Origin of the sequence: Thiohalorhabdus sp., from assembly GCF_046545655.1 — a bacterium.
Taxonomy (GTDB): domain Bacteria; phylum Pseudomonadota; class Gammaproteobacteria; order Thiohalorhabdales; family Thiohalorhabdaceae; genus Thiohalorhabdus.
This window is the reverse complement of record NZ_JBKGZG010000008.1, coordinates 1-56731: the sequence shown is the minus strand read 5'-3', so window position 1 is coordinate 56731 and position 56731 is coordinate 1. Positions and strand designations below refer to the sequence as shown.

At 70.2% G+C, this 56731-nt stretch carries 46 protein-coding genes and 1 pseudogene (1 of these 47 cut by a window edge); 8 read left to right on the top strand and 39 right to left on the bottom strand.

Annotated features, from left to right (window positions below; translation table 11 throughout):
• A protein-coding gene (gene galE / locus ACLFRB_RS03375) for a UDP-glucose 4-epimerase GalE (RefSeq protein WP_411067589.1) crosses the window boundary here: on the top strand, positions 1 to 34 show its final stretch. 953 nt of this gene lie to the left of the window's left edge; the window shows 34 of its 987 coding nt (coding positions 954-987); its start codon lies beyond the left edge, outside the window; it ends in the stop codon at positions 32 to 34.
• Between the two features lie 51 nt (positions 35 to 85).
• Here galE and ACLFRB_RS03370 read toward each other — a convergent pair whose 3' ends face one another.
• The 3 genes from ACLFRB_RS03370 to ACLFRB_RS03360 form a co-directional block, all read right to left on the bottom strand.
• Complete coding sequence (locus tag ACLFRB_RS03370; RefSeq protein WP_411067588.1) at positions 86 to 1435, bottom strand: VanZ family protein; 1350 nt, start codon at positions 1433 to 1435, stop codon at positions 86 to 88.
• Positions 1432 to 2175 carry a S1C family serine protease gene (locus ACLFRB_RS03365; RefSeq protein ID WP_411067587.1) on the bottom strand — a complete coding sequence of 248 codons (744 nt, stop codon included), beginning with the start codon at positions 2173 to 2175 and terminating at the stop codon, positions 1432 to 1434. The genes ACLFRB_RS03370 and ACLFRB_RS03365 overlap by 4 nt, the downstream gene beginning before the upstream one ends.
• A 125-nt stretch (positions 2176 to 2300) precedes the next feature.
• Positions 2301 to 4337 (bottom strand): nitrous oxide reductase family maturation protein NosD, encoded by a 2037-nt coding sequence (locus ACLFRB_RS03360; RefSeq protein WP_411067586.1) that lies wholly within the window; start codon positions 4335 to 4337, stop codon positions 2301 to 2303.
• A gap of 392 nt (positions 4338 to 4729) precedes the next feature.
• Between ACLFRB_RS03360 and ACLFRB_RS03355 the strand changes: the two genes are divergently transcribed.
• From ACLFRB_RS03355 to ACLFRB_RS03335, 5 genes are all read left to right on the top strand, one after another.
• Complete coding sequence (locus ACLFRB_RS03355) at positions 4730 to 5116, top strand: VanZ family protein (protein WP_411067585.1); 387 nt, start codon at positions 4730 to 4732, stop codon at positions 5114 to 5116.
• A 191-nt stretch (positions 5117 to 5307) separates the two neighbouring features.
• Entirely contained in the window at positions 5308 to 7170 is a 1863-nt protein-coding gene (locus ACLFRB_RS03350; protein WP_411067584.1) for an asparagine synthetase B family protein, read from the top strand.
• Positions 7171 to 7172: 2 nt separating this feature from the next.
• A complete protein-coding gene (locus ACLFRB_RS03345; RefSeq protein ID WP_411067583.1) occupies positions 7173 to 8024 on the top strand; it encodes a class I SAM-dependent methyltransferase in 852 nt (283 codons plus the stop codon).
• A gap of 36 nt (positions 8025 to 8060) precedes the next feature.
• Entirely contained in the window at positions 8061 to 9650 is a 1590-nt protein-coding gene (locus ACLFRB_RS03340) for an acyl-CoA ligase (AMP-forming), exosortase A system-associated (RefSeq protein ID WP_411067582.1), read from the top strand.
• Positions 9647 to 10882, top strand: a complete 1236-nt coding sequence (locus tag ACLFRB_RS03335) for a pyridoxal-dependent decarboxylase, exosortase A system-associated (protein ID WP_411067581.1) — start codon at positions 9647 to 9649, stop codon at positions 10880 to 10882. The genes ACLFRB_RS03340 and ACLFRB_RS03335 overlap by 4 nt, the downstream gene beginning before the upstream one ends.
• A 27-nt stretch (positions 10883 to 10909) precedes the next feature.
• Here the strand turns inward: ACLFRB_RS03335 and ACLFRB_RS03330 are convergent, their stop codons facing one another.
• Genes ACLFRB_RS03330 through ACLFRB_RS03320 form a run of 3 tightly spaced genes read right to left on the bottom strand, consistent with a single transcriptional unit; the run spans position 10910 to position 12859 of the window.
• The gene (locus ACLFRB_RS03330) at positions 10910 to 11761 is read right to left on the bottom strand and encodes a hydrolase 1, exosortase A system-associated (protein ID WP_411067580.1); all 852 of its coding nucleotides are present in this window, start codon (positions 11759 to 11761) and stop codon (positions 10910 to 10912) included.
• Positions 11751 to 12605, bottom strand: a complete 855-nt coding sequence (locus ACLFRB_RS03325) for a hydrolase 2, exosortase A system-associated (RefSeq protein ID WP_411067579.1) — start codon at positions 12603 to 12605, stop codon at positions 11751 to 11753. The genes ACLFRB_RS03330 and ACLFRB_RS03325 overlap by 11 nt, the downstream gene beginning before the upstream one ends.
• On the bottom strand, positions 12599 to 12859 hold the full coding sequence (locus ACLFRB_RS03320; RefSeq protein ID WP_411067578.1) for an acyl carrier protein: 261 nt from the start codon (positions 12857 to 12859) through the stop codon (positions 12599 to 12601). The genes ACLFRB_RS03325 and ACLFRB_RS03320 overlap by 7 nt, the downstream gene beginning before the upstream one ends.
• A 495-nt stretch (positions 12860 to 13354) precedes the next feature.
• Here ACLFRB_RS03320 and ACLFRB_RS03315 point away from each other — a divergent pair, with 495 nt between their 5' ends.
• Complete coding sequence (locus ACLFRB_RS03315) at positions 13355 to 13990, top strand: tetratricopeptide repeat protein (RefSeq protein ID WP_411067577.1); 636 nt, start codon at positions 13355 to 13357, stop codon at positions 13988 to 13990.
• Here ACLFRB_RS03315 and ACLFRB_RS03310 read toward each other — a convergent pair.
• The 21 genes from ACLFRB_RS03310 to ACLFRB_RS03210 all read right to left on the bottom strand — a co-directional run bounded on the left by ACLFRB_RS03310 (position 13978) and on the right by ACLFRB_RS03210 (position 39182).
• The gene (locus tag ACLFRB_RS03310) at positions 13978 to 14736 is read right to left on the bottom strand and encodes a GNAT family N-acetyltransferase (protein ID WP_411067576.1); all 759 of its coding nucleotides are present in this window, start codon (positions 14734 to 14736) and stop codon (positions 13978 to 13980) included. The two genes, ACLFRB_RS03315 and ACLFRB_RS03310, sit on opposite strands and share 13 nt — an antisense overlap.
• 25 nt (positions 14737 to 14761) lie before the next feature.
• Positions 14762 to 15733 carry a polysaccharide deacetylase family protein gene (locus ACLFRB_RS03305; RefSeq protein ID WP_411067595.1) on the bottom strand — a complete coding sequence of 324 codons (972 nt, stop codon included), beginning with the start codon at positions 15731 to 15733 and terminating at the stop codon, positions 14762 to 14764.
• 43 nt (positions 15734 to 15776) lie between these two features.
• Positions 15777 to 17126: a putative O-glycosylation ligase, exosortase A system-associated gene (locus ACLFRB_RS03300; protein WP_411067575.1), complete on the bottom strand. Its 1350-nt coding sequence runs from the start codon at positions 17124 to 17126 to the stop codon at positions 15777 to 15779.
• Positions 17119 to 18306, bottom strand: a complete 1188-nt coding sequence (locus tag ACLFRB_RS03295) for a glycosyltransferase family 4 protein (RefSeq protein ID WP_411067574.1) — start codon at positions 18304 to 18306, stop codon at positions 17119 to 17121. The genes ACLFRB_RS03300 and ACLFRB_RS03295 overlap by 8 nt, the downstream gene beginning before the upstream one ends.
• A gap of 57 nt (positions 18307 to 18363) precedes the next feature.
• Positions 18364 to 19812 (bottom strand): glycosyltransferase, encoded by a 1449-nt coding sequence (locus tag ACLFRB_RS03290; RefSeq protein WP_411067573.1) that lies wholly within the window; start codon positions 19810 to 19812, stop codon positions 18364 to 18366.
• Between the two features lie 42 nt (positions 19813 to 19854).
• Positions 19855 to 20628, bottom strand: a complete 774-nt coding sequence (locus tag ACLFRB_RS03285; protein ID WP_411067572.1) for a class I SAM-dependent methyltransferase — start codon at positions 20626 to 20628, stop codon at positions 19855 to 19857.
• A 182-nt stretch (positions 20629 to 20810) separates the two neighbouring features.
• Complete coding sequence (locus ACLFRB_RS03280; RefSeq protein WP_411067571.1) at positions 20811 to 22280, bottom strand: lipopolysaccharide biosynthesis protein; 1470 nt, start codon at positions 22278 to 22280, stop codon at positions 20811 to 20813.
• Between the two features lie 69 nt (positions 22281 to 22349).
• A complete protein-coding gene (locus ACLFRB_RS03275) occupies positions 22350 to 23198 on the bottom strand; it encodes a sulfotransferase domain-containing protein (protein ID WP_411067570.1) in 849 nt (282 codons plus the stop codon).
• Positions 23198 to 24472, bottom strand: coding sequence for a glycosyltransferase (locus tag ACLFRB_RS03270; protein WP_411067569.1), 1275 nt, complete (start codon positions 24470 to 24472; stop codon positions 23198 to 23200). The genes ACLFRB_RS03275 and ACLFRB_RS03270 overlap by 1 nt, the downstream gene beginning before the upstream one ends.
• Positions 24472 to 25641: a glycosyltransferase family 4 protein gene (locus ACLFRB_RS03265; protein WP_411067568.1), complete on the bottom strand. Its 1170-nt coding sequence runs from the start codon at positions 25639 to 25641 to the stop codon at positions 24472 to 24474. The genes ACLFRB_RS03270 and ACLFRB_RS03265 overlap by 1 nt, the downstream gene beginning before the upstream one ends.
• The gene (locus ACLFRB_RS03260) at positions 25638 to 27605 is read right to left on the bottom strand and encodes an XrtA/PEP-CTERM system amidotransferase (protein WP_411067567.1); all 1968 of its coding nucleotides are present in this window, start codon (positions 27603 to 27605) and stop codon (positions 25638 to 25640) included. Before ACLFRB_RS03260 ends, ACLFRB_RS03265 begins: the two co-directional genes overlap by 4 nt.
• Entirely contained in the window at positions 27605 to 28804 is a 1200-nt protein-coding gene (locus tag ACLFRB_RS03255) for a TIGR03088 family PEP-CTERM/XrtA system glycosyltransferase (RefSeq protein WP_411067566.1), read from the bottom strand. Before ACLFRB_RS03255 ends, ACLFRB_RS03260 begins: the two co-directional genes overlap by 1 nt.
• Entirely contained in the window at positions 28804 to 30378 is a 1575-nt protein-coding gene (xrtA, locus tag ACLFRB_RS03250; RefSeq protein WP_411067565.1) for an exosortase A, read from the bottom strand. The genes ACLFRB_RS03255 and xrtA overlap by 1 nt, the downstream gene beginning before the upstream one ends.
• Positions 30375 to 31634: a TIGR03087 family PEP-CTERM/XrtA system glycosyltransferase gene (locus ACLFRB_RS03245; protein ID WP_411067564.1), complete on the bottom strand. Its 1260-nt coding sequence runs from the start codon at positions 31632 to 31634 to the stop codon at positions 30375 to 30377. The genes xrtA and ACLFRB_RS03245 overlap by 4 nt, the downstream gene beginning before the upstream one ends.
• Positions 31631 to 32680 carry a FemAB family XrtA/PEP-CTERM system-associated protein gene (locus ACLFRB_RS03240; protein ID WP_411067563.1) on the bottom strand — a complete coding sequence of 350 codons (1050 nt, stop codon included), beginning with the start codon at positions 32678 to 32680 and terminating at the stop codon, positions 31631 to 31633. The genes ACLFRB_RS03245 and ACLFRB_RS03240 overlap by 4 nt, the downstream gene beginning before the upstream one ends.
• A complete protein-coding gene (locus ACLFRB_RS03235; RefSeq protein ID WP_411067562.1) occupies positions 32677 to 33531 on the bottom strand; it encodes an XrtA system polysaccharide deacetylase in 855 nt (284 codons plus the stop codon). Before ACLFRB_RS03235 ends, ACLFRB_RS03240 begins: the two co-directional genes overlap by 4 nt.
• 5 nt (positions 33532 to 33536) lie before the next feature.
• The gene (locus ACLFRB_RS03230; RefSeq protein ID WP_411067561.1) at positions 33537 to 34499 is read right to left on the bottom strand and encodes an XrtA/PEP-CTERM system-associated ATPase; all 963 of its coding nucleotides are present in this window, start codon (positions 34497 to 34499) and stop codon (positions 33537 to 33539) included.
• 9 nt (positions 34500 to 34508) lie between these two features.
• Positions 34509 to 36026 (bottom strand): TIGR03016 family PEP-CTERM system-associated outer membrane protein, encoded by a 1518-nt coding sequence (locus tag ACLFRB_RS03225; RefSeq protein ID WP_411067560.1) that lies wholly within the window; start codon positions 36024 to 36026, stop codon positions 34509 to 34511.
• A gap of 76 nt (positions 36027 to 36102) precedes the next feature.
• The gene (locus ACLFRB_RS03220) at positions 36103 to 36963 is read right to left on the bottom strand and encodes an XrtA-associated tyrosine autokinase (protein ID WP_411067559.1); all 861 of its coding nucleotides are present in this window, start codon (positions 36961 to 36963) and stop codon (positions 36103 to 36105) included.
• The gene (locus tag ACLFRB_RS03215) at positions 36960 to 38573 is read right to left on the bottom strand and encodes an XrtA system polysaccharide chain length determinant (protein ID WP_411067558.1); all 1614 of its coding nucleotides are present in this window, start codon (positions 38571 to 38573) and stop codon (positions 36960 to 36962) included. The genes ACLFRB_RS03220 and ACLFRB_RS03215 overlap by 4 nt, the downstream gene beginning before the upstream one ends.
• Before the next feature lie 33 nt (positions 38574 to 38606).
• Positions 38607 to 39182: an XrtA/PEP-CTERM system exopolysaccharide export protein gene (locus ACLFRB_RS03210; RefSeq protein WP_411067594.1), complete on the bottom strand. Its 576-nt coding sequence runs from the start codon at positions 39180 to 39182 to the stop codon at positions 38607 to 38609.
• Positions 39183 to 40119: 937 nt separating this feature from the next.
• On the opposite strand from ACLFRB_RS03210, the gene ACLFRB_RS03205 reads away from it, so the two are divergent.
• Positions 40120 to 40995: a PEP-CTERM sorting domain-containing protein gene (locus ACLFRB_RS03205; protein ID WP_411067557.1), complete on the top strand. Its 876-nt coding sequence runs from the start codon at positions 40120 to 40122 to the stop codon at positions 40993 to 40995.
• A 181-nt stretch (positions 40996 to 41176) separates the two neighbouring features.
• Here ACLFRB_RS03205 and prsT read toward each other — a convergent pair whose 3' ends face one another.
• The 12 genes and pseudogenes from prsT to ACLFRB_RS03145 form a co-directional block, all read right to left on the bottom strand.
• Positions 41177 to 43975: an XrtA/PEP-CTERM system TPR-repeat protein PrsT gene (gene prsT, locus ACLFRB_RS03200; RefSeq protein ID WP_411067556.1), complete on the bottom strand. Its 2799-nt coding sequence runs from the start codon at positions 43973 to 43975 to the stop codon at positions 41177 to 41179.
• A gap of 45 nt (positions 43976 to 44020) precedes the next feature.
• The gene (gene prsR / locus ACLFRB_RS03195; RefSeq protein WP_411067555.1) at positions 44021 to 45397 is read right to left on the bottom strand and encodes a PEP-CTERM-box response regulator transcription factor; all 1377 of its coding nucleotides are present in this window, start codon (positions 45395 to 45397) and stop codon (positions 44021 to 44023) included.
• Positions 45394 to 47481 carry an XrtA/PEP-CTERM system histidine kinase PrsK gene (gene prsK, locus ACLFRB_RS03190; protein ID WP_411067554.1) on the bottom strand — a complete coding sequence of 696 codons (2088 nt, stop codon included), beginning with the start codon at positions 47479 to 47481 and terminating at the stop codon, positions 45394 to 45396. The genes prsR and prsK overlap by 4 nt, the downstream gene beginning before the upstream one ends.
• Before the next feature lie 36 nt (positions 47482 to 47517).
• Positions 47518 to 48915, bottom strand: a complete 1398-nt coding sequence (locus ACLFRB_RS03185; protein ID WP_411067553.1) for a TIGR03013 family XrtA/PEP-CTERM system glycosyltransferase — start codon at positions 48913 to 48915, stop codon at positions 47518 to 47520.
• Positions 48916 to 49517: 602 nt separating this feature from the next.
• Positions 49518 to 51509 (bottom strand): asparagine synthase (glutamine-hydrolyzing), encoded by a 1992-nt coding sequence (gene asnB, locus ACLFRB_RS03180; protein ID WP_411067552.1) that lies wholly within the window; start codon positions 51507 to 51509, stop codon positions 49518 to 49520.
• Between the two features lie 80 nt (positions 51510 to 51589).
• On the bottom strand, positions 51590 to 51916 hold the full coding sequence (locus ACLFRB_RS03175) for a hypothetical protein (protein ID WP_411067551.1): 327 nt from the start codon (positions 51914 to 51916) through the stop codon (positions 51590 to 51592).
• The gene (locus ACLFRB_RS03170) at positions 51889 to 52140 is read right to left on the bottom strand and encodes a hypothetical protein (protein WP_411067550.1); all 252 of its coding nucleotides are present in this window, start codon (positions 52138 to 52140) and stop codon (positions 51889 to 51891) included. Before ACLFRB_RS03170 ends, ACLFRB_RS03175 begins: the two co-directional genes overlap by 28 nt.
• 20 nt (positions 52141 to 52160) lie before the next feature.
• Positions 52161 to 52490, bottom strand: a complete 330-nt coding sequence (locus ACLFRB_RS03165; protein WP_411067549.1) for a YqjD family protein — start codon at positions 52488 to 52490, stop codon at positions 52161 to 52163.
• Positions 52491 to 52714: 224 nt separating this feature from the next.
• Positions 52715 to 53503, bottom strand: coding sequence for an Fpg/Nei family DNA glycosylase (locus tag ACLFRB_RS03160; RefSeq protein ID WP_411067548.1), 789 nt, complete (start codon positions 53501 to 53503; stop codon positions 52715 to 52717).
• Positions 53504 to 53522: 19 nt separating this feature from the next.
• Positions 53523 to 55253: a DNA polymerase/3'-5' exonuclease PolX gene (gene polX / locus ACLFRB_RS03155; RefSeq protein ID WP_411067547.1), complete on the bottom strand. Its 1731-nt coding sequence runs from the start codon at positions 55251 to 55253 to the stop codon at positions 53523 to 53525.
• 168 nt (positions 55254 to 55421) lie between these two features.
• Positions 55422 to 56450: a hydrogenase expression/formation protein HypE gene (hypE, locus tag ACLFRB_RS03150; protein WP_411067546.1), complete on the bottom strand. Its 1029-nt coding sequence runs from the start codon at positions 56448 to 56450 to the stop codon at positions 55422 to 55424.
• A pseudogene (locus ACLFRB_RS03145) lies at positions 56447 to 56731 on the bottom strand (hydrogenase formation protein HypD); the annotation flags it as partial. The pseudogene ACLFRB_RS03145 and the gene hypE, both read right to left, overlap by 4 nt.

The following is a 56731-nucleotide window of genomic DNA, read 5'->3' as shown; positions in this document are numbered from 1 at the left end:
CTGGGAGAGGAAGCGCTGCGAGGCCTGGGCCTAGCGGGGTAGGAGTCAGGGCCGCGTGGAAGCCACGGAACGGCGCCCCCGCTCCTCAGCCAGGTGCCGTGCCCGGGGATTGGAGGGTGCGGGCCACCCGGCGCAGCAGGACAAACATGCCGGCGGCGGCCGCCGGCGAGACCACCAGGCTCCACGGGTGGGGCTCCTGGCCGGCGAACAGCAGGGCCCCGGCCTCGGCCGACAGGGCAACCACCACTCCCCAGCGAAAGGCACAGCCCAGCGCTCCGGGGACGCCCCGGAGCCGCCCCCGGAGCCAGCAGAACAGGCCGACCGGGGCGTACATCAGGGCATGTCCCACCACCAGGCCCAGGGTGCCCACCTCCCGCCCGTAGGAGCGCAGGGGGGTGAAATCCAGGTCGAGCATGGCTCCGGCGATCTCATCGGGATTGCGCAACGGCCCGCCAAACCAACCGTTCAGGACGGCCAGGAGTACCAGATACCCCCCGAGGCCCACCCCCCACAGCGCGGAGGCATGGCGCCGCAGCCAGCCCACTCGGGGATAGAGACCCGCCGCCACCTGGGCGTACCCCCCCAGGATCCCGGCTGCCCGTGTCAGGATCGATAGGATCTCCGTCGTCTCGTGGGCCAAGGCCCCCTGGATCAGCTCCACGACCGCCGCGAACAAGAAGGCCGCCCCCGCAACCCGGCCCGGACTTCCCCGGCCCCGGTCCTGCAGGAAGATCCCCAGGGCCCAGCCGATGGGAAGCGCCAGGAGTGCCTCGGCGGCCAGCCCCGCCAAGCAGGCCGGGCCGCATGGGGACGGCTCGAGGAAGGTCAGCCAACCCCCATTCTCCGCCCCCCCCGGGGCCGAAAACGTGAAGTCGAAGGGGAAAAAGGCCATCCCCAGGTAGGCCAGCAGGTAGCCAGCGCCCAGGACCTCCACTCCCCGGTGCGGGTCCGCCGGGCGGCTGGCCGCTACCTCCCGGGCCCATTTCCCGAGGAGGGCCCAGGTCATCACTCCCAGGAATCCGCCCAACCACTGGGCGAGGATGTCGTTCCGGGCGGGAACGCGCTCCGGGACGTACACCTGCAGGAACTCCAGGACCGGGGCCACCAGCATGGTGAGGCCGAGGGCCAGGAGCATGCGGAGTCCCGCTCTCCAGCCCTGGTGCCAACCCCCCAGGGCGGCGGCCAGCAGCAGCCCGCCGGGAAAGGCAAGGACCACGTTGCTCGCCCAGTCCACGCGCGAACCGAAGGGGGACTGCATGTCAGGGGCGGAGAGAAAGGCCCGCCAGGCCTCGGCGGGGGAGCGCCATTCAAGCTCGAAGGGGAGCAGGCTCAGGAAGACGGCCAGGAGGAGGTAGCCCCCCCAGAAACCGAGGAGGATGCCTCGCAGCCCGGGCTCGGAGGCACCCTTTCCTCCTGGGGCGCCACCGGGATTCACTCGGCGACCCCTCCTCTGCGGAGAAGCGGCATGGCGTACTTGATGGGGACGGCGTAGGAGATCCCGCTCGGCTTCTCCAGGATGGCCTCCTTGGTCTCCTTGATGAACACCCGGTTCACCACGCCCACCACCTCCCCCTTTTCGGGATGGTAGAGGGGGCTCCCGCTGTTCCCGGGATAGGCGGTAGCGTCCAACTGAAACACCTCATAGGGCTCATCCAGCCGCTGCACGGTGGCCGGCTCGAGATCCTGGGCCCGGTTCAAAGGCGTGGCGATGGGGGTAATCGCCGATACGATGCCGCGGTGGGTCACGGGATGCAATCCCAGGACCATGCCGATAGGGAAGCCCGTGAATGCGTACACATCCCCTTCCCGTACCCGGTCCGAGTCCCCCAGGGGGAGGGCCGGCAGGGAACGGCCCTCCATCTCCAGCAGGGCGAGGTCGTGCTTCGGATCAGTGGCCACCTCGCGGGCCCGCCGCACCTCCCCGTCCTTGCCCTCCCCGGCGAAGACGGCCAGTTGCTCCCGCCGCTCCTCGTCCAGGGAGCCCGGGAGCACGTGGGCATTGGTAAGGACCAGGGTGCCGTCACCGATAACGAACCCCGTCCCCCGGAGCTCGGCCGATGGCTGCCTGGTAGGCGTTACCGTGCCCACTCCCACCACCGATGCCTTGACCTCCGGAATGCGGTCCGCAAGCTCTGCCCGGGCGCTTCCAAGGACCAGCCCAAGAAGGACGGCCATCGCAAGCGGCACCACCCGGCGCCAACCGCGAGGAGCTCGGTTCCCGTGCATCATTGCCCCCACTTGCTGGCCCGCCACCCCGGAGGCCGGCCTTTCGGCGTCTCCATCCGAGGGCCGGCCCGGGATCAGGGGTGCCGGCCGGCCACCCCGGAGCCCTCTCTCCGGCGGGTCCCGTAAGCCCCCATGATACTGGCGTTCTCCCGCGCCTCCGTCCCCACCGGGGTGTATTGCCGGTCGGGCACGACGGGCGAGTCCACCGCCGGGATGGGGCGGGCCGGCCGCAGAAGGCGGTCTTCGAAGCCCTGGACCCGGGCGTTCTCGCCCTCCAGGGTAGCCTCGCCGTCACCCCCCTCGTGCAGGAGGGAGGCCCCGGCCACCACGTTGTTCTTCAGCACCAGATCCATCCCCACCTTGTCCATGACCAGTGCCGACCAGCCGCGCCGCCCCTCTTTGAGGTAGCTGTTGAACGCCACCTCGGCCCGGGCATGGTCCACCGGACATGGCACCCGCTCGCCGTAATTGACCCGCGGGGTGAAATCCATGGCGATGGCGGGGTGGTCCTGCGCTCCGCTCCGGATGGCGTTGCCGACCACCTGGTTCTCGCCACAGCCCCAGATGTTGATGATGTTCGCATCGGTACGGGCCTGTTGGTGGATGAAGTTGTAACGGATACGCGCATCCACGGACTTGGCCTTGATGAAATGGCCATCGGAGCCGCCGTGCAGGTAGTTTCCCTCCAAGACCAGCTCCGCGTTCTCCCCCCCGTAGACGAAATGGGCGTGCTCTCCGGGGTCGTCGATGGCGTAGATCTCGGAATCGTAGATCCGCAGGGAACCGGCTCCCGGCACCGCCAGAACCCCCATGCCGCTGTCGTGGACCTTCAGGTCCCGGAGCACAAGCTCCCCGGCCCCTTGGTGCATCCAGATGGCCTTCTCCCGACTGGCCCCACTGACCTCCAGGCCCTCCACCACCACCCGGCCGGGGGCCTCCACCACCAGCACCCCCTTGCCCTTGCAGATTTCGTCGCGCAGGTGCGGCCGGCCCTCCAGGGGCTTGAGGGTCACGGCCCGCTCGATGACGCCGCACTGGCGATAGGTGCCCGGGGCCACCCCAACGGTTCCGCCCTCGGGCGCCGCATCCAGGGCCGCCTGCAGGCTACCGTGCAGGTACCTGTCCCCGACGCAGGCGTCATAGGGGCAGCGGGACACCTTCCGCTCCTTTCCGGACAGCCGGAAGACCCAGGTCTCCGGGACCTGCGAGGTGTCTTCGGAGTCGGCCGCCAGGAACGTGTACAGGCCGGATTCCCTGTCCCGGACCAAGGTGCTCCATTTCCCGTGGGCGTCCGTGGGGCCGCCGCCGTCCAGGAAGAACCGCCCCCACACGTCCTTGTCCGGGTCGTAGGTCCAGAGCTGCAGCTCCCCGTCCATCCGCCCCGCCAGCAGGGCCTTCTCCAGCTCCGGGGCCCATACTAGGGAAAAGCTCTGCGGCTGGGAGCCGGCGACCTCCTCCAGCTGGGTCATCTCCTCGGCCCGCATCTTCTGCAGGTCTACCCGAGCCCAGCGTCCCGCCCCGTAGACGATGTGCTCCTCCCGCTCCGGGGCATAGACGGAGAACACCTCGGTCCAGGCATCCCAGTTCTTGCCTCCCGTTTTCACCCGCCGCTCCCAGGTCCCGAGCCCGGGGTTGAACGTATAGCCCTCGATCTTCCCCGTCCCGGTGAAGGAGACCAGGGTCTCGAGGTCGGGATCGTAGGTGAGGTTCCAGGGGGCGATGGCGTTCTTGTCCACGGGAACCCGCTCCCCCACCTCCTCCCAGGCGCCCTCCTCGTCGCCCTCGGCGGGGTCGTAGCACCAGATTCCAAACTTGGAGATGCAGAAACGCTCCCGGTCGGCCCACCAGGCCATCTGGGTGTAGGAATGGGCGGTCAGCGGCCGGCCCCGGGGACTTAGATAGTCCACGTGCCACCCGCCCCCGCGGGCCTTCTTGAGCTTCTTTTTCTCCTCGTCGGTCAAATGGTCCCAGGAATCCGCCTCCGACCAGTCCTCCTCCTCGGTCAGCTCGACCCAGCGGTCCTCGGACGGGATATAAGCGTCCACGTCGTTGCCGCCGTGGGTCTTGTGGCCGCCGCCCCAATAGAAGACATAGCCACCTCCGGCCACCAAGGCGGAATACGGTCGGTACTCCGGTTCTCCAGAAGCCTTTCCGGAACCATCGGGATCCCGCTTCACCCAAGTATCCGCGGGAATCTCCGCCCCTGCACCGGAGGCGACGGCCAGCGGCAAGAGCAGTCCCAGCGCCCTTCCCGCCCAAATCGATAGGCGTTCCATCCGAACTTCCCCTTGGCCGTCCGAAAGTTTCTCCTGCCGGAGGCTCCCGCCAGGTACCTATCAACCAACCAAACACCATTCCCTTTTACCGGCAAGGAGGCCCCTGCCCGGCCTCACAGGCGCCCAGCGGGCGGCTTGTCCCAACCATCATGTCCTGCTACGGGTGGCGGAGGGGGTGTTCAGCTCGCCCCATCAAAATTCCCTGCAGCCTCCATCGGCGAGCCTACATGCGCGCAGTGCTCTGGCCCTCTCTGTACATGGCCCTCCTGTTTGTCCTTTCCTCCATCCCGGGGACTGCCGCCCCCGAGGACGGGGCTGTGCTCAAGGCCTTCACCTGGGTGCCCCCCACCCTCCAGAACTTCCTCCACCTTCCTGCCTACGGCCTCCTGGCCTGGCTCTGGCTCCGTCCCCTTACCGCCCTGCCATTGGGCCCCAAGGGCATCGCCGGCACGGCCTGGATACTGGCCATGGCCTATGGCGTTTTCGACGAATGGCACCAGAGCTGGGTCCCCGGTCGGTACCCATCGGCCACGGACCTCGCCGTGGACGGTCTGGGGGCCCTAACCGCGGTCGGACTCTACCTGGTCCTTCAACCCCGGCGCCTGACCCCTTAACCGGAACGGGGAAATCCCCGCCGAACCATGGGGAGAGCCCGCTTCCGCCCTGAATTATCGCGGAGAATTGACCGGGCCGGGTTCCAGGCCTCGTTTTCCGAACGCCGGGCATGATCTTCTGGTCGGGAGAGGACGCGTTCCCTCACTACGGGGACGTACGGGCACCGATTGGCCAAGGCACGGGAGACGATATGCAGGGAATCTGGGGCTGGGTGGGGCCACAGGGGAACGGGGATCCCGATCCCCTTCTGGCCGGGCTGGCCCCCGGGAACGACCGAGGCATGTCCCAGGCGGACCGGATCCACCTGGAAAACGGCGCGGTGGCCGGCCGGCCCGACCACGGTGGGCGGGTCTTCAACCGGGACGGCCTTTTGGTGGCCTTTCACGGCCAGCCCCGGGACGCCTCGGGAGGCGCCGGGGACGGGGAGGCCCTCGCCCACCGACTGGCCAACCGCTACCGGCACGACCCCGAGGGCCTGCCGCGCGGCCTGCATGGCCCCTTCGCCCTGGCCATCCTGGACCCCCGTTCCCGGACGGGCCTGCTGGCGGTGGACCGCATGGGCGTCATGGACCTCGCCTACACCTTGAGCGGGGACACCCTCCTGTTCGGGCCCCGGGCCGACCGGCTCGCGCACGATCCCCGCTGCGGCGCAGAGCTCAACCCGCAGAGCCTGTTCAACTATCTCTTCCACCACGTGATCCCCCGGCCCGGGACGGTGTTCCAGGGCATCCACCGGCTCCGGCCCGGGGAGGTGGTGCGGTTCGCCGCCAATCAACTGGAAACCCGGAGCTACTGGCGTCCCGGGTTCCAGGAGCACGACGACACCCCCCTGCCCGAGCTGCGGGAGGGATTCCGGTCCAGCCTCCGCGGGGCCGTGGAGCGGGCCGCCAGTCCGGGCCGCACCGGGGCCTTCCTGAGCGGCGGCACCGACAGCTCCACGATTACCGGGATGCTCGGCGAGGTGACCGGCGAGGCCCCGCGCGCCTACGCCATCGGCTTCGACGCCCCGGGCTACGACGAGACCGCCTACGCCCGGATCGCCGCCGAGCACTTCGGCGCGGACTACCACGAATACTTCGTCACCCCCGGGGACGTGGCCAAGGCCGTCCCGGAGGTGGCCGCCGGCAGCGACCAGCCCTACGGCAACGCCTCCGTGGTGCCCGCCTACTACTGCGCCCGCCTGGCTCGGGAGGACGGCATCGAGGTCCTCCTGGGCGGCGATGGCGGGGATGAGCTGTTCGCCGGCAACGTCCGCTACGCCAAGCAGTGGATCTTCTCCCTCTACCACCGAGTCCCGGGCTGGCTGCGGCGCGGCGTCCTGGAGCCCGCCTCGGGGGTCCCCGGGGGGGATGCCGTACCGCCGGTGCGCAAGCTGCGGCGGTATATCGAGCAGGCCACCGTCCCCCTGCCGGACCGTCTGGAGACCTACAACCTCCTGGACCACCTCGGGCCCCAGCGGGTCTTCACGGACGACCTCCTGGCCGAGGTGGATCCCACCCAGCCCCGCGCGGAAATGCGCCGGGAGTTCGCCGATCTCCGCGGCTTCGCCCTGATCAACGGCCTCCTGGCCCTGGACATGAAATACACCCTCGCCGACGACGACCTGCGCAAGGTGGCCCTGGCCGGGGAGCTCGGCGGGGTCCAGACGCGGTTCCCCTTCCTCGACGACCCGGTGGTGGACCTGGCCGCGCGGGTGCCGCCGGGACAGAAGATGCGGGGCACCCGCCTCCGGCATTTCTTCAAGGGGGCGCTTGCGGATTACCTGCCCCGCGAGATCCTGGCCAAGGAGAAGCAAGGATTCGGGCTCCCCTTCGGGGTCTGGATGCAGGAGGACCCGACCCTGAAGGATCTGGCCCGGGACAGCCTGGACGGCCTGCGCAACCGGGGAATCATCCGCCCCGCCATGATCGACGAGCTGACCGGGGCCCGGCTGGAGGAGCACGCGGATTACTTCGGCACCCTCGCCTGGGTGCTGATGATGCTGGAACAGTGGCTCCGGACCCACCGCTCCGAGCCCGCCGCCGAAACCGAAATCCTCACCGGCACGGATTGACCATGCAGGAAGAGCGAACCGGCAACCGGGGGAGCCCCGCCGCGGGCGACCAGTGGGACCATTCCAGCGATTCCCGCTTCGTGGACTACTACGCGCGCCAGAGCCTCACCGAGGAGAACCGCGAACGTCTGGAGCGCATTCGCGAGGACGTCCTCTGGGCCTTCCCGCCGGAGCAGCGGGAGGGCCCCCTGGAGGTGGTGGACATCGGCTGCGGGCCCGGGGCCCAGAGCCAGCTGTGGGCCGACGACGGCCACCGCGTCCACGGCCTGGACATCAACGCCGAGCTGGTGGACCTGGCGCGCCGGCGTGCGGAGCACGAGGGCCAGGACATCGAGTTCGTGGTGGGCAGCGCCACGGAGCTGCCCTGGGAGGACGGCACCATGGACGTCTGCCTGGTGCCGGAGCTGCTGGAGCACGTGCCGTTCTGGCAGGAATGCCTCGACGAGTTCGCCCGGGTCCTGCGGCCGGGCGGGGTGCTGTTCCTGAGCACCAACAACCGGCTCTGCCCCGTGCAGGAGGAGTTCAACCTCCCCCTCTACAGCTGGTACCCCGGCCCCCTCAAGCGCCGGTTCGAGGAGCTGGCCCGCACCACCCGGCCCCAGCTGGCGAACTACGCCACCTACCCCGCGGTGAACTGGTTCACCTTCTACGGGCTGCGGCGGGACCTGGGCCGGCGCGGATTCAACGCCTTCGACCGCTTCGACACCACCGACGCCTCGCGCAAGAGCCCGTCGGGGCGCCTGGCCCTGGCCGCCATCGGCCAGCTGCCGCCGCTCCGCCTGCTGGCGCACGTCCTGACCCCCTATACCCGCATCGTAGCCATCAAACAGGGCACCGGGACCACCCCCCGGTAAGGAGCCCGCCGGACCCCGGAAAGGCCGCAGCACGCCATGGCGACTCTCCTTCAGGACTTCATCCACTGCTCCACGCAGTCCGCGCCTCACGCCCCCGCCCTCCTCCACGGATCCCTGGAGATCACCTACCGGGATCTGGAGCGGACGGTCCGGGTGGTGGCCGGTGGACTCCGCGAGCTCGGCCTGCGCGCCGGGGATCGGGTGGCCCTGTACCTCCCCAAGGTCCCCGAGGTGGTGTACGGGATGTTCGGTACCGCGACCGCCCGGGGCGTCTTCGTGCCGGTCAACCCGCTCCTCAAGCCGCGCCAGGTGACCCACATCCTCCGGGACAGCGGGGCCCGCTTCCTGATCACCAGCGCCGACCGCGCCGACCTCCTGGCCGGGGAGCTCGCAAACTGCCCCGACCTCCGGCGGGTGGTGGTCACGGACCGGCCCTCGGGGGAGCTGCCCGCCTCCCTGGGCAGCCTGGGGCTCGGGTGGCACAGCCTGCTCACGGAACCGGACCGCCCCCTGCCGGAGCGGGGCATCGACGCCGACCTGGCCGCCATCCTGTACACCTCCGGCAGCACGGGCCGCCCCAAGGGGGTGGTCCTCTCCCACCGCAACATGGTGGCGGGAGCGGACAGCGTGGCCCAATACCTGGACAACCACGCCGGGGACCGGCTGCTGGCGGTGCTCCCCTTCAGCTTCGACTACGGTCTGAGCCAGCTGACCACGGCGTTCTCCCGGGGGGCGAGCGTGGCTTTGATGGACTATCTCCTGCCCCGCGATGTGCCGCGGGCGGTGGCCCGCTACGGGGTTACGGGCCTGGCCGCCGTACCGCCCCTCTGGAACCAGCTGGCCAGCCAGGACTGGCCCGGCGAGGCCCGTGGGAGCCTGCGCTATCTCACCAGCTCCGGCGGGGCCATGCCGCGCGCCACCATCCGCTCCCTGCGCCGGGCCCTGCCCGAGGCCCGGCTCTACCTGATGTACGGCCTCACCGAGGCCTTCCGCTCCACCTACCTGCCCCCCGAGGAGCTCGAGCGCCGGCCCGAGTCCATGGGCAAGGCCATTCCCAACGCGGAGATCCAGGTGGTGCGCGCCGACGGCTCGGAGTGCGCCCCCGGGGAGCCCGGCGAGCTGGTTCACCGCGGGGCCCTGGTGGCCCGGGGGTACTGGAACGACCCGGAGAAAACGGCGGAACGCTTCCGCCCGGCCCCCGGCCAGCCGGACGAGCTGCCCCACCCCGAGATCGCGGTCTGGTCCGGGGACCAGGTGCAGAAGGACGAGGAGGGATTCCTCTACTTCCTCACCCGGCAGGACGAGCTGATCAAATCCTCGGGCTACCGCATCAGCCCCACGGAGGTGGAGGAGGCCGTCTACGCCCACGGCGGTATCGCCCAGGCGGTGGCCCTGGGGGTGCCCCACCCGGTGCTCGGCCAGGCCGTGGTGGTGGTGATCCAGCCGGAGGCCCCCGGCGTCACCGCGGAAGGGATCATGGGCCATTGCAGCCGGGAGCTGCCGCCCTTCATGGTGCCCGGCGCGGTGCGCTTCAAGGACGCCCTGCCCCACAACGCCAACGGCAAGCTGGACCGGCGCGCCCTGGCGGAAGAATTCCAGGACCTTTTCCAGGACCCCGAGCCATGAACCGCGCCGCCATGTCCCATCCCGCCCTGTCCCGCTTCGCCGTGGAGGACGACGAGCTCCTGTTCGGCGGCCGAACCCTTACCGCTCTGGCGGAGGAGGTGGGGCAGACCCCCTTCTACGCCTACGACCGGGACGCCATTAGACGGCGGGTGGACGCCGTGCGGGCCGCCATCCCCCGGGAGATCAGCCTGCATTACGCCGTCAAGGCGAACCCTATGCCGGCGTTGGTGGGCCATTGCGCGACGCAGGTGGACGGCTTCGACGTGGCCTCCCTCGGCGAGCTGCGTACCGCCCTGGACACCGGGACCCCGGCGGGGGAAATCAGCATCGCGGGCCCGGGAAAACGGCGCGAGGAGCTGCGGGCGGCGGTGGCGGCGGGGGTGACGGTGAACGTGGAGTCGCCCGGCGAGCTGGAGCGCCTGGCGGAGGCGGGCGAGGCCGCCGGGCGGCGGCCCCGGGCCGCGGTGCGGGTGAACCCGGACTTCGAGCTCAAGTCCTCGGGCATGAAAATGTCCGGCGGCCCCAAGCAGTTCGGCATCGACGCCGAGCAGGTGCCCGGCGTGCTGCGGCGCCTGGGTCAGCTGGGGCTGCACTTCCGGGGGCTGCACATCTTCAGCGGCTCCCAGAACCTGAGTGCGGCCAGCCTCGTGGAGGCCCAGGACGCCACCTTCGACCTGGCCTACCGCCTCGCCGGGGAGGCTCCCGGGGCGCTGGAGATGCTCAACATCGGCGGAGGCTTCGGCATCCCCTACTTCCCGGGCGAGGAGCCCCTGGACCTCGCTGCCTGCGGCGAGAACCTGGAGCGCCGAGTGGAGGAATGCCGGGACCGGCTGGGCCCCGTGGAGGTGATCCTGGAGCTGGGCCGGTACCTGGTGGGAGAGGCCGGCGTCTACGCCTGCCGGGTGCTGGACCGCAAGGTCTCCCGCGGCCACACCTTCCTGATCACCGATGGCGGGCTCCACCACCACCTCGCCGCCTCGGGCAACTTCGGCCAGGTGATCCGGAAGAACTATCCGGTCGTCACCCCGCGCCGGGTCCATGGCGGCCCCCGGGAGACGGTGAGCGTGGTGGGGCCGCTGTGCACCCCCCTGGACCTGCTGGCGGACCGGGTCGAGATGGGGCAGGCCGAGGAAGGCGACCTGGTGGCCGTTCTCCAGTCGGGCGCCTACGGCTACAGCGCCAGCCCGCACCGCTTCCTCGGTCACCCGCCCCCGAAAGAGATCCTGGTATAGGTCCTGCCCTTCCCCGCGGCCGCGCGTTCACCAGGAGCGGAGCCAGTCCGCGGTGTGCGTCTCCACCTGCTCGCGCCAGACCCGGCGGGAGAAGGTATGGTCCGCCTCCTCCAGCCGCCGGGTGTCCACCCGAGGGCTCGCCTGCCAGCGCCGCCATCCCTTGGAGGCGGCCACCGTGTCCTCGAACTCCCGGGCCGTCAGATCCCGCCCGCTAAGGATCAGGAGGACCGGCCGCGGGAAGCGCTCCAGGCCGTGGAGCATCCGCTGCGGCAAGGGCATCTGGCGCCAGTCTTCCGCCGGTCCCGCCCTCTCCCGGCCGCCGAGCGTCCGCAGGGACGCCAGCAGATGGCCGAGGGAACGGCGGGGCTGCCAGCGCAGCCTCAGGACCTTCTTCCAAAAGGCGGGCTCCCGCAGTCGCGCCAGGTAGTAGTGCTTGAGGCGGGTCCTCGCCTCGCCGGCCTCGGTTCGCACCCAGGGGTTGAGCAGGACCAGCCCCGCGACCCGGCGGTCCTGGAAACCGTAGAAGGCCGCCGCCGAGGCGGCGTCGCAGAGGCCCCACAGGACCACCTCCTCCAGGTCCGGCCAGCGTTCGAAGAAGGCGTCCACGGCGGCCCGGATGTCGGCTTCGATCTCGGCGAATTCGTGGAGCCGGCCCTCGCTGTCCCCCATGCCGCGGTAGTCGAAGCGCAGCGCCGGGATCCCCTGCTCGGCCAGGTGGCGGGCCAGGAGCACGAACTGGCGATGGCTGCCTACCCGGTACTGGGGGCCTCCCACGACCACCAGCACCCCACGGGCCGCCGAGGGCGCGGCCGGAGGGTGCAGGACGCCGCACAGGGTGTGGCCGGCGCACTGGAAGGCGAAGGGCCGTTCAGGGAGCATGGCCGGGGACTTCGGCATCTTCCAGGCGCTTGAGAAACCCCATGGAGGCTTCCACCAGGGCGGGCGCATCCACCAGCTCCTGGGTGGCCCAGAAGGGATCCCCGACGATCCCCCGGTGGCGGACCGACCTGCCCTGCCCCTGCCAGGCCTCCACCACGCTGCGGGAGGCCGGCGGCGGGCCCGCCTCCGGGTCCGAAACCACGTCCAGCCAGATCACCTCCGTTTCCGGCGGCGGAAGCAGCCCCTGGAGAGAGCGGGCCTCCAGGGCCCCGGCCAGGCCGGGATGCAGCTCGTAACCGGCGATCTCCAGGCTTTCCCCGGCCTCCAGGCGCTCCAGCAGGTCCGCCGTGCGCTCCTGCGACGTGTCCCCCCCGACCCCCAGACCCGCCGCAAGGCGCAGGCGCAGGAACTGCCGGAGGGTCTGCCGGCCGTTGGTGACCGGGCTCCACAGGAGCAGGCCCGGCGGGGGCTCGGCAACCTCCCGGGCGGTCTCCGCGGCGATCAGGCCGCCCAGGCGCAGGCCTCCCAGGTACACGGGCCCGGCCTCCCGGTCCCTCAGCCGGTCGCGGGCGTCCCGGACGTTGTCCTTCCAGAGCTCCCACCGGGCTTCGACGAAATCCCCCTCGCTGTCCCCCGTACCGTAGAAATCCGGGACCAGGGTCCGGAAGCCGGCGCCAGCTAGCGAATGTCCGAGGCGGGCCATCGTCCGGCGGGCCTTGTTGGCCTCCTCCGCCCAGGGGGGCAGGAACACCAGGCCCGGTGCCCCCGGGGTGGGGTTGGTGGGGTGAAAGAGCGTGCAGTGGATCCGCCCTCCCGCGCTGTCCAGGAAGAAGGGGGTCACCATGCCTGCGTTTGCAGCTTGCTGTTCACGAAATCCACGAGGCTGCCCACGGTCTCGAAGGTCTCCGCCGAGATCTCGTCGTCTTCGATGACCACCCCGAACTGGTCCTCCAGGGAGGTGACCACCGAGACCACCGCCATGGAATCGAATTCGGGGATGTTCCCGATCAGCGGGGTCTCCCGCCCCAGGGAAGCGGTCCGCTCCCCCAGCTGGAGGACATCGCCGACCACCTGCCTTACTTCCTCCACGCTCGCCATGCCGTTCTCCCCGTACCAGTGGTGCTCTTGCCGGAGCCCTCCGCCCGGTGCCGCCCCCCGGCCTCCGCTGGGACCCTTCCCGGTCCGGGGGGCAGGCACCCGCGCAGGCATCATCGGATCAAGCTAGTACCGGGCTTCCCTTGTTCCAAGGTCGGCGTCCCGATGGGGTCAAGAGCGCCCGCAAAATACCGCTTCCCCCGCAGGGCCGGAACGGATTTTGGAAAGCAACACCTCCAAAAACGGGATCCGCTGGGCGAATAATCGGGTATTCCTGGGGCTTTCTTCTGATCCGCGTCAAGTAACCCGGTTTTTCGGGAGATGCTCCCTGTCCGGGAGGGAGCTGGAAGTTAGGATGGAATGAGCGCCTTGACCATTTCAGAAAGCGGATCCGCCCATCCAGAGGTTTCCAGCATGGTTTTCCCGACTTCTTTCCCTCCCGGGACTTCCCGGACCGCCCTTTTCCTGCTTCTCGTGACGCTTTCCGGCCTTCCCGCAGTGGCTCATGCCCAGGACGGGGAGGCGCCGTACACCGGCAAGGCCCTGGACGGAAAGGCCTGCTCCAGCTTCCAGGGAACCGAGCAAGGATACGGGCCCTACGACTACCGCAAGTACAGCTCTTCGGACTCCACCCTGAAAAAGGTGGAGGACTTCCACTTCACCGACCAGGTTCGGACCCTGGCCGGTGGCGAGAACAGCCAGACCCCGGTGGGGGACCTGCACTACACCCTCATGGCCTTCCCCAACCACCACAAGGCCCTGTACGCCATGATCCGGCTCCACACGGGGGAGGACGGGGAGGAATGGACGTCCCACGCCCAGTTCTCGGCCAGCCCTCCTCCGGAGTGCTTCCTGCAGCGGGCGGCAAACTTCTCGCCCGAGGACCCCGAGGTCCAGCTCCTGTACGGGATCTACCTGCACCGCCTGGGAAAGCCCGAGACGGCCACCGAAAAGTACCGGGAAGCGCTGGAGATCCAGGAGGAGTTTCCCGAGGCCTGGTACAACCTGGGCCTGGCCTACCTGGATATGGAAGAGTATGAAAAGGCCCGCGAGGCGGCACGCCGGGCCTACCAAGCCGGCTATCCCCTCCCCGGGCTGCGCGAGAAGCTCGCCGAGGCGGGCTATTCCCTCTGATCGGCGGCGGGCGGGGCCGTACCGCCTCGCCCCTGGTCTTCGGCGCAGGGGGTCGGCGCGCCGGTATCGGGCATTTCCATCTGGAAGACCGGCTCCGCCCGGCGGCTGAGGTGGAGGCGGGGAGCGAGGCTGGAGACCGCCAGCTGCCAGTTCCCCACCCGGAGGAAGGTCACCGTGCCCCATTTCCGGCCCCCCAGCCGATACTGGGAGGCCAGGGAGGGGGTGTTGAAGGCGGAGATGCGGCTGAAGGTCCCCTGCACTCCCGCGGCGCGGAAACGGGCGGCCGCCTCGTCCCAGAGCCGGGCGAAAACGGGGCTCAGACGGCGTCGGGGATCGATGTAGACGTCGTAGTCCCAGACCGCCGCGCCGCCGGGGGGCAGGCGATAGGTGCAACGGGCCTCGTCCTCCCGGTACCGGTCCTCCGCGTACCAGAGGAAGCCCACCAGTTCCCCGCCCAGGAAGGCGCCGAGACACCGGTCTCCCGACTCCACGCGGCGCCGCAGCACTTCCCGGGGCCGGGGCATCCGTTCCAGGGTCGCGTCCTCGGAGGCGACGGGACGCACCGCGATCCGGGCACCCTTTCCGGAAGGCAGGAGGGGCTCCCGAGGAACCGGCTGCCAGAAGAGGTGGTAGCGGTAGAGACCGGCCCGTCCACCGCTGGCCCCATCGAGGACTCGGGCCAGGAGGTACAGGCTGCCTTCCCGCGCGCCCATCTGTCGTTGGATGGATCCCAACTTCCGCAGCATGGCCTTCCTCGAGTGGAAGCGGCCCTCAGGCGTGCTCCGTCAGCGTCTCCCGCGTATCCGTCGCCCGGGGCCCGGGACCTCGCAGGAGGTTGCGCAGGAGGCCCAGGTAGAACCCGTGCGGGGTCCCGTTCCAGGGCGTGAAGCGGGGGATCTGGAAGCGGCTGGTGTTGCGGCCGGCGGCCCCCCACGCGGTGGACACCGCGGCCTCGAAGCCCGCGGCGCGCACCATCCCCACGTGCTCCGGCCCGTAGTCCTCACCGGGCCGCCCGTTGGGGTAGGCGAAAAACCGGCACCGCTCCCCCGTGATCTCCTCCAGGCGGGCCTTGCTCTCCTCCACCTCCGCCCGGGCCCGAGCGGGGTCGAGGGTGGAGAGAATGGGATGGCTGCGCGTATGGGCGCCAACCTCCATGCCGGCCCCCGCCAGGGCCCGGACCTCGCCGGGGTCCAGCATGAGGCGCGGGGGAGGAAACCCTCCCAGCGCCGCTTCGAGCCCTTCCACGGCCTGCTCCCGCTCCTCCAGGGGACGGTAGCGTAGCGAATGGATCAACCCCATGCGTGCCTCGCGGCGGGCCTGCTCGCCATCCACGGCCCATCGGCCCAGCCCCAGGTGACGCAGGTCCATCTCGCCCTCGGGCCAGTGGCGTACCGTTTCCGTGATCACATCGTTCCACATCCGGCCGCCGCCCAGGTACCCGGTGGCGATGAAGAAGGTCGCGGGCACCCCCCACCGGCGCAGGATGGGCAGGGCCACCGTGTAGTTGTCCGCGTATCCGTCGTCGAAGGTCACGGCCACCGCCCGAGGCGGTAGCGTCCCCCGGGCCAGGCCCGCCATCCCCTCCGCGAGCGGCAGGGGTCGGAGCTCCTCCGCCAGCAGCCCCATCTGCCAGTCGAAAGTCGCCGCGTCCGGGATGTCCGGATCCAAAGGGTCGGCTTCCCCCAGGACCCGGTGGTAGATGAGCACTGCGAGCCGCCCCCGGTCCCCGCCCGGGGAGAGCATGGCGGCCAAACCGCGCAGGCCGAGGGCGGCGGCGCCTTCCAATTCACGCCCCGCGTGGCATCTGGGCCGGGACGGGAGCCCCCGCCCGGACCGGCCCCCGGGACAGGGGACCCCGGACGTCGGAGGCGTGCGCGGCCACCTTTTCGGTAGCCTCCGCGATCTCCCGGCGCATGATGACGGCGAGGATGACGAAGGTGTAGAAGAGGTCGAAGTAGGCCAGGCTCAGGAACGCCCCCGCCACGGCGTAGGCGATGAGGCCGGTCTGCAGGGCGTCCGCGTATTTCACCATCCAGCCCAGCCCCACCCCGGGGGCCTGTTTCTTGATCCTTCGCAGGCTGCCGAAGGTGTAGAACAGGAGCAGGATGTAAAGGGCCGTGCCCAAAAATCCGTGCTCCCCGAGCATCTGGAAGTAGTTGGAGTGGGCGGCCCGGGACCGGTTGAAGTGCTCGTCCTGCCATTCCGCGTAGTCCAGCCACAGGGCGTTCGGGGCCTCCTCCAGCTTGAACCCGGCCCCCAGCCAGGGCCGCTCCAGGGCCACGTTCCAGCCCACCTGCCAGGCCTGGATCCGCTGCATGGCCGACCGATCCTCCTCATAGCGCTCGATGCTCTGGGCCCGCTCCGTGAGCTGCTCGGGAATGAGGTCCGGCGCCTTGTAGGCGGCGGGGATCAGGAGCAGGAACAGCAGGAACTTGCGGTTGGCCTTGATCAGCAGGATCGGCAGCACCACGGCCAGGCCCAGCAGCGCCCCGCGGGAATAGGTGAACAACGTGGCAATCACGGTGAGCACCACCACTCCGTAGATGGCCCGGCGGCCCCACTTGCTCTCCACCTCCCGGGCCAGGGCCACCAGCAGCGGCAGGACCATGAGCATGGCCAGACCGAGGGCGGTGTTGGCGCCGATGAAGGAAGGCTCGGGCCCCTTCACCCGGTACTGCCCCCCGGTGCTGGCCACGAACACCGCCCCCTTGACCCCGTAGAAGGCCAGCGACCCCGCCATGACCACCAGCAGGGCCAGGATGCGCTTCCGCCCGTAGATGAGCATGCTCGTCACCAGGGCGAAGGCGAGGATCTTCATCACCTTCTCCCACTGGGGCCAGGCGGCATCGGGGACCCACGCGGTAAAGGTGGTGATGGTGAACACGATCATCAGGAGGACGATCAGCACCGTCTCCCGGGTCACCGGGATGGGCTTGCGGTCCGAATGCAGCCACATGGCCGCCAGGGTCAAGGAGCCGAAGACCAGGGCCACGGGGAGGTCCTGGGCCACCCCCCAGCCAAGGCGGTGGGGGTTCATGAACCCGACCCAGGACCAGACCAGCACCCCCGTCCAGGGCCGCATCAGCACGAAGGGGATGAGGCTGGCAAAAATGACCAGTAGGGCTGCATCACGCATAGGCGCTTCGCTCTCCGTGCTTGGCCGCCGTCTCCAGCATCAGGGCCTCGAGCTCCCGGGCCTTCTGCTCCCAGGTGTAGTGCTTTACCACCGTCTCCCGGCCTCTCCGGCCCAAGGCCGTCCGTTCCTCCGGGGCCCGGAGAAGGCGCACCACCGCCTCGGCCATCTCCTGCGGGGCGTCCGCCACCACCGCGTTTTCGCCCGGCTTCAGCGGGAGCCCGCCGAAGCTCAGCCGGGTCCCCACCACCGGCCGCCCCATGGCCCAGGCCTGGAGGATCTTGTTCTTGATGCCCGCGCCCTTGCGCAGGGGGGAAACGAAGACCGCGCCATCGCGGAGGTGGGGCCGGAGGTCCTCCACGAACCCGGTCACCTCCACCCCCGGCCCCTGCAGCGCAAGGACCTCCTCCGCCGGGTCCTTCCCCACCACCCGGAAGCGGGCCTCTGGAACCCGGGCTCGGATGCGCGGCAGCACCCGGTGCACGAAGTACCGGACGGCATCCACATTGGGCGGAAAGGACATGTTTCCCTCGAACACCAGCACCGGATCCTCCGGCTCCTTCCCATGGGGGGCGAAATACTCGGCGTCCACGCCGTTCTTCACCACCCGCACCGGGACCCAGGGACAGATCCGCCCGAACATTTCCGCGTCCGGTTCCGCCACCACCAGGCAGGCATCCCCCTGACCGTAGTACCGGCGCTCGAAGCGGTAGTGCATGAAGGCCCGCTTGAGCGCCTGGAGACGCCGTCGCATGGGGACCGTGCTTTTGGCCTCGCGCAGCAGGGTGAGCACCACGTCGTCCACCAGGTCCATTAGGACAGGGATCCGGCCGAAGGGGACACTGGGAATCACCCTCTCCCCGGTCATCCAGATCAAGTCGTAATCGATTTCCGCCAGGAGGCCCTCCAGCCGCTCGGTGACCCGGCCGTCCTCCGGCACCATCTCGTCCAGCGACAGGCTCTTCCACCACCTTCGCCTCCCGTTCCGGCCCCCCCCTTCCCTGGGCAGGATCTCGATCCGCCCGAAGAGGCGCTCCAGGGGCTCCGGCAGGGGCCGATCGTCCAGACACAAGAGGTCGAAGTGGTGCCTCCCGGACAGGGACCGGACGTAGTTGAAGATGCGCAGACGCTGGCCGTGGGAGAGGGGATAGGGAAGCTCATCGGCCAGGACCAGGATTTTCATGGGACCTCCCCGCCGGAACGCGCTTGAATGGATGGAGGGACGCCCACCGCGGCTCCCCTAGGCCCGGCCGCCGGCCAGTACCGTGAGGGTCCCGGCCAGGGTTCCCGCCAGGGCATGCCGGTCGAACTGGCGGATGTAGTCCCAACGGGGCTCAACGCGTGGGGCGCCCGGGCCCCGGGCGAGACGTTCCAGGGTCTGCGAAGCACCGTCCACGTCGGGATAATCGAGGATCCAGGCGGTGTTGGCGGCCCGCAGGATCCGGGCCTGGGCGCCGGCGCGGGGAATCATGGCCAGGATGGGCCGCCCCGAACGCAGGTACTCGAAGGATTTTCCGGTGATGGTGTCGCGGTGGCACGGGGCACTGAACAGGAGCAGCACGTCGGCCTCGGCCTGCTCGCGCAGGCAGCGCGCGTGGCTCTGGGTGCCCAGCAGCTCGATGTACGGCTCCAGACCGTGCTCGGCGATGGCCGACTCCAGCCGCGATAGCTCCTGGCCCGCGTAGCCGATCAGCCGGACCTGGAACCGCCCCACCAGGTGGGGGTGCCGTGCCTTCAGCCGGCCCAGGGCCTCGATGAATGGAAGCGGGGACACGGAGGCATCCATGGCACCGGTGTAAACGAAGCGGAGCACGTAGCGGTCCCCTTCGCCCCCCCGGGGGAGGGCCGGATCCTTGCTGGGATCGTAGCCGTTGGGGATCCAGGCCATCTTCTCGCGCAGCCACTTCCCGTGCTGGCGGCACAAGTCCTCCTGCCAGGCGGGCGAGGTGACCACCACCCGGTCGGCCTCCCGCAGGACAGCCGCCTCCAGGCGCCGGTCGCGGAAGGCGTGCCACCGGCTCCGCACCTCCCGGCCGGGCCGCTCCACCCACAGATCGCGGAAATCGGCCACCCACGGCAGGCCGGTGCGGCGCTTGATCCGGAGGCCGGCCACATGGCTCGAGTAGCTGGGGCAGCTGGTGAAGAGCACGTCGGCCCCACCCTCCCTGGCAATCCGCACGCCCCTTCGCGCCGCCGCATCGGCCCAGGGCCGGGCGGAATCGGGCACGTACCAGCCGTAATCCAGTCCGTCGTGGAGCCACTGGCTCACCGCCTTGCGGACCCGGTCGGCGCCCCCCGGCTCCCGACTCGCCTCCTCCCGGGGCGGTGCCCCGTCGACGTCCCCGGCCGCGTGGATGTCGTAGGGCCGTACCCCCAGTCGGCGCCGACGGACGGCGAAGGGGTCGGGGCTGGGCACCCGATCGATGGCCACGTCGGGCGGCAGGTGGGCGAGCTCGCCGGAGTCGATCCAGCCCATGTCCTCCACGGCCCGGGTGATGACCCGGCAGCGCCAGCCGAAATCGGGAAGATGCCGGACGAAGCTCTGCACCCGTTGGGTGTTGGTCCCGGCCAGGGGCGGAAAATCCGAGGCCACGATGAGCAGGGTGCCCACCTCCGGCGCCGGCCCCTTCGCCTCCTCCTGCCCGGCCTGGTGCGCCCGGGGACCCCGTCGGGTGCGCCCCTCGTTCATTGCCGGGCCCACCGGGGCAGGGGCGGTCCGAAAACCTGGACATCACTGGGCATGGGGGGCTTCTCCCTTGAGCACGAAGGCATGGCACAGCAGGCGACCCGCCCCGGGGGCATGGTCCAGGGCCCGCGCCGCCCACGGCCGATTGAAAAGCCGCTGGAGCCGGCTCCAGCCCTCCGGCATTACGGGAACCCAGTACAGCTGAAGGTTCCGGACGCCCCTTCGGCGCAGCAGGCGAGCGAGACGGCGGGGGGACTCGAAGCGCACCTCCGCCGGTTCGCCGCGGACCTTCCTGGCGCCGCGCGCCCAGAGATCGAAGGCGCTGCCCCCGTTCAGGCCGTCGAGCCAGACCTCCCCGCCGCCGCGTACCACCCGGGCCAGTTCGGTCACCAGGGCATCGGAGGCGGACAGGGCCTGGGTAACCCCGAAGCACAGCGCCCCGTCCAGGCTGTCGTCCGCCAGGGGCAGCCTACCGGCGTCTCCCAGGGCCCAGAGCGTGTCGCCCGTCCCCCGGGAGCGCGCCTTCTCGATGGTGGGCAGGGAGTAATCCAGGGCCAGGACGCGCTTCCCGCGCTGCTCCAGGTACCGGGTATAGGTACCGGCCCCGCACCCGGCATCCAGCCACAGGGGGCCGTTTCCCTCCGGGGTCCAGCGCATGCGGAAATGAGCCAGTCGGGCCTCCAGACCGTGCCGGCTCCACCCCGCGATGGCGGCGTCCTCCTCCTGATCCGCGAACCGCTCGAACCGCTCCCGCCATTTCCGCTCGAAGTCCCCATCCAGCCACCGGGGGTCCGGTTTCTCGCAAGGGTCCGTGGACATGCACTCTTCCCATGGGCGGGGACGGCGGCCCCCGGACAGCCCTTCCCCCGGAGGGGGAATAGCCGGCAGGCCCGAGTCCCACCCTTACCAACTTTCGCGGACACGCGGGTATCCGTGCGTCCACCGTCTCCCCTACGGCCCTTCCCTTGCCGCGGACGGGCTTGGCACCGCCGGAGGTCCACCTAGCGCTGGAAGGCGGGCATCCAGGCCCGGAACTGCCCGAGCACATACTCCTCCCCCCCGTCGGGGCTCCCGGCCGTCCGCCACAACCCCAGCACCGTGGCCGCATACAGCAGCCCGCCCCCCGCCACCAGGGCCGCCACATCCGCACCCGGGGGAACGCCCTCCAGGTAGGGCCCGGCCGCCTGCAGGCCCATGGCCATCACCAGCGTCGCACCCACGGGCCGCCAGAGCACCGCGGCCAGATCCCCCAGCTTCAGGGACAGGGACCGCTTGACCACCCACAAGCGGACCGGCACCAGGAGGAAGTTCACTCCCAGGTACGCCCATGCGGCCCCCACCACCCCCCAACGGGAAACCGCGTAGACCAGGGCCGGGATCAGGAGCCCGACCTTGATGGCGTTGAAGATGGGGGGGAGATGGGGCTGGTTGATGGCCAGGTGGATGCTCATGTTGACCACCGCCAGGGCCTGGGCCATGCCCGAGACGGCCAGGATCTGCATGACGGGAATGGCCCGGTCCCACTGCCCGCCCAGGAGCAGGGGCACCAGGAGAGGCGCCAGCAGGGCCAGCCCGGTGGCGGCCGGCATGGCGAGAAGGGCCACCAAGGACAGGGCCTTCAGGTAGTAGCGGCGCAGGGTGGCGGGCTCGTCCTTGACCTTGGAGTACCCCGGAAACAGCGCCTGGTTCAGCGGCTTGACCATCTCCACGGTGGGGAGGTTGGCGATCTCGTGGGACACGCTGTAGATGCCGATGGAGGAGGCCCCGGACAGCTTGCCGATCACGATGGGTCCGGACTTGCGGTCGAAATAGGACAGGATGCTGGACACGAACAGCCAGGCGGAGAAGCCGAACAGGTCCCCGAGCCGGGCCAGGGAGGGCCGTGGCCGGAACGGGCTGACCCAGAAGGACATGGCCGTGAAGGTGGCCACCCCCAGCGCCATGCCGAGCACCAGGGCCCAGTGGCTCCGCAGGTACACCGCCAGGGAGACCGTCACGAGGAAGGCGAGGACCTTCTGGGTGACCTGAAGGCGGAAGATCTTGCCCATCTGGAGCTCTTTCTTGAAGAACTCGATGCCCGGGTTGTAGGCCCGGTCCACCAGCGCCACCAGACCCAGCACATAAACGATTGGCTCCAGCCGGGGCTCCTCGAAGAAGGCCGCCATGGGCTTGGCCAGCAGGGCCAGGGCCACCAGCGCCAAGAGCCCGAAGGCCATGTTCATGGTCCAGGCCGTGTCGTAGTGGCTCCGGTCGGCGTCGCGGCGCTGGATGATGGCCTCGCCGAAGCCGAAGGCCCCCAGGAACTCCACCAGGGCGTAGATGGAGGTGGCCAGCGCCACCAGGCCGAAATCCTCAGGCGTCAGCAGACGGGCGACGATGATGGTGCTGATCATGCCGATGCTTCTGACCACCACCCGCATGCCCAGCATCCAGGCCGCCCCGGTGGCTATCCTTCCTCCTAGGTCGGACATGAACGGGCTCTATCCTCTGCGTGGGGACGGGGCAACGGCGGCGCGGGACCGGGCGGAGCCCCGGTCCCGCTATTCGCGCCCCACTCCGATCCCGGTTAGCTCACGGAACCTCCGGTTCTTCGGTGCGAACCATCCTTCCAGCTCTTGCCGGTGCGCGCCGTCCAGGGGCGGAATGTCCTTCGTCAGCGCCCGACCGATGGCGTGATAGGCGGGATCCGGCATGACCCGCCGCGCCAGATCCGCGACCCGCTTCAGGCCGCGGTCGTCCTGGAGGAGCCGGTACAGGTGCCACCCCAGCCCGTTGAAGGTGTAGGATCGATTCTTGTGGAGCGCGGGCAGATCCTCCCCTTCCATACGGGGTACGCCGATGAAATCGAAGCATTCCCCCGCCACCCCATGGGGGTCCCGCCACAGGTCCTCGGCGCGCAGGACGAGGATGCGCTCCAGGGGGAAGAACGGCAGGTACCGCTCCAGCTGCCCCGCGTAGTCGCTGGCCGCCAAGTACATCGGATCCTGGGCAATGGCCTCGCGGAAGGGCAGCCGCTCGTAGCCCAGGCGGACGTCGTGCCAATAGGCGGAATAGGTGCGGGCCACCGGCTCCCGGACCACATAGATCAGCCGCGCCTGCGGGCTCAGTGCGTGGAGTCGCTCCGGGACCCCGGCCAGGGGGGTGGCCCGCTGGCCGTTGCCCAGGGGGTCGGTGGAGTAGCTGGTGGAGGCATCCAGCAGCACCCGGTTCTCCGGACCGGGGAAGCACTCCCGGTACCAGTCCAGTCCCCGCTCCCGGTTCTGGGTGAGGAAATGGGGCTCCTTGGGCCGCGACAGGGCGATCTCCGGATGGCTGTCCAGGAGCTCCGCCAGCGTCGTGGTCCCGGCCTTCGGCGCGCCGATCAGGAACAGGTCCGGCGGAAAGGCCATCAGCTCCCCTCCTCCGCCGGCGCCGTTATCTTACGGAATTCCTCCACCAGCACGGCCACCCGATCCTCCCAGCCGTTGCGCTCGGCGAACGCCCGGATCGCCGCCCGGTCCCAGGGGGTCCGAAGGGCCCCGTCCAGGGCGCCCCGCAAAGCCTCCGGATCCCCGAAGGGCACGATGCGGCCCACCTCCTCCCGGGAGACCACCTCCCGGTTGCCGCCCACGTCCGTGGTCACCACGGGCAGCCCGCAGGCCATGGCCTCCAGGAAGACGTTGGCCCACCCCTCGTGGCTCGTGGCCAGCACGAACAGGTCGGCCGCGGACAGGGGTCCGCGCAGCCGCTCCGGCGGCAGGGGGCCAAGGAAGCGCACCGTGTCCTCCAGGCCCAGGCGCCGCGTCCGTTCCTCCAGATAGGCCCCCATGTCGCCCTCCGGCCCCGGGCCGCCGACGACCAGGTATTGCAGGCCGGGGTGGGCCGCCCGCAGCGCCGGCAGCACCTCCAGGACCCGGTGGAACCCCTTGCGCTCCACCAGCGCGCCCACCGAGACCAGCACCGGGGCCTCCTCCGGGATCCCCAGATCCCGGCGGGCCCGGCCCCGGTCCGCGGGCCGGAACTTGTCCGCGTCGACCCCGTTGGGGATCACCCGGGTACGCCCCGCCGCCCCAAGGTCCTCCGCCAGCGCCCGGAGGGAGGCGGAGACGGCGAACACCCGGTGGCTGCGCGTCATGGCCCCGCGCAGCAGCCTCCGCCCCACGGGGGAACGGGCCAGGGGCGGCTCCGTCCCACGCAGCGTCACTGTTACCGGCAGGCCCAGCCAGCGGCCCAGCCAGCCCGCGGCATAGCCGTCGGGATAGGCGAAGTGGGCGTCGAGGATCTCGGCGCCCCACTCCCGCCGCAGCCGCCGGACCGTGCGGAAGGCGCCGAGGGCCTGGAACAGGCCGTCCAGGCCCTTGGCGACGCCGGGCACGGAGAAATAGCGGGGGAACAGGACCCGCACCCCGTCCTGCCATTCCTCCACGGGCTTCGGCGGCCGGAAATGCGGCCGGAAGCGGCGGATCGCCCCCTGGAAGGGGAACCAGGGCGCGGGGCTGACCACCACCAGGGGCAGGTGCCGGGCCACCCGGAACATGCGCTCGCGGATGAACAGCCCGGCCCCGGGGTCCCCCGCGTGGGGGAAGAGCTGGCTGAAGACCACCACGCGGGGCCCTTTCCCCGAGGGGTCGGGGGCGTCGCCCCGCCCTTCCCCCTGCACCGGGCGGTCGCGCTCCAGCAGCATCACGTGGCCTCCGGGGCACGGCCGTCCACCACCGCGAGGACGCGGCGGGCGTTGGCCTCCCAGTGGAACCCCTGCTCCTCCACGGCGCGGGCGGCACGCAGGGACAGGGCGTTCCGCAGCCCGGGATCCAGGGCCAGGCGGGTGAGCTGGCCGGCGAGCCCCTCCACATCGCCGGGCCGGAACAGCAGGGCCTGCCGGCCATCCTTGACCACCTCGGCGATGTTGGGTCGGTCCGGGGCCACCACGGGGCGACCGGTTGCCAGGTACTCGAAGAGCTTGATCGGCGAGGCGTAGGGGGTGACGTCGGGCTGGACCGCCACGTCCATGGCGGCCACGTGGTCGGGCACCGCGTCCCGGGCCACGGCCCCGGTGAACACCACCCGGTCCGCCAGGCCCAGCTCCCCCGCGCGCTCCCGGAGCGCCGGGACGGCGGGGCCGTCCCCCACCAGCAGGAGCGTCGCGTCCGGCCGATGGGCCACGACGCGGGCGAAGGCCTCCAGCAGGTCGTGCACCCCGTGCCAGGGCCGGATCCAGCCCACGAAGCCGACGACGAACCGGTCCTCCAGCCCCAGCTCCCGCCGCACACCGTCCCCTACCACACCCGTATGGAAGCGCTCCCGGTCCACGCCGTTGGGCACCACCAGGAACCGCTCCTCCGGGAGGCCCCGGCGGACGAACAGGTCCCGCATGGCGGCCGAGACCACCACCGTCCGGGTGGCCCCGGCGCAGAGCCGGTCCTCCACGCGCCGGGCCAGGCCCTGGAGGACCAGGCCGCCGTGGTCCTTCATCTCCTGGCTCAGGGGGGCGTTCACCTCCAGGATGAAGGGGACCCGGAAGAGCCCGGCGGCCAGCCGCCCGGCCACGCCGAACAGGGCGTAGCGCTCGTAGACGAAATCCGGGCGCCACCGCAGGATGGCGACCGCCAGGGCGAAGAAGGCCGGCACGTTGTAGCCCAGGGCCAGCATCTCGTAGAGCCAGTGCGGCAGGGGCAAGCCCAGCAGCGTGGCGTTGTCCCGCCGGCCGCTGTCGCTGCGGCCGCCGCCGGCCGGAAGTGGCGGCCCCATCAGGCGCACCTCGTGGCCCAGGCCCTCGAAGGCGCGGCACAGGGCCGTGATATGGACGCCCTGGGCGTCCTCCCCCCGGGTACGGTGGTGGTACAGGATCCTCATGGCGACGCCCCCGGCTGGCTCGTGGCCGGACGCGGACTGTCTGCGGGGGCAGCAGCGCCCGGATACGCCGGCTCCCGATGCAGATTCCGCAGGAAGGCCGCGAACATGAGCAGGGCCCACAGCACCGCGCCGTGGTCCCATTGCCCGGACTGGTGCTCTTCCAAAAGGCGCTCGAGGGCGCGCCGGTCGAACAGGCCCGTGTCCTGGAGGTCCGGACCGAGCAGGGCCTCCCGGACTCGCTCCCGCAGTGGCCCGCGGAACCAGCCGTCCACCGGCACGGCGAACCCCATCTTGGGCCGGTACAGCACCTCGTCCGGAAGGTAGGGCCGCAGGGCCTTCTTGAAGAGGTATTTGCCCTCCCCGTGGCGGTACTTGTAGCGGGGAGGCAGCTCCGCCGCCCACTCCACGAATTCGTGGTCCAGTACGGGGACCCGAACCTCCAGGGAGTGCGCCATGCTGGCCCGGTCCACCTTGGTCAGGATGTCGCCGGGGAGGTAGGTCTTCATGTCCAGGTACTGCACCTGGGACAGGGGGTGGTCGGGGGCCCTGCGAGCGTGGCCGCGCAGCACCTCCACCGCGTGATAGCCCTGCAGGTCCCGGCGCATCCGGTCGCTGAACATCGCCCGCCGGATGCCCTCCGGCACCACCCCCATGTTGTCCAGGTAGGCGTCCAGGCTATCCCGGGCCACGGACTCCAGGGTGGCCTTGGCCCGCAGGACGCGGGGCGCACGGTTGAGCTTGGGGTAGACCCGGGCCAGGGCCCCGAACAGGGGACCGCGCAGGGCCCGGGGGACCCGCCGCCGGACCTGCTCCTCGTGGACGTGCCAGCGGTAACGCCGGTAGCCGCCGAAGCTCTCGTCACCGCCATCCCCGGAGAGGGCCACGGTCACCCGCTTCCGGGCCTGCTCGCAGACCCGGTAGGTGGGCATGGCGGAGCTGTCGGCGAAGGGCTCGTCGTAGATGCCGGCCAGGCGGTCCACCAGGTCGAAATCCGAGGGGTCCACCTCCGACACCGTATGGTCGGTGCCGTAGCGCTCCGCCACGCGCGCCGCGTGGGCGGCCTCGTTGTAGCGGGGATCGCCGAAGGAGATGGAGCTGGTCCGCACCGGCTCCTCGTCGGCCCGGGCGAGCATGGCCACCACCGCGCTGGAGTCCACGCCGCCGGAGAGGAAGGCCCCCACGGGCACATCGGCCACCCGCCGCATGCCAACCGCCTCCGACAGCTTCTCGGTGAGCTCCTCCGCCACGCTGTCCTCCGCCGGCCGGGAGTCCCCCTCGGCGAAGGCCACGTCCCAGTAGGCCTCCGGCTCGGGGACGGGCTGCCCCCTGCGCACCATCAGGCGGTGGGCCGGCGGGAGCTTGCGGACCCCCTTCAGGATGGTGCGCGGATCCGGCACATAGCCGAAGGCGAAGTACTCCTCCACCGCCGTCGGCTCCAGGTCCCGGCCCACCCCAGGGTGCGGCAGCAGGCCCTTGAGCTCGGAGGCGAAGGCCAGGGTGCCGTCATCGAACAGGGCGTAGTACAGGGGCTTGATGCCCATGCGGTCCCGGGCCAGAAACACGCTTTGCCGGTCCCGGTCCCAGATGGCCAGGGCGAACATCCCCCGGAACCGGTGGACGCAGTCCGGCCCCCACTCCCGCCAGGCCTGCAGGACCACCTCCGTGTCGCACCGGGTGCGGAACCGGTAGCCCCGGTCGCGCAGCTCCCCGGCCAGCTCCCGGAAGTTGTAGACCTCGCCGTTGTAGACCACCGCCACCTTCCCGTCCTCGCTGAACAGCGGCTGGTCCCCGCCGTCCAGATCGATGATGGCCAGCCGGCGGTGGCCGAGGCCGAGGCCGGCCTCCACATGGATCCCGTTCCCGTCGGGTCCCCGGTGGTAGAGCCGCCGGTTCATGGCCTCCACCAGGCCGCGATCCATGGGCCGCGTCCCGCGGGTGTCGAACAGCCCCACCAGACCACACATCAGCGTGCTCCTCCTTCGGGAACGGGTCCGTCGGCCAGGGGGCCCGCCCCCGGGCCGAGCAGCCGGCGGTAGACCTCCAGATAGGCCGCCACCATGGCGTCGATGCTGTAACGCTCCTCCACCCGCCCCCGGGCGGCCCGGCCCATGGCGGCGCGGCGGTCCGGGTCCGCCAGGGCAGCGGCCAGGGCCTCCCCCAGGGCCCGCGGATCGCCAGGGGGTACCAGCAGGCCGGTCTCGCCGTCGGCGATCAGCTCCGGGTTGCCTCCCACCCGGGTGGCCACCACCGGCAATCCGCAGGCCATGGCCTCCAGCACGGTGTTGGAGATGCCCTCCGCCAGGGAGGGGAGAACGAACAGGTCGAGGTCCGGAAGGAGCTCCGCCACGTCCGCCCGCTCCCCCGGCAGCCACACCCGGTGGGCCAGGCCGGCCTCCTCCAGCTCCTCCCGGGCCTTGCAGCGGAGGGAACCGTCTCCGATCAGGGCCAGCCGCGGCGCTGTCTCCTTCGCCCCTTCGGCACCCGCCACCCGGATGAAGGCCCGCACCAGGGCCAGCGGGTCCTTCTCCCCCTCCATGCGGCCCACCCAGCCGATCACCGGCGCCGCTGCGGGGAACCCGGCCCGGCCCCGCAGCGCCCCGCCGCCGGTGCCAGGCCGGAACCGCTCCACATCCACGCCGTTGCAGATGCGGGTCATGCGCTCCGGGCGCACGCCGATGGCCCCGCCCAGGTAGCCCTCCAGGTCCCTGGAAAGGGGGATGAAATGGTGGACCAGGGGGCGCATGGCCCGCCGCAGCAGCCGGTAGCGCCGGCTGGCCCCGTCCAGATCGGCCATGTCCCAGCCGTGCTCGCCGTGCACCCGCCGCCGCACTCCGGCCAGGGCCGCCGGGAGCTGGGCTTCGATGGCCGCCAGGTTGCGGGTGTGGACCAGATCCGGCCGCAACCGCCGGAGGAGCCGCCAGAGCCGCCCGTACAGGCCGATGTCCAGGCCCGGGCGCTTGTGGAGGGCATGCACCTCCACCGCCGGATCGAGCCGGGCGGCGAATTCCGAGTACCCCTCCAGGCAGATCACCGCGTGCCGCAAGGTCTCCGGAGGGGTCCGGTTGATGAGGTTCACCAGGCCGTTCTCCATGCCCCCCACGCGCAGGGAGTGGACCACGTGGGCCACAAGCGGCGGGCTGCAGTCCGGTCCGGCAGCGGCCATCACCGCCCCTCCTCGGTCAGGACCCGCACGACCCGCCCGTCGCGGGTCAGCCCAGGATGCTTCGCCAGGAAATCGGCGACCCGCTCCCGAGCCACCTCCGGTTCCCCGTCGTAGTCGGAGGCCACGGCGATGAGAGTGGCGTCGGGGCGCCCACCTCGGACCCGCTCCCAGGCCATCCAAATCTTGCCCATCACCGGATGGGCGGTGAGGTGGCCGCCAACGTTGTACCAGTGCCATACCAACCGCCGGTCCCCGGGACCGCGGAGCCGGAGCTCCCGGACCCCCAGCTCGCCCCCCTGCTCGGGGAGATCCAGGCGGGCCCGACCTTCGCCGCTGCGCAGCCAACGCTTTCCGTCGTGAAGATGGTTGCCGGAGGCGATCAGCTCCTCGCCCTGACGTTGGTCGTAGAAATGGATAAGGAGCACGTGGACGTTCCCCTCCGGGGAGCGGTAGACACGCCGCAGGGCCCGGTCGGCGCCTCGGAAGTCGGGGCGCCAGCTGTCCTCCACTGGGAAGGGCCCATTCCAGGGATCTTCGGCGGCGGGAAGGTCCAGGCTCGTGGCCCTGATGGGCGCGCCCGACCGGTCCAACCACCCCGCCCCGGCGGGACCGGCCCCCGCCACCGCGAGCACCGCCAACCCGGAAAGCGCCAGGGTCATGGTCCCCCGTCCCCCGTCCTCCGGGGCCTGCCGGTTCGGGGCCTCCGGGAACCGGGACTCGGCGTCGCGCCAGAGCCCGCCAACCCAGAACAGCAGGACCATGACCACACCGAAGAACACCCAGCCGTAGATGAGGTGGTCCACCCCGGTGGCCAGGGCCATGTCGCTCCAGCGGGCCAGCATCACGATGCCGTAGGCGCGGAGACCGTTGGCCAGAACCGGCACCGCGGCGGCGGCGACGACGAAGGCCAGCCGCCGCCAGGGGGAGCGGTAGTTGAGGTAGGCGAACAGGGTGCCGATGGCCAGGGAGGCAATCAGGTAGCGGATGCCGCTGCAGGCCTCGGCCACCTCGAAGCGCCCCTCCGGGATGGAGAGGTAGTGGCCCTCGCGGTACACCGGCACCCCCGACAGCTGGAGGCCGGCAACACTGAAGTCCGCCGTGAAGTCCTGGAGGATGGGCACCAGACCCTCCCCCAGGGGCACCGCGAACAGGAGGAAGCCCAGGGGGAAGGCGGCGGTCCGGAGGAACCGGGCGCCGAGCAGCGCCCAGAGCCCGGCGGGGACCATGGCCACGAAGGTCAGGTGCTGCAGGAACAGCACTTCGGCCTGCCGGGCCACCAGCCAGATGCCCGCCAGCAGGGCCAGGGCGAGCACCCCCTTCAGGTCCGGCTCCAGGGGCAGCCTTGCCAGGGCCCTCCGGCGGCGCCACAGCAAAAAGGCGGAAACCGGCACCACCAGCATGCCGTGGGCGTAGGTCTCCGAACGCCACCAGATGGCGGCCATGGACAGGGCGGTCTCGTGGTAGAGCCCCACCAGCCCCGCCAGGAGAAGCAGGGCCAGGAGGAGGGGCCGCACCTCGGCCCGGCTCCCGGCTCCCTGGGTCGACTGGAGGCCTTCCGGGGCGGGCACCCTCATCCCGCCGCCTCCACCGGCGCCTGCCCCACCACCGTTCCGGCGTCCCCCGCGGGCCCGGCCTCCAGCAGGGAACGGAAGCGGGCCAGGTTGGCCTCCCAGGCGTAGCGCTCCGCCACCCAGTCGCGCAGCGCCTGCCCGGACACCGGGGGGGGGTCGGAGAGGGCCGCCAGAGTGGCCCGGCGAAGGGCCTCCGGGTCCTCGCCCACCAATGGGTAATCGGCGAGCCCCTCCAGCCCGTCCAGGGCCGCGCCCGTGGCCACCACCGGCCGCGCCATGGCCATGGCCTCCAGCACCTTGTTCTGGATGCCGCGGGCCACGCGGAGAGGAGCCACGGCCGCGTCCGCATGGGCCAGGTAGGGCCGGATGTCGGGAACCGTCCCCGTCACCTCGATCCCCGGACACCGCCCCAGGTCCAGAACGGTGTCCGTGGGCCGCGCCCCCACCACGAAGAAGCGGGCCGCCGGCAGCCGCTCCCGGATCCCCGGCCAGACCGCCTCGGCGAACCAGGTCACCGCGTCCACGTTGGCCCAGTAGTCCATGGCCCCGGTGAACACCAGGACCGGACCGCTCTCGGGATACGGATTTCGAAGGTCGGCGCCGGGAGTGAAATGCTCCACGTCCACCCCGTTGCCCACGGCGGCGAGCCGTCCCCCGGCCTCGGGGACGGCGGCTTCGAGCAGCTCCCGCTCCGGCCGGGTCACCAGGACCGTGGCGTCGAAGTCGAGGGCCGCCCGCCGCTCGTGCTCCCGCAGCCGCCGCCCCTCCCGGCGGAAGATCCAGCCCATGGGCCCCGGTCGCATGCGGCCGTACTGCGCCCACTTGGCTGAGTCCACATCCACCATGTCGAGCACCCGGCGCGCCTCCGGGGCCCGCTCCTGCGGCACGTACTGCGCCATGGCCGAGGAGAACACCACCACCCGCCGCGGTTTGACCGCGCGGAGCGTGTCGCCAACCCATGCGTCCATGCGCCGGTCCCGGTAGAAGGGCAGCGACAGGGGGCTGCCCGCCACCAGGCCCCCCAGGCTCCGGAGCCGGGCCCGGCCCCGGCCCAGGGGCACCAGTTCGGCGGTGGCGCAGTACCGGGCCGTCTGCTTGGCGTACCGCCAATCGGCCGGATCGTCGACGAAGGCGCCCAGGTGGACGTCGTAGTGGCGGCTCAGGTATTCCAGCAGATGGAACGACCGGATCTTGTCCCCCTTGTTGGGGGGATAGGGGATCCGATGCGCCAGGAACAGCAGGGGGGGCTTGGCGCTCATCCGAGATTCCGCGCGATCAGGGGCCCGATCAGCCGGGCCATGGGCAGGGGCAGGCGCTTCCAGGCCTCCACGAACATCCGGTACCGGGGGTTGGAGGGACTCACGTCCGGGACCTCCCGCCCCCGCACCAGGTGGTATTCGTAGTACAGGGGCTCGGGCTCGAACCCCCAGTGCTTCTTGAACCGGTAGGAGCCCGTGTCCCGTTTGCTGCGCCCGTAGTCGAAGACGGTGTAGCCCCGCTCCACGGCGCGGCGCAGGAGGTCCCAGTACATGAAGTCGTTGGCCTTGAGGTCGCGGGCCGCCGGCCCTCCCCCGCCGTAGTAGGGCAGCACCTCGTCGCGGAAGTAGAAGGACAGCACGCTGCTCACCGCCCGGCCGCGATGCTCGATGGTGAGCACCTCGCAGGCGTCGCCGAACACCTCGCGCAGCGTGCGCATGTAGCGCTTGGGGAACACCGGCGTGCCCAGGTTGCGGACGCTCTCGGCGTACAGGGGGTAGAAGCGCTCCAGGTCGTCGTCGACCACCCCCTCCAGGCCGGCCTCCATGCCCTTGCGGATCATGGCCCGTTGCTTGCGGGGGATGGCCTTGAGGTTGGCCTCGGGATCGGGATCCAGGGCGCGCCGGAAATGGACGTACCGCTCGCCCTGGGTGGGCCAGTCCGGATGGCGCGGGGCCTCCTGGCGCAGCTCCAGGTGGTCCACGCCCAGGCGGTCGGCCAGGTCGCAGGCCGCCCGCTCCAGGGCGGCGCGAGTCTCCTCGCTCCGCCCCACCACCCCTGCCCGCACGCAGAAGGGCAAGGAGATGAGGGCGTCCCCGAACAGGCGGCTGCGGATGCGGCCCAGGGGCAGGATCCCGTCCACCTCGCCGTCGCGCTCGGCGAACAGGAAGTGGGCGCGGTGGCCGAGCCCCTCCTCCAGGACCCGGCGCCAGCCGGCGCGGTGGAAGAAGGTGGCCTCGGGCGCGGCGTCGACGAAAGCGTCCCAGCGTGCCTCCTCGCCGCCGCCCATCTCCCGGATGACCGGATCGGTGACCCCGGTGACCGTCATGCCTGCTCCTCTCCCAAAAAGATCCGATCCATGCGCTCCCACCGGAAATCGCCGAGCAGCCGCCGCAGGCGGGGCTCGGTCCGGTGGAGGTTGACGTAATGGCGGAAGCGGGTCCGCGGGGCGACCCCCCGCTGGCGCGGCTGCCCGGGGTCGATCTCCCAGGGATGGAAGTAGAAGACCGCCGGCCGACCCTCCCGCCGGTTGATGCGCCGCAGGCCCCAGCGGAAGTAGGCGTAGGGCAGCAGCCGGAAGAAGCCGCCGCCCCCGCATGGGAGGTTGCGCCCCGCCGCCCGCACGGTGGAGACGGGCACCTCGATCAGGTCCCGCCCGCCGGGCGCGTGGGCGAAGCGGGGCGCATCCGGCGCCCCGTAGAGGTCGTGGCGGATGGGGTTGACGCTGGAGCTGTAGCGGTGGCCCTCCTCGCGCAGGACGTCGAAGGCCCAGGCGTTGTCCGGGCCGACGGAGAAGCTGGCGGCCCGATACCCCCGGACCGGCCGGCCCGTGGTGTCCTCGAGCAGGGCCTTGGCGTACCGGACGTCGGCGCGGAACTCCTCCAGGGACTGCTCGTCGACCCGGATGTGCCCGTAGCCGTGGCTGGCCACCTCGTGGCCGTTTTCCGCCAGTCGCCGCACCAGGTCCGGGTAGCGCTCCGCCACCCAGCCGAGCACGAAAAAGGTGGCCCGCGCCCCGTGGTCGGCGAAGAGCTGGAGGATCCGGTCGGTGTTGCGCTCCACGCGATGCGGCAGGCGGTCCCAGTCGGCGCGGTCGATGTGCCCGGCGAAGGCGGAGACCTGGAAGTAGTCCTCCACGTCCACGCTCAAGGCATTGGCGGTGGGATCGAGGCCGTCCATGCCCCCTACCCGTAGCGCTCGGCGAGGGCCTGGTTCAGGCCGTCGCGGGTGGCGCTCAGGGCCTCCTCCAGGAGCTCGATGCGCCGTTCCAGGCGGGCCACGCGGGAACCCCCCTCGGCGGATTGCTCCTCGCCGTCCCCCTCCTCCTCGTCCTGGAGCTCCATGTTGAGCTCCTGGGCCACGGCCTCCACCGTCTCCACCGAGACCTCGTGGAGCCCCTCCAGGTAGCCGTACAGCAGGAGGCGGTCGCAGAAGGTGTTGATGGAGCGCGGCACCCCCCGGGTGTACTGGTGGATGGCCTGGAAGGCCTCGTCCGAGAGGGCCGGATCGTGCTGCCAGCCCACGTTGCGCAGCCGGTGCTCGATGTAGCTGCGCGTCTCCTCCTCCTCGAAGGCCGTCAGGTGGCAGCTGGCGATCACGCGCTGGCGCATCTGCTCCAGCCGGGGGGACGCCAGGGTGTCCCGGAACTCCGCCTGACCCAGCAGGAAGCTCTGGATCAGCGGCTGCTCGCCGTCGAGAAAGTTGGAGAGCATGCGCAGGGATTCCAGGCTCCGCGCCGGCAGGTTCTGGGCCTCGTCGAGCAGGAGGAGGACCCGCCGCCCCTCGCGGCGCTGCTTGCGCAGGTAGGACTCGAACTTGCGCAGCAGGGCGGCCTTGCTCAGGCCCTCGTTCTCCAACCCCAGGGCGCCGGCCACCATTCGCAGGAGGTCGTCCGGCTCCAGTTGGGTCATCACCAGCTGGGCCGCCACCACGTTGCGCTGGCGCTTGAGCTCGGCGAGCAGCATCTGCACCAGGGTGCTCTTGCCGGTGCCCACCCCGCCGGTAACCACTACGAAGCCGTCGCCCTGTCCCAGGCCGTAGCGCAGGTAGGCCAGGGCCCGGCGGTGCCCGCGGCTGCCGAAGAAGAACCGCGGATCGGGGCTGAGCTGGAAAGGCTTGCCCTGCAAGTTGTAAAAGGACTCGTACATGGCGTTTTCCTAGAAAACCTTCCTGAGGAGCAGGGTGACCGAGTTCTGGCGGTATTCGGCGCTGGACTGGTTGGAGTCCCGGCGCAGGTACTGGTAGTCCACGGAGGTGGTAAGCTGCCGGCGCAGCTCCCGGGCCAGACGCACCCCGAACCGCCAGACGTCGTCCTTCCGGTCCCCCTGGAAGGCCAGGTCGTGGTGGTCCCAGGACAGCCGGGTAATGGCCCGGGTGCGGGGGGCAATCCGCCACGTCCAGCCGGTGCCCGCGCCGTAGCCCTCCTCCTCCAGTCCCGTGCGCTGGTAGTCGCGGGACTCCTGGTACCCCGAGAGCCGGAACTGGCTCTTACCGGTATCGGCGGTGACGTCCGCGTTCCAACGCTTGCGCAGGAAGACGTCCTGGACCTGCAGGGAGAAGGGCACCTCCAGGAGGATGGGATTGCCCTCCTCGTCGGTGATGGTGTTGCCGCTGGGGTCGGTGAGGCGCATATTCAGCGTGTCGGCCTGGAGCTGGGATTCGGTCTCGATGGTCTCGGAATACCCCACCTGCCAGTTCGTCTGCCGGGTGCTGTGCTCCAGGTTGGCCCGCCAGGTATTGCCGAAGTACCGCTCGCCGTAGGCTCCCTCCAGAAAGGTGCGAGGGGTCGGGCTGTAGCGCATCCCGGCCTCCCAGAAATCGCTGCTCAGGTCGCCCCCCGTGGCATCCCCCGTGGGATCGGTCTCGTAGTCGTTGTCCTCGTAGCCGTACATCCCGAAGACCTCGGTCTTGCTTCCGAGACGGTGGCTGAGCTCGCCGGAAGCCCGCTCGAAGGTGCGGTCGGGCCAGTCCTCCAGGCGCTCCTCCTCGCGGGAGTAGCTCGCCCGCCAGCCCAGGTCGTCGTAGCGCTCCCCGCTGTCCAGGGAGGCGCTCACACCGTTGCTCTCCGTGTCGGACAGGGACTGGGTCTCGTAGTCCACCCGGTTGTAGGTGTAGCGGGCCCGGGCGTCGGCGAAGCTCCCCAGCCGCTGCACGTAATAGGGGCTCAACTCGTAGGTGGCCACGTCCGTGCGGTTGGCCGTGGGCACCAGGTTGGACTCGGGGACCGCCCCCAGCGGAGAGATGAGCTGCTGGGTATAGGAGGCGGCTCCGTCCAGGAACAGGTGGTTGCGCCACAGCTCCCCGGTGCCGTTGGCCTCCAGCTGGTGGAACACCCCGTCGCTTTCCGGGTTGCGCACGTAGAACAGGCTCTGGGCCTGGTAATCCAGGTAGGCCTGGGTCCGTGTCCCGTCCCGCTCCACCCGGATGCCCGGAGTGATCTGGGAGATCAAGTCCCACTCTTCCTCGCCCGGGGGGGCGAGGGCGAAGTTGTCGCTGATGGTCTCCCCCAGGGTCAGGCGCGGGGCCAGGACCCACTCCCCGGCGCGGTCCCCGGACTCCGTGCCCTCGTCGGTCCCCTCGCCGAAGGGGGTGGCACCGAACAGGGCGCCCGTTCCCTGGGCCGACACACCCTGCCCCAGCACGGGGGCCGGCGCGGCGAGGGCGGTTGCCACCATGGCGATCACCCTTCCTGCCTTGAAGGGGGCGGCACCGGAGGCGGCGGGCGTGATGGACGAAAGACGACCGGCGCGCTCAGCCGTACTGGCCATAGTAGCCGCCGTAGTAGGAGCCGCTGGCAAACCGCTCACCCTTGTTCAGGATCGATCCGACCCACTGGTTCTCCGTATCGAGCAGCCCCATGGCCTCGTGCACGAGATTCTGGGGAGTCCTGCCGGACTCCACCACCAGGAGCACCTGGCCCACGGAGCTGGCCAGCACGGTGGATTGGCTCGTAACCAGCAGGGGGGGCGAATCGAAGAGCACGATCCGATCGGGATACCGCTGGGACAGCTCCTCCGCCACCTGGGCCATTTGGCCGCTCGCCAATAGCTCGGTGGCGTGGGGATGCCGCTTTCCCGCCGGGACCATGGTCAGGCGCGGCATATCGGTGCGGAGCAGGGCCTCGCTGACATCCCGGTCGGGGTCCTCCAGGAGGTCCGAGAACCCCGTCATGTCCCGACGCGCCAGCCAGCGGGTGAGGGAGGCCTCCTCCAGGTCGCCGTCCACCAGCAGGACCGTGTGGTCCCGTTCCATGGCCATGCTCACGGCCAGGTTGAAGGCGGTGAAGGACTTGCCCTCGCCCTGCAGGGCGCTGGTGACCATGACCAGGTTGCTCCGGGCCAGCGTCCGGCGCTCCTCATGGAAAGCGTTCATGAGCAGGGGACGCTTGATCAGCCTGTATTCCTCCGCCAGGCGGCTGTCCGTGTCCGTGGGAGACAGGAGCCCGCGCCGCCGGAGCCGTTTGAAGGGCAGCTGGATGTCCACATCCTCTGGCGCCCGTTCGCCGTGCGCCTTTTGGGGCTGCTGCTCCCGGGCCTCCTCCGACCCGGTGGAATCCATGTCCAGGGCGGGACTGCCTCCCATCTGGTCCATTGCCTTTTCTATGCTGCTCATAGGGAAATCCCCCACGCGTTGAGCCAGGTCTCTACGGGTCCTGTTCCCCAGAAGGCAACGGCCAAGGCAACCCCATACACGAGGAGCAACAGGACCATTCCCAACAGGTACAGCAGGCCTTCGGTTCGCTTGCGGGCGGCGGTGGCCCGGGTGCTCACCTGGGATACCGTCCCCAGAACCGGCAGACCCGTGGCCTCGAACAGGCTCCTCCGGGAGTCGAACACCGGGCGGACCTGAGCCATTAGCACCCCCAGGACCATTCCCGCCCCCACGCTGCCGAACAGGCCGCCGCTCACCAGCAGAGGCCGATTGGGCGCCACGGGCTCGACAGGGGTCTGGGGCGGGTCCACCACCCGGAACTGCACGTCGTCGCTGCTACGGCCCGCCTCCTCGGAGATCTGGGCATTCTGCAGCCGCGCCAGGAGCTTCTCGTAGTTCTCCTTGTTCACCTGGTAAGTGCGGTTCAGGCTCGCCAGCTTGGCCTCCACCTGGGGAATGGTGTCCACCTTCTCCTTCAGGCTTTCCACCTCTTCCTCGTGCCGCTCCGTCAGGGCCTGTAGGGAGGCCACCTCCGCCTTGGCCTCGGACAGGGCGGTGCGGAGGTTCTGGTAGTACTCGTTGCCCCCCAGGTTGGCCTCCGGGCCGCCGCTTTCATCGCCTTGGTCGGCCGAGGCAACCTGAGAGGACTGTTGTTCACCCTGCTGTTCCTCCAGGTTCTCGATGGTGGCCTCCAGATTGCGGACATCGGGATGCTCATCGGTGTACTGCAGCCGGAGCTGGTCCAGCTCTTGTTGGAGCTGCGAGACCCGTTGCTCGAGCTCGCTCGGCTCCTCCGCCCCTGAAGGGGACTGCGCGGTCCGCTCCATAACCCCATAGGTAGGCTTTTCGCCGGCCAGCTGCTTCTCCAGGGCATCCCGGCGCTTCTCGGCGGTCTCCAGCTGCAGCCTGGCCTCCTCGAGCTGGGCCTGCCTGCTCTGCAGCCGCTCGTAATAGTCCCCGCGCTCGTCGGGCATCTCGCCGGTATGCTCGCGCTTGAAGTCCATCAGGCGCTGCTCGGCCTCTTCCAAGCGCCGCTCGTATTCCTTGAGCTTGTGCGTCAGGAATTCCTGGGCGTTGGCCGAATCCTCCCGGGTATCCCCGAGGCTCTCCTCCACGAAGAGGTCCAGCAGGGCCTGGACCACCTGCTCGGCTCGATTGGCATCGGTATCGCGGTAGGTAATTTCGTAGAGGTTGAACTCGCTGGTGGCATCGATCTCGATCCGTTCCCGGAGGCGGTCGACAAGATCCTTCATGCCGTTCCTTCCGTCGGCCTGAAGGTCCAGGTCCGTCTCTCGCGCCACCTTCTCCAAATTGGGGCGGCTAAGCAGAGTCCGGGCCATCAGGTTGACCCGCTCCTGGGTGTTGGTATCCACCACCATTCCTTCCAACAGGGGCTCGAGCACGGAATGGGTATCCACGTGGACGCGGGCGTTGGCTTCGTACTTGTCCGGCAGGTAGTACACCAGGGCCCACGAGGCGAGAGCGATGGCCCAGGCCGTAAGCAGGACGGACCAGCGGAAGCGCAGGACGCCCCGCAGATAGGTCGTAAGCTGGCTTAGCATTTCACGCATGATCGGTTACCAATCCGCCTGTGATCGGGCTAGCTAGAACAAAGCTTCAGGGATGAACAGGACGTCCCCGGGGAGCATGTCCACGTTCTGGCTGATGTCGCCGTCGCGGACCAGATCGTCGAGGCGGACGTTGTACTGCTTGCGCTCGCCATCCACGGTCCGTACCAGCTTGGCTCGATTGCCGGCTGCGAACTCGGTAAGCCCCCCCACCTCGATCATCACGTCGAGCAAGGAAAGATCGTCTTGGTAAGGCAGGGCCATGGGCTCCGTGGCCTCCCCCACTACGCGGATCTGCCGGGGGGGAAGCCCCTGGAACTGATCGACCATGACGGTCACTTCAGGCTCCTTGATGTAGGTGCTCAGCTCGTTTTCCATCACCCGCGCCAGCTGGGTGGGGGTCCGACCACTGGCCACGACGTCCTCCACCAGCGGGGTGGTGATGCGCCCGTCGGGACGGACGGGAACGGTCACCGAGAGCTCCTCGTTCCGCCAGACAAAGATGTTGACGGAGTCCCCCGGACCGATGAGGTAGTGCGGGGTCTCGTCAACATCCAGCTTCTTGGGGGCCCCTTCCGGAAGGCCGGGACCGCCACAACCGGCCACCCCCATCAAGCCCAATGGCAAAACGATCCATACGAGAGTGCGCGGCACCCCAAGGCATTCCTTCAAGATTTCCCCCTCCCCGGCCCGGAGGCCCTTTAGGTGCGTTTTACTTTCTTTTGGACATTAATAACGTAAAAGACACCAACGAAACCTTGGGACGAACCCTTACCGGGCCCGGAACCCGGGTTTTTGGTGTAAAAAATATTTTACAGACCATACTTAAAATTATTTAAAAACAATTGTTTAAATAATTTCCGGGCAACTAAATTCCCCCTACCACCTACCATCTTCTGTCCAACTTTGTTACCAGAACAAAGCCCATCAAACCCTACCCTTTACACTCCCCACGCCCTGGCGGGACACGGGCGGCCCGAACCGGATGAAGGGGCAAGGAGGCGGAGAGGCCACAATCCCGCTTCAGCAGGGACGGCCGGATGGGTCTTTTCCGCGGATTTTTGTCACCCGGCCGAAAAGGAGCCCGGGGTCGGCGGACTGAAAACAAGGCCATGGCCGGCACCTTGGTCCTTCCCTTGGGGGAAAGGACCAAGGTCCATTCTCCCGACACCGAAGGGGTCCGAAGTTCTGAGCCGACCCGCCCGGACGCGGGCCTTTACCGGGGAAGGACACACGAACCGGGCGGGTTCCGGGGGCCAGGCAGGGCCATCCGGCTGGCGTCGGAAAAGTTTCCATGGCCCGCGCATGAAAACCATGTCATGCGGTCAGATATTTGAAATGCAGAGATTTTTCTTCTTGGCACGGTACTGGCTAGGGACAGGGCGAGGCGGGTGCCACGGATGTCGGGCTCCCAGCTAGACACCAAACATTCTGTGGAGGAAGAACGATGGCAGTACGCAACGTCGTGTTGCATTCGGCCCTGGCCGGCATGGTAGGTATGGGTCTGTGTGCCGCGGGCACGGCCCAGGCAACAGCTCTGGATTCGATCATGCCATCCGACATGGCCCTGTGGACCGATGACAGCGGGGAGAACTTCTACCGCAACGGGGAACGGGTTGAGGGCGCCATCCAGGAGGGGGACACCCTGCGCGGGGCCATGGACATCACCAAGCTCGAAAACGGGGGGGACGCGTCCTACGTGAACACCACCGGAAGGCAGTTCACCTCCCTGTTTCAGGTGGAAGTGGCCGACATGGGGGATTCCGGAAAGACCGCCGACCTTGGCGGCAGCACCTACGAGATGTGGGACATCCGCTTCCGCAACCCGTCCGCCGAGGCCTGGGATCCCTACCTCGGCGACTCCGAGGCAGACTCCCTCGGCATCGACAAGGACCAGCTGTCCACCCTGTTCTTCGACGATTCCATTGACGCGGGCACCGAGTTCGACCGGACCGCCGGGGATTCGGAGCAGGAGCTGGCGGACGCCAGCGACGGCAGCCTGCGGGCCGCCGCGGGCCTGGACGGCGAGGACGACTTCTGGATCGCCCAGAGCCCAATTGAGCTCCAGGCCTTCCAGGACGCCGTGATGAACGAGGACGTGGGAGACTTCTTCTTCGGCGCCAGCTGGGTGTATGAGGACTTCGATCGGGACTTCGGGGAGTTTTCCCAGAACCTGGGGTCGAACGCCATCCAGGACATCGCCTTCTCCGGAGACGGGGCGGCCGATGTCGGCCTGTACGGTGACGGCGACCTGTTCGGCCCCACGGAGTCGAGCGGCTTCGACGCCTTCAACAAGGTCAACATCACCGTTGCCGGGGGCGGGGAGCAGATCCCCGAACCGGCCACAGCGGCCCTGACGGGTCTTGGTCTCGTCCTGACGGCCGCCTTCGGACGGCGGCGCTTCCCGGGGCGGTCTCTGGCCTAAGTAGCTCACGACGCCGGCCTTCGGTATGGGCCGCCCCGCCGGGGCGGCCTTTCTGCGTCCAGCCCCTGCCGGTCCAGGGAACACAGGTTGGCCCCCATTGGCCTGCCGGAGGGGGCCGTGTCCGGCATAGCCGGTCCTCGGCCCACGTCCCGGGACGGCCCCCAATCCCCGTCCGTAGCCGTCATTGCCGGGCCGAGAGCTCCTCCAGCATCCCCTCCACCTCCGCCCGCTGGGGCAGCTCGGCGTCCTGATCCAGCAACGATTCTAGGATGGTGCGCGCCTCACTCCGCTCGCCCTGGTCTCGGAGGGCACGTGCGAGATGCACCTGGAAAGCAGGCCGATCCGGGTCCAGATCCACGGCACGCCGGAGCTGCCGAACAGCCTCCTTCGCCCGGCCTCTAGCCAGCTTGACCAATCCCGCGGTGTCCCGGACCTCCGCGGACTCCGGAGCAAGCTCCAGGGCACGTTCCGCATGGCGTTCCGCCTCCTCCGGATGGTCCTCCCGGAGCACCCATGCGAGGTTGTTCCGTGCCGCCACGTTGTCGGGATGCTCCTCCACGAGGCGGCGGAAGGCTTGCGCGGCCGCCTCCTTGCGCCCCGCTTGCAGATGAAGATTGCCCAGGGCCAGCCGCGCCTCCCCGTCCCCGGGATGGCGCTCCAGCCAGCCCTCCAGGGTCTTCCTGGCCTCCTCCGTGCGCCCGGCCCGGCGCTGCATGGCCGCCAGATCCCGCACCCACGAAGGGCGCTCCTGGCTGGCCAGGGCCTCCCGGTAGGCCTCCACGGCTTCCTCCCACCGTCCCTCCCGGGCCGCGAGGCGGGCTGCCCGGATGGCCACCTCCGGGTGATCCCCGTGGTCTCGCCGCAGGCGCTCCACCTGTTCCCCGGCTGCTTCCAGCTGGCCCTGCCGGGTAAGCAGGCGGGCCAGGGCCAGGCGGGCTTCCAGCAGGCCCTCGTCCCGCTCCAGTGCCGCCCGCAGGGCGCGCTCCGTCTCCTCGGCATCCCCGATCCGTGCATGGGCCCTCGCCACCAGGAGCCGGGCCCGGGCCGAATCGGGGACGATCTCCGCCAGCCGCTCGAAGGTGTCCAGGGCGGCACCGCCCCGTCCCAGGGCCAATTGCGCCCGACCAATCTCCTCCAGCAGGTCCGGATCCGAAGAGCTGCCTTCGAGCCCCTCCTCCGCGGCGTCCAGGGCCTCGGCGTACCGTTCCTCGCTGCGGTGGTAGCGCGCCAGCAGGGTCCGCGGCTCGGCCGCTTCGGGGTTGGCCTCCCGGGCCCGCTCCAGGGCCCGCACGGCCGCCTCGCCATTGCCCTGCCCGGCCTCCAGGCGGGCCAGGGACACCAGAGTGCCCAGATGGTCCGGGTGCTCCTCCAGGATCCGTTCGTAATGGCGGCGGGCCGCCCCGGGCTCGCCGTCGCGGGCAGCCAGGCGGGCCAGGTTGTTGCCAGCGGCCGGATCCCCGGGCTCCCGCTCCATGGCCTCGCGGAAGGCCTCCCGGGCCTCCTCCACCCGGTCCTTGCCCAGGTAGGCCAGCCCCATGTAGACCAGCGGACGGGCGCTTTCCGGGCGGTTGTCCCGATACCGCCGGGCGGCCTCCAGGGCCCTGTCGAGATCCCCGGACTCGAGATACTGCCGGACCAGGAGGGCCGTCGGCACCTCCGCCTCCGGCTCCAGCTCGATGGCCTTCTCCAGGGCCCGGGTACCTTCCCCCCGTTGACCGTCATAGATATGGCCCAGGGCGAGCGTGGTGTGGGCCGTGGCGTCTTCGGGGGACTGCTTCACCAGCCGTTGCAGGTAGGAGATGCCCTCCTCGGTACGTCCCGCCCGCAGGGAAGCCCGGCCCATGAGGGTCAGGGCCACCCGGTCCTCGGGGCTGCGCCGCAGGACGGGCTTCAGCACCCGGATGGCCCGGTCGTAGGACTCCCACCGGAGGTAGATGGAGGCCAGGAGCTTGGCGGCCTGGTCCTGGCGGGGTGCCCGCTCCAGCACCCGGGACAGCTCTGCCTCCGCCTGGTTGTAGTTCTCCTCGAGGAACTGGGTGACACCCAGATAGAACCGGGCGGGAAGATGCCGGGGGGCTCCCCGGACCGCCTTCCGGAACCCGCTCAGGGCCTCGTTCAGGTTCCCTTCCTGGAAGGCGATCAGCCCCCGACCGTAGGACAGGCCGGGATGCTCCGAGGCCACCTTTTCCAGGGCGTCCAGGTCCTCCTCCGCGGACTCCATCTCCCCATCCGTGATGCGGATCAAGGCCCGCTTGAAATAATCGCCAGCATTGTTCGCCCGGCGCTCGATGGCCCGGGAATAGGCCTCCTCCGCGGCTTCCACTTCCCCTTGCCGCCGCTGAATGTCCCCCAGCAAGCTCCAGGCGGCGCCCCGGTCGCGATCCGTCTCCAGGGCTCGCTCGGCCCATTCCCGGGCCTCATTCAGATCCCCGCCGGCGGCGGCCACCCAGGCCCGCGCCTGCAGCACGCTGGAGGAGCCCTCATCCAGGGACAGGGCCTGATCCACCAGGGGACTGGCCCTTTCCAGGTCCCCGCGGGCCAGCCGCGCCCTAGCCCGCAGGGCGAGGACCCGGGCCCGCTTGCCGTCCCCGGAGACCGCCTCAGGGTCGATTTCCTCCAGCAGCTTTCCGGGGTCGCCCTTCAACAGCAGAGCCCGGCCGAGCGGCAGAGCCAGATCGGCCTCGGGGACGCCCGCCTTCTCGGCGCGCCGCAGCTCCTTCACCGCGGAGACCCCGTCGCCGAGGGCGGCATAGGTGCGCCCCAGTTGGAGCCGGGCCTTGGCATTTTCGGGCTCTTTCTGCAATGCGTTCCGATACTCGATCACCGCCGCCTGCAGCTCCCCCTCCTCCCGGTAGTCCTCCGCCCGCTCCAGATGCTCTTCGGCCTCCATGCCCTCGCCGAAGCATCCGGCCAGCAGGATGGCGGCCAACAGTCCGGCCAGGGGCCTACCGTGCCGCCCCTTGCGTAGAAACGTTCCCATAAGCTGCTCCCGTGGAAGCCGATCCGGTTGCGGTTCCCCGCGGACTCAGGCGTTCTTGGTGGCCCGGCCGCTGCGCATCTGATGCTTGTCCAGCAAGGCATAGAGGGTGGGCCGGGTTACGCCGAGCACCTCGGCCGCCCGGGACAGGTTGTTGTTGGTGTGGTTGAGTGCGCGGTGGAGTGCGGTTCGCTCTGCCTTCTCCCGGATCTGGCGCAGGTTGAAGGGCAGCGGCTCGGTCTCCGGGGCCTCCAGCTCCAGATCGCCGGGGGTGATCCGGCCGCCTTCGCACATGATGGTGGCCCGCTTGATCCGGTTCTCCAGCTCGCGGACGTTGCCCGGCCAGCTGTGGGCCTCGATGGCGTGGACCGCGTCCTGGGTGAGCCGGGGCACCGGCCGGGACTGCTCCCGGGCGGTCTGCTCCAGGAGGGACCGGGCGATCACCGCCGCGTCCCCCTCCCGGGCGCGCAGGGCCGGAATGCGCACGGTCACCTCGGTGATCCGGTAGTAGAGGTCCTCGCGGAAATCGCCCCGCGCCAGCTGCTCCTCCAGGTCCTGGTTGGTGGCGCAGATGACCCGCAGGTCCACGGGGATCTCCTCGCGTCCGCCCACCCGCTCCACCACCCGCTCCTGGAGGAAGCGCAGGAGCTTGGCCTGCAGGGACAGGGGCAGATCGCCCACCTCGTCCAGGAACAGGGTGCCGCCGTGGGCGTGCTCGATCTTGCCCCGGGTCTGCCGGTTGGCGCCCGTGAAGGCCCCCTTCTCGTAGCCGAACAGCTCGCTCTCCAGGAGGTTCTCCGGGATTGCGGCGCAGTTGATGGCCACGAAGCGGTTCCCGGCCCGGGGACTGAGCTGATGAAGGCCGCGGGCCAGGAGCTCCTTGCCGGTCCCGCTCTCGCCCAGGAGACACACGGTGGCCTCCGAGGGGGCCACCTTCTCCACCATGTGGCAGACATGCTCCATCTGGGGACTCGCCGCAACCACACCCGCCAGGGGCGAATCCTGCCGGCTGCGGCTGAGCTTGCGGTTCTCCTCCTCCAGCTCGTAGACCTTGAAGGCCCGGTCCACGATGACCCCGAGCAGCTCGGGGTCGAGGGGCTTCTCGTAGAAGTCGTAGGCCCCCATGGCCACCGCCCGGACCGCGTTGTCGCGGTCGTTGTTGCCGGTGATCACCACCACCTTCACGCGGGGGTCCAGGGCGAGGATCTCGCGCAGGGCCCGCAGGCCCTCCTCCACCCCGCCCGGGTCCGGGGGCAGGCCGAGGTCCAGGCTGACCACCTGGGGCTCGTACCGGCGCAGCTGCGCAAGGGCGCTCTGGCGATCCTCGGCGACGATGGGCTCCACCTCGTCAAAGGACCAGCGCAGCTGCCGCTGGACCCCGGGGTCGTCCTCCACGATCAACAAACGGCGCTCCCTGCCACTCATTGCCCCACCTCCCTGGCCAGTTCCATGGGCTCCTCCACCAGCGCCTCTTCCGGGAAGCGGATCCGGAACCGCGTCCCGCTACCGGGGGCACTGGAGACCTCCACGTCGCCCCCGAGCTCCCGCACGTATTCCCGGGCCTCGTAGGCGCCGATTCCCATCCCGGTGCTTCCCTTGCTGGTATCGAACGGCTTGAACAGTCGATTGCGAATGAAGTCCGCTTCCATACCGCTCCCGTCGTCCTCGATCTCGATCAACGCATCGTCTCCGTCCCGCCGCACCCGGACCCCCACGGAGCCCCCGTCGCCCGTGGCGTCCTGGGCGTTCTGGATGATGTGCCCGAGCACCGCCACCAGCCGGCCGCGGTCGGCCACCACGCGGCCGACGGGGCCGGATTCCTCGATGCCGGGGACCGGGAGCCGGTCGCCGTGGGCCGCCACCGCCTCCCGGGCGCACTCGGCCAGGTCCAGGGCCACCGGCTGGCTCAGGTTGCGGCCGCCCCGCAGCTGTTCCATCAGGCGCTGCATCCGTTCCACGGAGTGCTCGATGGTGAGGACGGCGTCGTCCACGAACTCCGGGTTGTGCTTGTGCCGGGAGGCGTTCTGGGCCAGCAGGGAGAGCTGGCCCATGACGTTCTTCAGGTCATGGAGGACAAAGGCGGAGAGGCGATGGTAGGTCTCGAACTGCTGGGCCTCGCCCAGGGCCTCGGCGGCCTCCTCCTGGGCGATATAGCTCGCCGCCTGGCGCCCCGCGGTCTTGATCAGGTCGTAGTCCTCCCAGTCCAGGGTCCGGGTGCCCGCGCGGGGCTCGCCCAGGACCACGAAGCCGATCAGCGACTCCCGATAGATCAAAGGCACCACCAGCCACGCCTCCGGTTGGGCGCTGAACCATTCCGGCACCGCGATCCCGCGGTAGCGGTAGGGGCGCTCCCGCCATTCCCCGGCCTCCAGGACCCAGCCGGACTCCTCCAGGAATCGGGCCAGGGGGTCCTCCCGCGGCAGGGGATCCGCCTCCGTTCTACGCATGTTCCACGCCGCCGTGGACCGAAAGTCTCCGTTGTCGTCCCGCTTCCAGAGCACGCCGCCCCGACTCTCCACGATCCGGCCCAGGGCGCGGATCACCCGCTCCTTCAGGGGCCCGCCCTCCTCGTCGGCGAGGGTGGCGGCGAAGCGCAGCCATTCCTCGCGGTAGTCGTACTTGTAGTTGAAGAAATGCTTGCTGAGGAAAACCCGGGCCTGGGCCCGCAGCTGACCGGAGAACAGCAGCACCGCCAAAAGGACCCCGGCGCCGAAGAGGAAGACCGCCTGCACGGTCCCGCTCCACATCCCCCCGTAGGCGCGGATGGAGTAGCCCACCCCCGCCATCACCAGCATGTAGAGGCCGGCGCCCACCAGGGTGGCCGTATGCAGCACCATGCTGCGGGACACGTAGACGTCCAGGGACCAGCTCGGATTGCGGGCCGCGGACACGGCGATCAGGGGCACCACCAAAGCGTTCACCGCCCCGCGGGCCGCCCACAGGTCCAGGTCCGTGCGCTGCACCAGAAGGCCGTCGGCGAACAGGAAGAAGTCGTAGGCGAAGATGGCCCCCAGGCCCAGGCTGAGGTATTTGATGGCCCAGCGCCCGTCCTCCTCCGTGCTGCGCAGGGTCTGCTCCACCAGAAGAAGCCCGAAGACCGCCAGCAGGATGCCCGTCAGCATGGACGAGCCGCCGAGCACGGCACCCACTGACTCCGAGCCCGCCCAGTCCCCCCAGGCGGCCCCCAGGAAATGGAGAACGGGCAGCCCGGCGGCAATCCCCGCGATTCCGCGGAACAGGCGGGGCTCCGCCAGCCCCCTAAGCAGACCCGCCAGGAAGGCGAACCAGAGGCCGTAGCGCAGCCCGTCCGCCAGGGCCACCGCCACCGTTCCTCCCTGGCCGGACCAGGCCTGCCAGGCCAGAAAGGCGGCCCACAGCGTGCTCCCGGACGCGGCCAACAGGAGCAGGGTGCCGGCGCTGCGCCCCCGCCAGCCGATGGCCAGCACCAGGGTCAGGGCCAGGAAGGCGGCCATCCCCCCGGCATAGCTCAGGGCCGCGATGCTAGGCATTGAGCTCCGTCCCGTCGGTGCGATTCCCCGGCCCCTTCATCGGGCCCCCTTCCCCCAGAGAATCACCTCCGCCGTGTGGATGAGGATCATCAGATCCAGAAAAAGGCTGAAGTTCTTGACGTAGTACAGGTCGTACTGGAGCTTCTCGAGGGCATCCTCCCGGGAGGCGCCGTAGGGATAGCTGATCTGCGCCCATCCCGTGAGCCCGGGCTTGACCCGGTGGCGCTCCGCGTAGAAAGGCAGCTCCCGGAGCAGCTCCTCCTCGAACTCCGGGCGCTCGGGACGCGGGCCCACGAAGCTCATGTCCCCGCGCAGGATATTGAGGACCTGCGGGAGCTCATCGATGCGGTACTTGCGGATCACGGCGCCCACCCGGGTCACCCGGGGATCGTTCTCCTCCGCCCATTGGGGCACACCCATCCGCTCCGCGTCGGTGCGCATGCTCCGGAACTTGATCAACTGAAAGGGCCGGCCGTCCTCCCCGGCCCGGGTCTGGCGATAGAACACGGGGCCCCGGTCCTCCAGGCGGATGGCCAGGGCCGTCCCGATCATCACCGGGCCGGCCAGCACCAGGAGCAACATGGCCCCCACGAGATCGATGGCGCGCTTGAAGGTGCGGTGGAACAGCCCCCGGTAGAAGAACCCGGGGGAATAGGTGAACCAGCTCGGCTGGGCCAGATCCACCTTCACCTTTCCCGTCTCCCGCTCCAGGAAGGTCAGCAGGTCCACCACCTCGATCCCCCGCACCCGGCATTCCAGGAGCTCCCGCACCGGCAGGACGTCGCGGCGCTCCTCCACGGCCACCACGATCTCGTCCACGTTGCGGTAGGCGTAGGGACAGAGGCCCTCCCCGATATCGATCAAATGGCTCCTCTCCACCCGGGGCGTTTCGCTGCCCATGGGGACATAGCCGATGATGTCCTTGCCCAGGCGGTCCGTCTCCCGCCGGAACTGGCTCAGGGCCTCCGCGCCCCGCCCGGCGCCGAGCACCAGCACGCGCCGGCGCATGCCCGGGCTCCGCACCACCGAGAAGAAGGTGGCCCGAACGGCCAGGAGGGCCGGAAAGGCGATCAGCAGCGCGGCGCCCAGGATGCCGCGACCCAGGTACAGCTCCGGGAGGGTGTAAAAGAACACCGTCAGGAAGATCACCGCGATGACAAAGGCGATCGACAGCCGCCGCGCGATACCGCCGTAGCCGTCCCGCAGGTGCCGCTGATACAGCCCCGTTGCCACCATGGCCAGCTGCACCACGAGGGCGAAAAAGACGGCCTTGGGGAACAGGGGGCCGGCACTCTCCCGGACAAGAAGGGGGTCCCACTCGAAGCGGGCGTAAGCGGCAACCGCCACCGCGACCACCAGGACCATCAGCTCCACCAAGCCCAGGATCAGGAATCCCGCCTTGATGTGGTGCTGGAAAAGAGGGATGGTCCGCATCTGCCTCTCCTTTTTCCCGGATGGCTTTCCGGGTTTGGGTTGCTGGCCGCGGAAATTGCATAGGGATTTGCTTAGATATTCACCTATGTCCAGGGCTCAATTTGTTACCCCCTTTACCAATTCATAGTACGTCCACTGGAAAATAACAAAACAAAATTCAACTGCGTCAGCCCCCTTTACAACTGCGATACTGCAATTTGTTTTACTATTTTTACGGCCGAATTTTGATGGGGTGAGTCAGGTAGGTGCATTCCCTAAAATTCCCAACAATGCAGTTCGCCTGGAAACGCTTTCGCATTTTGTGGAAGGCCTAGGGGTGGACAGGAAGCGGGGATCCCCGGAGCAGTACGCGCCGGATGCTTTAACGCGGCCCGGCCGGGAGGCTCCAGGAAGACGGAAGGCCCTGGCCCGATAGGGGGAGGAAGGCGCACCCCCCGCCACGCTGGAGGCGGGAGGGATCCCCTTCCGGTTTCCGGTACTGGACAGCCCGCAAGGGGGAGACGTAGGCGCCGGTGCAAGAGGTGGGCGTACGCGTCGGACTTGAGCGGTTTCGTGGGTGTCTCGCGGACGGGGCCAGGCGGTGGAAGGCGTGGCGGGCCCGGTTAGCCCGCCGCGCGCTCCCGCGGAGGGTCCGAGAGGCGCCCGGCTGCGAGGGAAGAGGCGGCATGCTCACGCTGCCAGGCCTGAAACATGAGCACGTCCCAGAGGTGGTAATTCCAGCGACGGTGGCCCGAGAGGTGCTCCTGCCACATCCGGCGGATGGCCTCGGGGCGGAGAATCCCCTCCTCACGCAGGCGCTTCTCGTCCAGGAGGTCCTCCGCCCAGTCGCGCAGGGGGCCGCGCAGCCAATGCTCGATGGGGACCTCGAAGCCCATCTTGGGCCGGTCCATGAGGGCCGCCGGAACGTGGCGATAGAGCACCTGGCGCAGGAGCCACTTCCCCTGTCCCTGGCGGTACTTCAGGTCCGTGGGCACCCGCCAGGCGAACTCCACCAAGCGGTGGTCGAGCAGGGGGATCCGGGCCTCCAGGCTGACGGCCATGGTGGCCCGGTCGGTCTTGGCCAGGATGTCGTCGGGGAGGTAGGTGAGCGCATCGAAGTACATCATGCGCTCCCGCAGTCCGGGCAGATCCGGCCAGCGACCGGGCTCGGTGAGCAGGGTGCCCGGCTCCGTCCCTCCCCGCACCACCTGCTCCGGGGCTTTCCAGTGGGATATCAGGCGGCGGTAGAACTCCTCGCCCGCCGTGGGCGGCAGCACCTCCGCCAGCTTCAACAGCCGGTCCGCCGAGGCTGCCCGGCGTAGCCGCCGGGGCAGGCCCTTCGCCGCCGCATCGAGGACGGGGGCCGGGGTCCTGGACAGGGCCTCCGCCAACCGCCTCCGCAGCCCCAAAGGCACACGGCGCAGCCGGTTCCAGAGCCGGACTCCGAGGGCGTACTGGTGGTAGCCGCAGAACAGCTCGTCCCCGCCGTCCCCGGACAGGGCCACGGTGACGTGCCGGCGGGCCAGGCGGCTCACCAGATAGGTGGGGATCTGCGAGGAATCGGCGAAGGGCTCGTCCCAGATGGTCGGCAGCTCGGGAATGACCTCCCGCGCCTCCCCCGGGGTCACGTAGAGCTCGGTATGGTCCGTGCCCAGATGGTTTGCCACCGCCCGGGCGTGCTCCGCCTCGTTGTAGGCCGCCTCCTGAAAGCCGATGGAGAAGGTGCGCACCGGCCGGTGGCTGCACGCCTGCATCAGGGCGGCCACGGTGGTGGAGTCGTAGCCGCCGGAGAGGAAGGCCCCGAGGGGGACGTCCGCGGCCATGCGGCGCTCCACGGCGTCGCCGAGCAGCGCCTCCAGTTCGTCGGCCAGCGCCTCCGGATCCCCGCTCGCGCTCGCGGCGCCCGTCTCCGCCACCGCGCGCAGATCCCAGTAGCACCGGGGCGCCGAAGGCATCCTTCCGCCCTCCCCCACCACCACGTAATGGGCCGGGGGGAGCTTGTGGATGCCCTGGTAGATGCTCCATGGGGCGGGAATGTAGTTGTGGCGCAGGTAGAGGGTCAGCGCATCGCGGTCCAGCGCCCCCCGCCAGTGCGGATGGACGGTCAGGGCCTTGAGCTCGGAACCGAACAGGAAGGTCTCCCCGCTGCGCCCGTAATACAGCGGCTTCTCCCCCATGCGGTCCCGGGCCAGGTAGAGCCGCCGCTCGCCGCGGTCCCACAGGGCGAAGGCGAACATGCCGTTGAGCCGGCCCAGGGTCCCCTCCACCCCCCAGTGGCGCAGGGCCGCCAGCAGGGTCTCGGTGTCCGAATGCCCGCGCCACCGGAAGTGACCGCCCTCCCCCTCCAGCGCCTCGCGCAGCTCGGGATGGTTGTAGATCTCGCCGTTGTAGGCCAGCACGTACCGTCCGCAGGGAGAGACCATGGGCTGGTGCCCGGCCGGGGAAAGGTCCAGCACCGCCAGGCGCCGGTGCGCCAGGGCCAGGCCCGCCTCCCGGTCGGCCCACACCCCGCGGTCGTCCGGTCCGCGGGACCGCAGCCGGTCCCCCATGGCCCCGGCCACCTCCTCCGGAATCCCGGGAAGGTTTGCCGTCCAGAACCCCGCGATACCGCACATATACCGGATTGCCTCATTGATCGGATCGGCGACCGCACCGGCCACGGTCCTGGGAAGGGAAAGGGCGAGGGAGAGCGGGCCTAGAGGCGACGGAGGGCCAGCTCCAGCAGACCCCGCGCCACCAGCCTGCGCAACCGGGCCGGCGCCCCGCCGGCGGCCATGCCCCCCGCCAGGGCGGCCACCACGGCCCCGTAGGGGTGGCGGCCTACCCAGGCCGGGGGGCTGAGCCGGGCAGCCGCCCATCGCACCCGGTCCTTGGCCTCCTCCAGCGAAGAGGGAGCCCCCGGCTCCGACCGGGGACCCCGCCGGGCACGGAGCGTCCTCAGGCGGTCCCCGTAGGAGCCCCCGGCGCGCAGGCGGCCCTTGGCCTCGGCGGTGCTCACCGGCCCAGGCGGCTGGCGAGCCATCCCAGCGCTCCGGCCGCCGCCAGGGCCGCCAGGCCGGTGACCAGGGCCCCGGCCACGGGATCGAGCAAGGCCGCCGTGAACAGGTACAGGGCCCACAGGAGAAGCCCCACCGCGGCGGCCGCCAGGAGGGCGGCGAGGATGGCCAGCGCCAGGCCGCCGCCGAGGCGCACCAAGCCGCGCCGCAGGGCCCGCCCCTCGGCCTCCGCCAGGTCCAGGAGGGCCACCAGAAAATCGGCCAGATAGCTCAGCGTCGACCCCCCATGCCCGAAATCTTGGCCAGCAGGTAGCCCACCCCGAAGGCGGCGATCAGGCTGGTCCAGGGATGCTCCCCGATGCTCCGCTCGAGGTCTTCCTCCGCCTGGCGTCCCCGGTCCCGCGCCACGCCCAGCGCATGCAGCAGTTCTTCGCGCCGCTCGTTCCACTCGTCCTGCACCGAGGCGCGCCAGTCGCTGGCCTTGTCCCGCCCCGCCTCGCGCATGGCCTCGGCCAGCTCGGAAACGTCCGAGCGCAAGGACGCCAGATCGTCCTTCAGAGCCCGGATTTCCTCATTGAGATCGTTCTTTTCCTCGCCCATGACTGCCCTTCCCTTTCAAGAAGTTCCGCCCGCCGCCGGGGCTCCCTAGCAAGCGCCCCTGGGAACCACGGTAGGACAGCCCTATTGCGCTGGCAAACAGAAAAAACCCGTACAGGACAGTCCGTTGACAGAATTCGCCGTTAAAATCGTCGACTCAGGGTAGAATTACGGGACAACCCCTACAAAATAAGAAATATTCCCAAGGAGGCTCCCCGGCCGAGGGGTCAGGAAACGGGCTGGCAGCTCGGGCAGAGGTAGGCCGTGCGCCCGCAGGCGCCGATGGTCTGGATAGGGGTGCCACAGCGGGGGCAGGGGGCGCCCTCCTCGCGGTGGGGAAGGAGGAAGCCCTCCGGCATGGCCTCCGGGCGCACCGCCGCCTGCACGGCGGCATCGAGGACCCGCCACAGGGTCCGGTGGAGCTCCCACAGATCGGTGCCGGAGAGCGCCTTGACGGGCGTTCGCGGGTGGATGCCCGCCTGGAACAGGACCTCGTCGGAATAGACATTGCCGATCCCGGCGATCTTTTCCTGATCCATGAGCCAGCATTTGACCTGGCCGCGCTGGCCCCGGGCCCGCTCCAGGAATTCCTCCGGGCCCAGGGCGCGGGCATCGGGCCCCAGGCCGAGCTCCGCCAGGTAGGCGTCCACATCCTCCAGCAGGGCCAGATGGCCCAGCTTGCGCCGGTCCACGTAGGCCAGGTGGTGCCCGTTCTCCAGGTGGAACAGGGCGCGGGTGTGGGGAGGCGCGTCCTCCACGTCCTCCACGTAGGCCAGGTCCCCGGTCATGCCGAAGTGGAGCTCCAGCCAGTCGCCACTGTTCAGGCCGGCGAACAGGTGCTTGCCGTGGCGCCGGGACGACTCCAGGGAACGGCCTTGCAGGCGGCGCTCCAGCTCGGCCGGCCCGCAGCCCCGCAGGATGCGCTCGTCCTCCACCTCCACCCCGCCGATGGTCTGATGGAGGGCGGTGGCGTCCAAACGCCGCTTGAACACCTCCACATCGGGCAGTTCGGGCATCTTGGCTCCTATCGGGTCCTCACCGGCGCAGCGCCTCCCGCAGGCCCGCCAGGTCGCGGGTGTTGACCACATCCCCCGGCTCGACCCAGCCCCGCCGGGCCTGGCCCACGGCGAAGCGCATCAGATCCAGGTGGCCGGTGCTGTGGGCATCGGTGGACAGGGCCAGCCGGGCGCCCCGCTCCCGGGCCAGGCGGCAGTCCACATCGCGGAGGTCCAGGCGCGCGGGCTGGGCGTTCACCTCCAGCACGCAGCCGCGCTCCGCGGCCGCCTCGATGATCCGCCCCATGTCCAGGTCCATGGGCGCCCGCTCGTTGAGGGCGCGGCCGCTCGGGTGGCCGAGGATGCGGAAATGGGGGTTGTCCATGGCCCGCAGGACCCGCTCCGTCTGCTTCTCCCGGGTCAGGTTCATCCGGTAGTGGATGGAGCACACCGTGAGATCCAGCTCCGCCAGCACGTCGTCGGGCAGGTCCAGGGAGCCGTCCTCCAGGATGTCCACCTCGCACCCCTTCAGCAGGGTCACCCCTGTTCCCTCCCCGTTGACCCGGTCGATCTCCTCCATCTGGCGCCGCAGCCGGTCCGGGTCGAGGCCGTGGGCCATGGCCACCCGCCGGGAATGGTCGGTGACGGCCAGGTACTCGTAGCCGCGGGCGGCCGCCGCCTCCGCCATGGCCCGCAGGGTGTCGACCCCGTCGGTGGCATCGGTGTGCGTGTGCAGGTCGCCGCGCAGGTCGGGCCGGGTCACCAGCGCCGGCAGCTCCCCTCGCTCGGCCGCCTCGATCTCGCCGCGGTCCTCGCGCAGCTCGGGCGGGATCCAGGGCAGGCCCACCCGGGAGAACACCTCTTCCTCGGTGGCACCGGCCACCGGCTCCTCGCCGCCCCCGCTCTCGAAGACCCCGTATTCGTTGATCTTGTAGCCGCGCTCCACGCCCCGGCGGCGCACGGCGATGTTGTGGGCCTGGGCCCCGGTGAAATAGTGCAGCGCCGCGCCGTAGCTGGCCGGGGAGACCGCCCGCAGGTCCACATGCAGCCCCGAGGCCAGGCGCACGGTGGAGCGGGTGGAGCCCCGCGAGACTACCTCCGCCACCTCGTCGTAGCCCACGAATTGCTCCATGACCGGGCCGCCGTCCGCACAGGCCACCAGGATGTCCAGGTCGCCCACCGTCTCCTTGCGGCGGCGGAAGCTGCCGGCCACCTCGATGGCCTCCACCCCTTCCGCGCGGGCCAGGTGCTCCACCAGCGGCCGGGCCACGTCCTCGGCGTCCGCCAGCCGCATGCGCTCCGGGGCCCCGCCGCGGAGCTTCTCGATCTCTTCGAGGATGGCGCGCTCCGACTTCTCGCCGAACCGCTCCACCTCGCGGATGCGGCCGGCGCGGGCCGCGGCCTCCAGATCGTCCAGCCCGGTGATGCCCAGGCGCTTGTAGAGGGCCTTTACCCCCCGCGACCCCAGCCCCTCAAGCGCCATGAGGTCGGAGAGCTCCGTGGGCACGCGCTTCTCCACCTCCGCCAGGTCGGGAAGCTCCCCGGTCTCCACGAGGGTCCGGATCTTGCCGGCCAGGTCCTTGCCGATGCCCGGATAGCGGGTCAGGTCCTCCCCTTCCGCCACCAGGTCGGCGATATCCACCGACAGGCCGCCGATGGTGCGGGCGGCGTTGCGGTAGGCGCGGACGCGGTAAGGGTTGGCTCCCTCGATCTCCAGCAGGTTGGCCAGCCGCGTGAACCGCTCGGCGATGTCGCGATTGTGGACGGGCATGGGGGACCCTCCGGCCTCCGGGGCGGAAAGCGCCGGGCAACGGCCCGGTCGCCGCAAGGCCCGGGCCGGGAACCTCCCCCGACTATAGAACGGGAAGAACGGAGTACCACAGGGGCGAGAGGGCCTAGGGCGGTAGGGGCGCCCCCGCCTTCCCCGAAAGGGCGGCGCTCAGCAGATCCGCGGCAGCTGCTCCCCGTACAGCCAGTCCACCAGGCGGGTGCCGCCGAAGGCGGTCTCCATCTCCACGAACCCCCGCTCGTCGGCGGTGACCTCGCCGATCTCCGCCGCCGCCCGCCCCAGGGGATGGCCGCGCATGGCGGCCAGCAGGGCCGGCGCCGCCTCCGGCGGGCAGACCGCCACCAGCTTGCCCTCGTTGGCGGCGTTGAGGGGGTCCAGGCCCAGGATCTCGCAGGCCCCGCGCACCTCCTCCCGTACGGGCAGGTCCGCCTCGCGGAGGCGCATGCCGACCCCCGACTGGCGGGCCAGCTCGTGGAGGGCGGCGGCCAGGCCGCCGCGGGTGGGGTCCCGCAGGCAGCGGACCCCGGGCGCTGCCTCCAGCAGGGCCGCCACCAGCCCGTGCAGGGGCGCGCTGTCGGAGCACAGCTCCGTATCGAAGCCCAGATCCTCGCGGGCGGAGAGGATGGCCACGCCGTGGTCGCCCAGGGTGCCGCTCACCAGGACGCGGTCTCCGGGCCGCGCCCGGCCGCCGCCCACCGCCACGCCCTCGGGCACCACCCCGAGCCCGGTGGTGCTGATGTAGACTCCGTCCGCCTTGCCGCGCTCCACCACCTTGGTGTCGCCGGCCACCACCGGCACCCCGGCCGCCCGGCTGGCGGCGGCCATGGAGGCCACGATGCGCCGGAGGTCCGCCAGCGGGAAGCCCTCTTCCAGCACGAAGCCGGCGGCGAGGTACAGGGGCCGCCCGCCCCCCATGGCCACGTCGTTCACGGTGCCGTGCACCGCCAGGGAGCCGATGTCGCCGCCCGGGAAGAACAGCGGCGTCACCACGTGGCTGTCGGTGGCCATCACCATCCGCCCCGCGGGCGCCGGGAAGGCGGCGGCGTCGTCCCCCGCCGCCAGCCACCGGTTGTCGAAGGCCGCGGCGAACAGCTCCTCGATGAGCCGGGTCATGGCCCGCCCGCCACCGCCGTGAGCCAGCTCCACCCGGCCCCCTTCGAGATCCGGTTTGCCGCTCACGCCTCCGCCCGCTCCCGGGTGCGACCGCTCGCGAAATAGGCGGCGCACGCCCCCTCCGAGGAGACCATGCAGGAGCCCATGGGGTGGTCCGGGGTGCAGGCGGTGCCGAACAGGGTGCACTCCGTGGGCCGGGCCGCGCCCCGCAGCACCGCGGGACAGATGCAGGCCCGGTTCTCGCGGGGCCGCCCCACCGTCACCCCGAAGCGCCGCTCGGCGTCCAGGTGGGCGTACTCCGGCCGCAGCTCCAGGGCGCTGCGGGGCACCCGGCCCAGCCCGCGCCA

Bases quoted from the DNA above. Each gene is read 5' to 3' on its own strand.
- ACLFRB_RS03365 (WP_411067587.1), bottom strand. From the start codon at position 2,175: ATGGCCGTCCTTCTTGGGCTGGTCCTTGGAAGCGCCCGGGCAGAGCTT.
- ACLFRB_RS03355 (WP_411067585.1), top strand. From the start codon at position 4,730: ATGCGCGCAGTGCTCTGGCCCTCTCTGTACATGGCCCTCCTGTTTGTC.
- ACLFRB_RS03350 (WP_411067584.1), top strand. From the start codon at position 5,308: ATGCAGGGAATCTGGGGCTGGGTGGGGCCACAGGGGAACGGGGATCCC.
- ACLFRB_RS03345 (WP_411067583.1), top strand. From the start codon at position 7,173: ATGCAGGAAGAGCGAACCGGCAACCGGGGGAGCCCCGCCGCGGGCGAC.
- ACLFRB_RS03340 (WP_411067582.1), top strand. From the start codon at position 8,061: ATGGCGACTCTCCTTCAGGACTTCATCCACTGCTCCACGCAGTCCGCG.
- ACLFRB_RS03335 (WP_411067581.1), top strand. From the start codon at position 9,647: ATGAACCGCGCCGCCATGTCCCATCCCGCCCTGTCCCGCTTCGCCGTG.
- ACLFRB_RS03330 (WP_411067580.1), bottom strand. From the start codon at position 11,761: ATGCTCCCTGAACGGCCCTTCGCCTTCCAGTGCGCCGGCCACACCCTG.
- ACLFRB_RS03325 (WP_411067579.1), bottom strand. From the start codon at position 12,605: ATGGTGACCCCCTTCTTCCTGGACAGCGCGGGAGGGCGGATCCACTGC.
- ACLFRB_RS03320 (WP_411067578.1), bottom strand. From the start codon at position 12,859: ATGGCGAGCGTGGAGGAAGTAAGGCAGGTGGTCGGCGATGTCCTCCAG.
- ACLFRB_RS03310 (WP_411067576.1), bottom strand. From the start codon at position 14,736: ATGCTGCGGAAGTTGGGATCCATCCAACGACAGATGGGCGCGCGGGAA.
- ACLFRB_RS03305 (WP_411067595.1), bottom strand. From the start codon at position 15,733: ATGCTCTCCCCGGGCGGGGACCGGGGGCGGCTCGCAGTGCTCATCTAC.
- ACLFRB_RS03300 (WP_411067575.1), bottom strand. From the start codon at position 17,126: ATGCGTGATGCAGCCCTACTGGTCATTTTTGCCAGCCTCATCCCCTTC.
- ACLFRB_RS03295 (WP_411067574.1), bottom strand. From the start codon at position 18,306: ATGAAAATCCTGGTCCTGGCCGATGAGCTTCCCTATCCCCTCTCCCAC.
- ACLFRB_RS03290 (WP_411067573.1), bottom strand. From the start codon at position 19,812: ATGAACGAGGGGCGCACCCGACGGGGTCCCCGGGCGCACCAGGCCGGG.
- ACLFRB_RS03285 (WP_411067572.1), bottom strand. From the start codon at position 20,628: ATGTCCACGGACCCTTGCGAGAAACCGGACCCCCGGTGGCTGGATGGG.
- ACLFRB_RS03280 (WP_411067571.1), bottom strand. From the start codon at position 22,280: ATGTCCGACCTAGGAGGAAGGATAGCCACCGGGGCGGCCTGGATGCTG.
- ACLFRB_RS03275 (WP_411067570.1), bottom strand. From the start codon at position 23,198: ATGGCCTTTCCGCCGGACCTGTTCCTGATCGGCGCGCCGAAGGCCGGG.
- ACLFRB_RS03270 (WP_411067569.1), bottom strand. From the start codon at position 24,472: ATGCTGCTGGAGCGCGACCGCCCGGTGCAGGGGGAAGGGCGGGGCGAC.
- ACLFRB_RS03265 (WP_411067568.1), bottom strand. From the start codon at position 25,641: ATGAGGATCCTGTACCACCACCGTACCCGGGGGGAGGACGCCCAGGGC.
- ACLFRB_RS03260 (WP_411067567.1), bottom strand. From the start codon at position 27,605: ATGTGTGGTCTGGTGGGGCTGTTCGACACCCGCGGGACGCGGCCCATG.
- ACLFRB_RS03255 (WP_411067566.1), bottom strand. From the start codon at position 28,804: ATGGCCGCTGCCGGACCGGACTGCAGCCCGCCGCTTGTGGCCCACGTG.
- xrtA (WP_411067565.1), bottom strand. From the start codon at position 30,378: ATGAGGGTGCCCGCCCCGGAAGGCCTCCAGTCGACCCAGGGAGCCGGG.
- ACLFRB_RS03245 (WP_411067564.1), bottom strand. From the start codon at position 31,634: ATGAGCGCCAAGCCCCCCCTGCTGTTCCTGGCGCATCGGATCCCCTAT.
- ACLFRB_RS03240 (WP_411067563.1), bottom strand. From the start codon at position 32,680: ATGACGGTCACCGGGGTCACCGATCCGGTCATCCGGGAGATGGGCGGC.
- ACLFRB_RS03235 (WP_411067562.1), bottom strand. From the start codon at position 33,531: ATGGACGGCCTCGATCCCACCGCCAATGCCTTGAGCGTGGACGTGGAG.
- ACLFRB_RS03230 (WP_411067561.1), bottom strand. From the start codon at position 34,499: ATGTACGAGTCCTTTTACAACTTGCAGGGCAAGCCTTTCCAGCTCAGC.
- ACLFRB_RS03225 (WP_411067560.1), bottom strand. From the start codon at position 36,026: ATGGTGGCAACCGCCCTCGCCGCGCCGGCCCCCGTGCTGGGGCAGGGT.
- ACLFRB_RS03220 (WP_411067559.1), bottom strand. From the start codon at position 36,963: ATGAGCAGCATAGAAAAGGCAATGGACCAGATGGGAGGCAGTCCCGCC.
- ACLFRB_RS03215 (WP_411067558.1), bottom strand. From the start codon at position 38,573: ATGCGTGAAATGCTAAGCCAGCTTACGACCTATCTGCGGGGCGTCCTG.
- ACLFRB_RS03210 (WP_411067594.1), bottom strand. From the start codon at position 39,182: ATGGGGGTGGCCGGTTGTGGCGGTCCCGGCCTTCCGGAAGGGGCCCCC.
- ACLFRB_RS03205 (WP_411067557.1), top strand. From the start codon at position 40,120: ATGCCATCCGACATGGCCCTGTGGACCGATGACAGCGGGGAGAACTTC.
- prsT (WP_411067556.1), bottom strand. From the start codon at position 43,975: ATGGGAACGTTTCTACGCAAGGGGCGGCACGGTAGGCCCCTGGCCGGA.
- prsR (WP_411067555.1), bottom strand. From the start codon at position 45,397: ATGAGTGGCAGGGAGCGCCGTTTGTTGATCGTGGAGGACGACCCCGGG.
- prsK (WP_411067554.1), bottom strand. From the start codon at position 47,481: ATGCCTAGCATCGCGGCCCTGAGCTATGCCGGGGGGATGGCCGCCTTC.
- ACLFRB_RS03185 (WP_411067553.1), bottom strand. From the start codon at position 48,915: ATGCGGACCATCCCTCTTTTCCAGCACCACATCAAGGCGGGATTCCTG.
- asnB (WP_411067552.1), bottom strand. From the start codon at position 51,509: ATGTGCGGTATCGCGGGGTTCTGGACGGCAAACCTTCCCGGGATTCCG.
- ACLFRB_RS03175 (WP_411067551.1), bottom strand. From the start codon at position 51,916: ATGGCTCGCCAGCCGCCTGGGCCGGTGAGCACCGCCGAGGCCAAGGGC.
- ACLFRB_RS03165 (WP_411067549.1), bottom strand. From the start codon at position 52,490: ATGGGCGAGGAAAAGAACGATCTCAATGAGGAAATCCGGGCTCTGAAG.
- ACLFRB_RS03160 (WP_411067548.1), bottom strand. From the start codon at position 53,503: ATGCCCGAACTGCCCGATGTGGAGGTGTTCAAGCGGCGTTTGGACGCC.
- polX (WP_411067547.1), bottom strand. From the start codon at position 55,253: ATGCCCGTCCACAATCGCGACATCGCCGAGCGGTTCACGCGGCTGGCC.